General features: G+C 31.2%; 33 protein-coding genes and 1 pseudogene. 19 read left to right on the top strand and 15 right to left on the bottom strand.

Annotated features, from left to right (window positions below):
* The 3 genes from IJE64_RS09265 to IJE64_RS09255 form a co-directional block, all read left to right on the top strand.
* Positions 1 to 722, top strand: a 722-nt coding sequence (locus tag IJE64_RS09265; protein WP_292785120.1) for an Ig-like domain-containing protein, incomplete at its 5' end; no start/stop codon positions are given.
* Positions 723 to 856: 134 nt separating this feature from the next.
* Positions 857 to 1,426 carry a hypothetical protein gene (locus tag IJE64_RS09260; RefSeq protein WP_292785118.1) on the top strand — a complete coding sequence of 190 codons (570 nt, stop codon included), beginning with the start codon at positions 857 to 859 and terminating at the stop codon, positions 1,424 to 1,426.
* 174 nt (positions 1,427 to 1,600) lie between these two features.
* Entirely contained in the window at positions 1,601 to 4,798 is a 3,198-nt protein-coding gene (locus IJE64_RS09255; RefSeq protein ID WP_292785116.1) for an Ig-like domain repeat protein, read from the top strand.
* A gap of 175 nt (positions 4,799 to 4,973) precedes the next feature.
* Here IJE64_RS09255 and IJE64_RS10660 read toward each other — a convergent pair whose 3' ends face one another.
* A complete protein-coding gene (locus IJE64_RS10660) occupies positions 4,974 to 5,552 on the bottom strand; it encodes an Ig-like domain-containing protein (RefSeq protein ID WP_394355595.1) in 579 nt (192 codons plus the stop codon).
* A gap of 202 nt (positions 5,553 to 5,754) precedes the next feature.
* Positions 5,755 to 8,001 (bottom strand): hypothetical protein, encoded by a 2,247-nt coding sequence (locus IJE64_RS09245; RefSeq protein WP_292785112.1) that lies wholly within the window; start codon positions 7,999 to 8,001, stop codon positions 5,755 to 5,757.
* Between the two features lie 187 nt (positions 8,002 to 8,188).
* Here IJE64_RS09245 and IJE64_RS09240 point away from each other — a divergent pair, with 187 nt between their 5' ends.
* The 3 genes and pseudogenes from IJE64_RS09240 (at position 8,189) to IJE64_RS09235 (ending at position 9,592) form a co-directional block, all read left to right on the top strand.
* The gene (locus tag IJE64_RS09240) at positions 8,189 to 8,587 is read left to right on the top strand and encodes a PaaI family thioesterase (RefSeq protein WP_292785109.1); all 399 of its coding nucleotides are present in this window, start codon (positions 8,189 to 8,191) and stop codon (positions 8,585 to 8,587) included.
* 33 nt (positions 8,588 to 8,620) lie between these two features.
* Positions 8,621 to 8,683 (top strand): annotated as a pseudogene (locus IJE64_RS10655) (zinc-ribbon domain-containing protein); the annotation flags it as partial.
* Between the two features lie 183 nt (positions 8,684 to 8,866).
* Positions 8,867 to 9,592 carry a succinylglutamate desuccinylase/aspartoacylase family protein gene (locus IJE64_RS09235; RefSeq protein WP_292785107.1) on the top strand — a complete coding sequence of 242 codons (726 nt, stop codon included), beginning with the start codon at positions 8,867 to 8,869 and terminating at the stop codon, positions 9,590 to 9,592.
* 533 nt (positions 9,593 to 10,125) lie between these two features.
* On the opposite strand, the gene IJE64_RS09230 is transcribed toward IJE64_RS09235, so the two are convergent.
* Together IJE64_RS09230 and IJE64_RS09225 are read right to left on the bottom strand one after the other, a co-directional pair.
* Entirely contained in the window at positions 10,126 to 11,361 is a 1,236-nt protein-coding gene (locus IJE64_RS09230) for an aspartate kinase (protein ID WP_292785105.1), read from the bottom strand.
* An 83-nt stretch (positions 11,362 to 11,444) separates the two neighbouring features.
* Positions 11,445 to 12,881, bottom strand: a complete 1,437-nt coding sequence (locus IJE64_RS09225; RefSeq protein ID WP_292785103.1) for a hypothetical protein — start codon at positions 12,879 to 12,881, stop codon at positions 11,445 to 11,447.
* Positions 12,882 to 13,053: 172 nt separating this feature from the next.
* Here IJE64_RS09225 and IJE64_RS09220 point away from each other — a divergent pair, with 172 nt between their 5' ends.
* Positions 13,054 to 13,539 carry a hypothetical protein gene (locus tag IJE64_RS09220; RefSeq protein ID WP_292785101.1) on the top strand — a complete coding sequence of 162 codons (486 nt, stop codon included), beginning with the start codon at positions 13,054 to 13,056 and terminating at the stop codon, positions 13,537 to 13,539.
* Positions 13,540 to 13,572: 33 nt separating this feature from the next.
* On the opposite strand, the gene IJE64_RS09215 is transcribed toward IJE64_RS09220, so the two are convergent.
* The 3 genes from IJE64_RS09215 to IJE64_RS09205 form a co-directional block, all read right to left on the bottom strand.
* On the bottom strand, positions 13,573 to 14,961 hold the full coding sequence (locus IJE64_RS09215) for a hypothetical protein (protein ID WP_292785099.1): 1,389 nt from the start codon (positions 14,959 to 14,961) through the stop codon (positions 13,573 to 13,575).
* A 164-nt stretch (positions 14,962 to 15,125) separates the two neighbouring features.
* Positions 15,126 to 16,979: an Ig-like domain repeat protein gene (locus IJE64_RS09210; protein WP_292785096.1), complete on the bottom strand. Its 1,854-nt coding sequence runs from the start codon at positions 16,977 to 16,979 to the stop codon at positions 15,126 to 15,128.
* A 133-nt stretch (positions 16,980 to 17,112) separates the two neighbouring features.
* A complete protein-coding gene (locus tag IJE64_RS09205; RefSeq protein ID WP_292785094.1) occupies positions 17,113 to 18,006 on the bottom strand; it encodes a DUF1919 domain-containing protein in 894 nt (297 codons plus the stop codon).
* A 127-nt stretch (positions 18,007 to 18,133) separates the two neighbouring features.
* Between IJE64_RS09205 and IJE64_RS09200 the strand changes: the two genes are divergently transcribed.
* From IJE64_RS09200 to IJE64_RS09190, 3 genes are all read left to right on the top strand, one after another.
* Positions 18,134 to 19,483: a glycosyltransferase family 2 protein gene (locus tag IJE64_RS09200; RefSeq protein WP_292785092.1), complete on the top strand. Its 1,350-nt coding sequence runs from the start codon at positions 18,134 to 18,136 to the stop codon at positions 19,481 to 19,483.
* Positions 19,484 to 19,514: 31 nt separating this feature from the next.
* Entirely contained in the window at positions 19,515 to 24,851 is a 5,337-nt protein-coding gene (locus tag IJE64_RS09195) for a glycosyltransferase (RefSeq protein WP_292785090.1), read from the top strand.
* Between the two features lie 61 nt (positions 24,852 to 24,912).
* Complete coding sequence (locus IJE64_RS09190; RefSeq protein ID WP_292785088.1) at positions 24,913 to 25,719, top strand: acetyltransferase; 807 nt, start codon at positions 24,913 to 24,915, stop codon at positions 25,717 to 25,719.
* 68 nt (positions 25,720 to 25,787) lie between these two features.
* On the opposite strand, the gene IJE64_RS09185 is transcribed toward IJE64_RS09190, so the two are convergent.
* The 5 genes from IJE64_RS09185 to IJE64_RS09165 all read right to left on the bottom strand — a co-directional run bounded on the left by IJE64_RS09185 (position 25,788) and on the right by IJE64_RS09165 (position 32,856).
* Positions 25,788 to 26,330 carry a hypothetical protein gene (locus IJE64_RS09185; RefSeq protein WP_292785086.1) on the bottom strand — a complete coding sequence of 181 codons (543 nt, stop codon included), beginning with the start codon at positions 26,328 to 26,330 and terminating at the stop codon, positions 25,788 to 25,790.
* Positions 26,331 to 26,347: 17 nt separating this feature from the next.
* Entirely contained in the window at positions 26,348 to 26,950 is a 603-nt protein-coding gene (locus IJE64_RS09180) for a methyltransferase domain-containing protein (RefSeq protein ID WP_292785084.1), read from the bottom strand.
* Positions 26,951 to 27,015: 65 nt separating this feature from the next.
* Positions 27,016 to 29,817, bottom strand: a complete 2,802-nt coding sequence (locus IJE64_RS09175) for a glycosyltransferase (protein ID WP_292785082.1) — start codon at positions 29,815 to 29,817, stop codon at positions 27,016 to 27,018.
* Positions 29,818 to 29,819: 2 nt separating this feature from the next.
* A complete protein-coding gene (locus tag IJE64_RS09170) occupies positions 29,820 to 31,064 on the bottom strand; it encodes a glycosyltransferase (protein ID WP_292785080.1) in 1,245 nt (414 codons plus the stop codon).
* 4 nt (positions 31,065 to 31,068) lie between these two features.
* Positions 31,069 to 32,856, bottom strand: coding sequence for a glycosyltransferase family 2 protein (locus tag IJE64_RS09165; RefSeq protein ID WP_292785078.1), 1,788 nt, complete (start codon positions 32,854 to 32,856; stop codon positions 31,069 to 31,071).
* Between the two features lie 473 nt (positions 32,857 to 33,329).
* Here IJE64_RS09165 and IJE64_RS09160 point away from each other — a divergent pair, with 473 nt between their 5' ends.
* The 5 genes from IJE64_RS09160 (at position 33,330) to IJE64_RS09140 (ending at position 38,754) form a co-directional block, all read left to right on the top strand.
* Positions 33,330 to 34,100 (top strand): ABC transporter permease, encoded by a 771-nt coding sequence (locus IJE64_RS09160; protein ID WP_292785076.1) that lies wholly within the window; start codon positions 33,330 to 33,332, stop codon positions 34,098 to 34,100.
* Between the two features lie 12 nt (positions 34,101 to 34,112).
* Positions 34,113 to 35,411 carry an ABC transporter ATP-binding protein gene (locus tag IJE64_RS09155; RefSeq protein ID WP_292785074.1) on the top strand — a complete coding sequence of 433 codons (1,299 nt, stop codon included), beginning with the start codon at positions 34,113 to 34,115 and terminating at the stop codon, positions 35,409 to 35,411.
* Between the two features lie 273 nt (positions 35,412 to 35,684).
* Complete coding sequence (locus IJE64_RS09150; protein ID WP_292785072.1) at positions 35,685 to 37,208, top strand: glycosyltransferase family 10 domain-containing protein; 1,524 nt, start codon at positions 35,685 to 35,687, stop codon at positions 37,206 to 37,208.
* A 24-nt stretch (positions 37,209 to 37,232) separates the two neighbouring features.
* Entirely contained in the window at positions 37,233 to 38,237 is a 1,005-nt protein-coding gene (locus tag IJE64_RS09145; protein WP_292785070.1) for a sugar phosphate nucleotidyltransferase, read from the top strand.
* Between the two features lie 40 nt (positions 38,238 to 38,277).
* Positions 38,278 to 38,754: a hypothetical protein gene (locus IJE64_RS09140; RefSeq protein WP_292785068.1), complete on the top strand. Its 477-nt coding sequence runs from the start codon at positions 38,278 to 38,280 to the stop codon at positions 38,752 to 38,754.
* Positions 38,755 to 38,828: 74 nt separating this feature from the next.
* On the opposite strand, the gene IJE64_RS09135 is transcribed toward IJE64_RS09140, so the two are convergent.
* Both IJE64_RS09135 and IJE64_RS09130 read right to left on the bottom strand, forming a co-directional pair.
* Positions 38,829 to 39,671: a DUF6270 domain-containing protein gene (locus tag IJE64_RS09135; RefSeq protein ID WP_292785122.1), complete on the bottom strand. Its 843-nt coding sequence runs from the start codon at positions 39,669 to 39,671 to the stop codon at positions 38,829 to 38,831.
* A 52-nt stretch (positions 39,672 to 39,723) separates the two neighbouring features.
* On the bottom strand, positions 39,724 to 40,995 hold the full coding sequence (locus IJE64_RS09130; protein WP_292785066.1) for a DUF6270 domain-containing protein: 1,272 nt from the start codon (positions 40,993 to 40,995) through the stop codon (positions 39,724 to 39,726).
* 315 nt (positions 40,996 to 41,310) lie between these two features.
* On the opposite strand from IJE64_RS09130, the gene IJE64_RS09125 reads away from it, so the two are divergent.
* The 3 genes from IJE64_RS09125 to IJE64_RS09115 are packed head-to-tail and all read left to right on the top strand — an operon-like array spanning position 41,311 to position 47,460.
* Positions 41,311 to 45,090, top strand: coding sequence for a glycosyltransferase (locus IJE64_RS09125; protein ID WP_292785064.1), 3,780 nt, complete (start codon positions 41,311 to 41,313; stop codon positions 45,088 to 45,090).
* Between the two features lie 9 nt (positions 45,091 to 45,099).
* Positions 45,100 to 46,191, top strand: coding sequence for a glycosyltransferase family 2 protein (locus tag IJE64_RS09120; RefSeq protein WP_292785062.1), 1,092 nt, complete (start codon positions 45,100 to 45,102; stop codon positions 46,189 to 46,191).
* A gap of 33 nt (positions 46,192 to 46,224) precedes the next feature.
* The gene (locus IJE64_RS09115; protein WP_292785060.1) at positions 46,225 to 47,460 is read left to right on the top strand and encodes a nucleotide sugar dehydrogenase; all 1,236 of its coding nucleotides are present in this window, start codon (positions 46,225 to 46,227) and stop codon (positions 47,458 to 47,460) included.
* 11 nt (positions 47,461 to 47,471) lie between these two features.
* Here the strand turns inward: IJE64_RS09115 and IJE64_RS09110 are convergent, their stop codons facing one another.
* Positions 47,472 to 48,017 carry a hypothetical protein gene (locus IJE64_RS09110; protein ID WP_292785058.1) on the bottom strand — a complete coding sequence of 182 codons (546 nt, stop codon included), beginning with the start codon at positions 48,015 to 48,017 and terminating at the stop codon, positions 47,472 to 47,474.
* 215 nt (positions 48,018 to 48,232) lie between these two features.
* Between IJE64_RS09110 and IJE64_RS09105 the strand changes: the two genes are divergently transcribed.
* Positions 48,233 to 48,799 (top strand): hypothetical protein (locus IJE64_RS09105; protein WP_292785056.1); only part of this gene is annotated, 567 nt, incomplete at its 3' end.

Genomic DNA, 48,799 nt, shown 5'->3' with positions numbered 1-48,799 from the left:
CTTCTATAGACTTGTCTGGTCTTTTCGGTGAGAATGGTACTTTTAATTTGTCTTCTATAGACTTGTCTGGTCTTTTCGGTGAGAATGGTACTTTTAATTTGTCTTCTATAGACTTGTCTGGTCTTTTCGGAGGTAATGGCACTAGCTTTAATATATCTAGTTTAAACATCTCCAGCATAATCGATTCAATCTTTGGTAAGACTGAAGTTAAAGACTCCATTAACAGCACCAACCTTGTTACTTATTATGATAAGACAATCAAGTTTAATGTCACTGTCATGTCTGGAGACAAACCAGTAACCGAAGGAAATGTTGTATTCACTATCAACAATAAGGAATATGCTGCAGATATTGGAAGCGACGGTGTTGCAGTTTTAAAACTCCAAAAATTAAAACCTGGAACATATTATGTTACTTCTGCATATAAAGACGTTTTAGTACAGAATAAGATAGTAGTTAAAAAATCCATCCTTGCTAAAGATGTAACTAAAAAATACAAGAAAGCAGGTAAATTTATTGTTAAAGTTTTAGACACAAAAGGTAAGCCTCAAGCTAAACAGACAGTCAAAATGACATTAAAAGGCAAAACCTACACCGCTAAAACCAACAGTAAAGGTATTGCTACTTTCAATTTACCTAAAAATTTAAAGGTTGGAAAATATACTATTAAGACCTATTGCAAAGGTTTAACAATATCAAATAAACTTACTGTTAAAAAATAAATCTTTATTTTTTAACTTTCTTTTTTTTTTAAACTCAACTGATAATATAATCATTTTTTTTCATTGAAATTCTATTTTTGCCCAATGGCTTTGGATGATTTAAAAAATTAAATAGGTTGTTGACCAATATTAACATGATTGAAATGTTTGCATATCCAAAAGAGCTAAGGCCAAAAGACCTGAAAAAGATTTCCAAATATGACTGTGATGAGAAAATAAAAGATGCCTACATCAAGTATCTGACCAACTATTCATTCAATGAATTTGTCAGGTATTGCGAGGACAGTGATGGCGCTCTGGATGATTTGATTTTCAAGTTCACTGATTTGCAGCTGGAAAGGTTCGAGCCGAACTCCCTGATTTGGGTTTCCCATGTGCTGATCAACTTTCTGATTTATTTTGATGTCAATTTGGACTATGGATACTGTTATGATGCATATGCCTCTGCCCTTCAGTTCAGCGTCCTGTTCCTGGCCATGAACATGCTGGTTGAAAAGCTATCCTTTGATGAAGTTGAACTATCTCAACATTCCATAAATTGCTTTGAAAAACTCTTCAATAAATGCCCTGATTTTAAATTTAACCTGGAAAATGATTGCAATTTGGCTTACAAGTCTTTCAACAATGACTTTGACTTTACCGGAGAGGAATTTTACTTAAAGGTTAAGGAATGCATTGACCGATTGCCTCATGTAGGCCTCTGAAATTAATCTTTTTTTTTAATTTTTTAAAATAATATATTTTAAAGCTTATTTTTGAACTTTTTTAATGAATATCTTATCATTTTGCAGATGCTTGCTTAATCAGTTTTATTAACCAGAAGGTTTATACATTAACATATAATTTTTAAAAATTATTATTTTGGAGTGAATAATGTTATGGATAATAAAAGATATTTATGTCTTTTACTAATGATTCTTATTGGATTAATTACTGTTTCTGCAGTCAGCGCTGCAGATGCTAGTGACGATATTGTTAGTCTAGACGAAACAACTAATGAAGTTGCAGATATTGAAAATACGAATGCAAATGCTGAAGCATTCACGAGTGATGCTTCAGTTTCATCCGCTGATTTGAAGATGAATACGACAATCGAATCTGATGTATTGGTGGATGGAAATGACGTTTCACTTACTGTAGATGTCAATCCCGACGCTACAGGTCTTGTCAAATTTACATTAAATGAAAACAGCGTTTATGCTGATGTAAATGGAGGAAGGGCAGTTTACAATACCGTCCTGATTCCAGGCGATTACACATTCAATGCAACCTACATGGGCGACGATAACTTCAACATGAACGCCACATCCCAGGCATTCAGTGTCGTGGAGCCGGCTAAAATGAACACTTCCATAAAGGCGGTTGCAAGTGTATTGTCCCACACCGTCACAGTCAATGTCAATGTTGATGAGAGGGCCACAGGCTATGTGACTATAGGCGTTTTGGGCCAAAGGTTCCTGATTCCTGTAAATGGAGGAAAGGCAGTTTTCAAATACGATTTTGACCCTGGAAGTTATGAGGCCGATGTGGATTATCTTGGTGACGATAACTTCAACAATGCAAGCACCACAGTTCCATTCACTGTCATTAAGGATGCCATTTTCCCAAAGGACACTCCGATTTCAGCGGATGTCGAGACATCAGACAATGACGTGACAGTCATTGCCGATATAGACCCTGCCGCATACGGTTTGATAGAGTTCAATATTGACGGCGATGTGACCTACATTATAGTGGACAACGGAAAGGCTGTTTACGAGACTGTATTGCCTGCCGGCGATTACAACATCACCGTGACTTACCTCGGCGATGAGCTAAGCAAGTTCAATCCAAATCAGACATCAGTGGCATTCACAGTCACAGACCATGTCAAAAAGAACACTACAGTAACTCCTGAAGTTACAGTTGATGGATATGATGTTGCATTGGCTGTTGCTGTTGATGAGAACGCAACAGGACTTGTCAAACTGGAATTGGAAGGAAACACAATTTTCGTTGAGTTAAATGAAGGCAAAGCCATTTTCAGCACCATCATGCTTCCGGGCAACTACACTGCCAGCGCAACCTATATGGGTGACGATGACTTCAACGCCAACGCAACAGATTTCGAATTTGAAGTCGAAGAAATTCCTCTTAATAACACTAACGTCACTCTCACTGTTGAGATTGACGAAAATGATGTGGAAATGATTGTCGACGTTGACAAGAACGCTACCGGACTGGTGGAATATCGTATCAGCGGCACTGAGGAGTTCACCCGTTATGTTGCACTTGATGACGGCATCGCAGTTCTTAATACATTTTTGGAGCCTGGAGACTATGAGGTTCTGGCAACATACCTTGGAGACGACAGCTTTTATGCAAACTCCACCTCCCAGAAGTTCACCGTCATAGGCCACATCAAGAAGGACACATCCATCAAGGTCACTTCAGATGCGCAGTCAAGCACAGTAACCATCGAGGTGGATGTTGACCAGAACGCAACAGGATATGTGACAATCTCCGTTTTGGGTGAAAGCTTCATCGTTGATGTAAATGATGGAAAGGCCGTCCTGTCATATCCTTTCATCCCTGGAACCTACACAGCAAAAGTGGTATATCTTGGAGATGACGACTTCAACAATGCAACCGCAAGGACATCATTCACAGTCATCAAGGAGGACACCCACATGATGGACACTCCTATTTCCGTTGATGTCGTTTCTAATGACAATGACGTGACAATCACCGCAACCGTCGACAGCGCTGCCAGTGGGCTTGTCGAGTTCAATGTTGCAGGCGATGCGGCTTATGTCTCTTTGGATAATGGCGAAGCGGTTTATGAGACAGTATTGCCTGCAGGCGATTACGTTGTGCGCGTAACATACTCAGGTGATTCAAGGTTCAATGCAAACAAGACATCCAAGGAGTTCACTGTCACAGACCACGTTAAAAGGAACACTACAATAGCTTCCGAGGTTGCAGTTGACGGCTATGACGTTAACCTGACTGTTGATGTCGATGCTGATGCAACAGGGCTTGTCAAGCTGGAAATCGATGGAAACGCAATTTTCGTTGAGCTCAACGAAGGTAGGGCCAGCTTCAACGCTGTCCTATGGCCTGGAAACTACACTGTAAATGCAGCATACCTTGGAGACGATGAATTCAATGCCAATTCAACTGAATTCACAATCACTGTGGATGAGATAAGGGCATCTAAAATCAGGGCTGTCATAGTGGACAACGATTTAAACATTACATTCGCCCTTAAGGACGAAAATGGTGAAGCCATTGCGGACGCTCCAATATTCTACATATTGAACGGCACTCAAATGACAACATCAACTGACGAAGAGGGCCTTTTCACAATCAATGCAGGAAACACTGCAGAGATATACATTGAATATGCTGGCAGCAAGACCATTCTTGGCACTGAAATGGCGATAAAGATTGACCTGCCTACTATAGCCCCTCCTGTCAAGACTGAAACCAGGTTCAACATCACAAACAATTCAATAACTCTTAAAGGTTATGCTATCGATAAAAAGGCAGGCGAAAAGGGAATGACCTACTTCACCCAGCTGCTTGACATAAACGGCAACCCTATAAGCAATGCCACAATCCAGTTTGCAATAAACGACAAGATCCACACAAGGGTTACCGATGAGAACGGCAGTTTCGCACCTTATGAGTTGAACATGAACCGGGCAGGAAGATTCACTTTGGCGTTCTCCTTCGGCGGAGACGACAGCTACCTGAGCACATTTGCGGTGGTCTGCGTTGATCTGGACAAAAAGCCGATCACCCTTGAGGCATCCTCAGCCTCCTACAGGGTAAGCACAAAGACAAAGCTATACACTGCTAAGCTCTCCACAATTGCAGGCTCATCTGCAGACGGCAATGTATACATGAGCCCTAAGAAAGTGACACTTAAGGTGAACGGAAAGACATTCGCCGGAACCACCAACGAGGATGGGGAAGTCACCTTCAAGATAACCAACTTATCTAAGAGGGGCAAGTTCACTGCAGTCGTTAGCTATGAGGGCGATTCAGCTTATGAGTCCGCTTCAAAATCAGTGACCTTAACGGTCAATTAAGCGAATCAGATATTCGCTTAATATTTTTTCTTTTTTTAAAATTGTTTTGTTTATTTTAATCGATATTCCTATTTAAATTAGGCATGCCGTATAATCTTTGAAAAGATATAAAAAATAGATGGGTTTCCCAAAATAGTAGCTATTTCGGGAATGTTTAAATATTTTTTTTAGAGGACTAATTGATTCTATTTCCCTCTTCATCATATTCAGGTAACGGTGCATTTCCTCCGGAACCTGAACCTGAGCCTGATCCTGAACCGCCTGAGCTTCGGCCGCCTGAACTGCCTGATGACCTTGAAGGGGTCTGTGCTGAGGAACCGCTTGATGAATCGTCGTTGAGTGTGTCCTGAATCAGAGGATCGTTTTCGATGTCGTCCTCAACCTCTCCTCCCTGAATGGTTATCTTCTGCGAGAAGCTGCATGCAGTGTAGTTGTCATCGCCGTCAAAGGTGATGTCGAGGGTGTAATTGCCGCCGCTCACATTGCTCAGCTTGACGACCGCCACTCCTGTGGCCCGTGTCTGGACAGTGTCGTCAAATACGACATTGCCGCTGTCGTCTGTAAGTTTCACGTGGATGGTCTTGTTGCTCAGGGAGGACTGGCCGTCATCCTTCAGTTTGATGTACAGGGTACTGTTTTCTCCGATGTCCCCGTTGTTTAGGATTTCAATGTTTGTCGATTGCGCCTCATTTATTGGGGCGAAAATTATGCTGCCTACCACAACAGCAAGTATGACAACAATTCCTCCAATCATTAATTCTTTTTTGTCCATTTTATCACTTGATATATTATTTTAATTGAAGGTTATATATAATATTTATTAATTTTGTTTAGCGGATAATCAACAAATACGATAATATTGTTTGATTGATATTGAGGATATGATATAAAAATAATTCTTAGAGCTTAATAGAGTTGACTCTTAAAAAAATAAGAAAAAATAGATGGATTAGCATCTATTTTAAAACCTTAACTGTTTTTTTGACAGTGTCCTTGCCAAATGTTGCCTGGTAAGTTACCTTCTTGCCCAATTTGAGCTTCTTGAGAACAGCTGATTTGATTGTTACTTTTGCAATGCCCTTAGAATTTGTATTGATTTTTCCGACGACCTTGCCGTTGAATGTGAAGGTTACTTTTTTATTTTTAATAGGTTCATTTCCTTTTTTTAATGTTGCGGTTAAAACAAGGCTTTTAGCGGATTTTTTAACCTTGACGTCATTCAATGTGAGAACATGCTTTACAGTGACTTTTTTGTTCACATTCAAGTTGTCACCACGGATTGTAATGGAATATGAACCTGGTTTTAAAGGCAATTTTACCTTAGCTATACCATTGGAATCGGTATGGGCATAATAAGGAGCTCCGTTGACATCAAATAATAGTGCATAATCCTTAGCTGGATTATTGTTCAAATCGGATACCTTTATCTGATAGTATTCGTTGCAGTAGAATGAATTTGGCGCGTTGACATTGTATAATTTAGGCAATATTTCAATGTCATGAGTGAAGGTTTGAGCATAGTAGTTTTTATCGCCGGAATATGTTACCCTGACGGTGTAATTGCCAGCTTTCGCTTTTGATATGTCAAAGTCCATAATATCATTGGTTATTTTCTTTTTGTATGTTTCACCGTCAATTGTGATGCTCAAGGTTCCAGTCATGTCATATACAAGATATAACAGGTTATTGGTTCCTCCTTCAATCAAATCATTCGGGTCCGCCATTGTATGGTATAGCGGTGAAATTTCATAGGTGTAGTTAAGCCTTTTGGATGCTTGTGCAACTGTTTTGCCGTCCTTTGTCCACACCACTTTTATTGTGTGCATTCCCCATGAAACATCAGTGACGGTGAATGCAACGCTTCCAAAAGACATGTCATTATATGCATACTTAAATTTGTTGTCCACATACATCTTGACAGAGCCTTTGGAATTTTCTGGGAAATAGACAGAGAAGAAATCAGTATGATACTTTACAAGCTTCTCTTCTGGAAAATCAACCAGGAAGTTAACAGCTTCAAATTCAGCTGAAGCATTTGTGGCCTTGTGATACAAATCACCGGCATATCTGAGTTCGATTGTATGGCTTGAAAGGCTGAATTTGGAAGGTCTGAATATGAATGAATCCCCTTCTCGAATAAAATCCTGTTTTTTGCCGTCGATATAGAGACTGAAGTAACTTGGATCTAATAAATTCACCCAATTATTGATATCCAGCTTGTATTCTCCAGTATCATAGAAAACTTTGTTTGGGAATGAAATACTCATATTCCATAGGCTAGGGTCCTCTCTGGCCTCTATAGAGCATATTCCATCATAATTATATGCCTCATCTGTATAGCTTATTAAAAATGCCACGGTATCTTCAACAATCAGATACTCATTGATCGGTATTCTGATTTCGCCGTTTACTCCTGATTTGTTGTAAATTACTTTTCCATTGCCCAAAGACACTGAAAGTTGGCCTGAAACATTGCTTGGAAGATTGACAATCAGATAGTTGTCATCTTTAATCCATGCATATGAATAGTAATTGAAATTAATTGCCGGAATCGCATTGAATAAACTATAACCTGAATAGACTTGACCGCCAGCATTCAGTTTCCAATTCAAGTAATGATTTCCAAGTTTTTGCTCATCAAGAGTGACTTTGGTTGTTCTGCTTTTGATCGGAACTGTTTTTTCAACGCCCCCATCAATGGAATATGTGAAATTGCCATTTGTGTTTTCAGGCACACATACTGTATAATATGCATTGTTGTAATCCAAATTGCCATTATAGTTGGCAGGAAGTACTCCCGGGCGAATGTCAAATGTTCCCTGAACGGTTTTAGGGTTAAATTTTTCGTCTCCATTATATTTGATTGTAATGTTTTTTAAGCCCAAAGCAAAATCGGAATAGTCAATGTGAATGACTCCATTTTCAGTTATTTTATGTTTGGTTGTCTTTCCATCGATTGTTATGTCTGCACTGCCTGTGGCATCAGATGGAAACATAATAACTGAAATATTGTCGCCATTTCTTAAAACATTGATTTCACTGTAATATATTTCGTAGTCATCAATTCCTCCCAATACATCCGCTTCCGATTGTGAAGCGAGAGGAGATGCATCTTGCGTTTGATTTTCATCTGCTGCTGAAACTGCACTTACAGATAAAATCAATATGAAAACGCATATTAAAAAAATCTTTTCAAATTTCATTTTCAACACCAAAATTGTTTAATTAAACGTTAATGTAATTTATTTAGTACATAACATATAATATTTAGTGTTGAAACGGGCGATTTTAAAAAAAATTAAAGAAATGAAAACGCCTGCGCAGGCAAGTAGATTACATACCTAAAAAATTTTTTAACCCAGAAAGGACAATAGTAAACCAGGTGTTATGATGGCTAATTTTGATTCAGTTGAAAGCGCTAGGGAATTCTTTTACAAGGACAAGTTTGCAGTGATTACAGGTGTGGTTCTGGATGAGCTTACAGAAGATGAGGCAATTTGCAGTTTGAAGATAACAGATGACCATAAAAACGCATATGGTGGCGTTATGGGTGGTGTGATTTTCACATTGGCCGATTTTGCCTTTGCGGTTCTCTCAAATCAGATTCACCAGCTGACCGTTGCCCAGCAGGTCGACATCCATTATCTTGCCGCTCCGAAAGGCGAAAAGCTGATTGCAAGGGCAACCTGCAGGAAAAGCGGACGCACATCATCCATCATCAATGTGGACATCTCAGACGACACAGGCCGTGACGTTGCCCAGTTCATCGGAACAGGGTTCAAGTTATAATTATTTATATCCCAATTGACATAACTTAATAACATGAAATGTCAAAACTGTGGGACTGAAAACAAGGACGGCGCAAAATTCTGCAAGAAATGCGGCGCCACCTTTGACAAGCCAGTTGAACAGTCTGTCGCCACACCAAAGTCCTCCTCCAAAAGGACTGTCCTGATTGTGGTGGGGGTATTGGTTCTAGCCATTGCATTGGCTTTGGCATATATCGTTTTTCTTGACGTCTCTCCTGTCGAGGTCGAGCAGCTCACGACCGCAAACAGCGGAAACGTCTTGCAAAATCCGCATATAGCCTCAAATATCCCTGATTCAAATATCAGCGATACCATTGTCCAGGCTGCAAATTCAGGCGTTCCAGTCTATAGGATAGGCGACGGCTCCGGGCCTGTGACAGTAATCTGTGCGGGAGTCCACGGGGACCAGCTTGTCCCTACCGTTGCAGCGATGGATTTAATTGACTATCTTGACGGGCGCAAGATTAGGGGAACGGTCTACATCATTCCGTTCGCATCACCTCAGGCGGTTTCTGAGAACACCAAGCTGACAAATGGAGTCAACTTGAATACCGTTGCAGATGAGGAGGGAACAGTTTCCAATCTGATTGTTGACTTTGCAATAAGCCATAATGCAACTGCCGTCGGCGATTTCCATGAAACGGAGGTCGGGAAAAATCCGGGAATCACAACAATAATGTGCTCTCAGGTGCCGACCTACGGAAGCTATATGCTTGCGCGTGACATGTCCGAACTTACCCTGGACACAACATTCACCTACACCCTTGCGGGAATTGCCTATGACGGGGCAATCGAGGATGAATGTAACCTTGCAGGCACACCTGCGGTAACTCCTCTGGTCGTTGTGGGAGATCACGGCCAGGTATCTCAAGCAGCCGTCAGGGAATCCTATGACCAGATGCTTGCCATGCTGATTGCCAACGGCAATCTTGACTATGATGACGCTTACCTGAAACTGGCGAATTCCGATATTGATGGTTTTTAGGGGATAAACTTCCCCATTTCTTTTTTTAGAATTCAGTTACTTTTAAATACTAGATGCTATAATGGAATGTTACAAAATAAGTTATGCCAAGAGATTTGCTGAGGGTAGGGCTGAAATTGCCAAGATTTTTTTTTAAAGGAGGATAATTTGTCCTGTGAAGAAATTTCGGAAATCACCTGCGTCGATTTGGAAAAAATCATTGGTCTTAACAAGGAACTTTGAGGATTTTTTTTCACCTCTCAATTGAAGCGCTGCCGGGTCAAAAATAACTGCCATAATCCTTTAATATAGCTACAATTAAAATAACAGTTAGGCATTTTAAACACAATTTGGTCAACTTTCACATTAATCAGATTGATTCTATTTTTTAATTTCAATAAAAGATAATGTGTTATCTATATCACAGCAGATTATTTTTTAATAGTTGTTGCGGTTTTTTGAAATCTGGTAGTTGCCGTCAGCTGATGTGGTGGTGACGCTGTAGGTTCCAGCCTTCAGGCTATTTGTATATAAATATGCAATAAAAATATTTTTTACTCGTCTGCTGAATCTTCCAAGATTTCTCTGATTAACTTGGCAGCCCTTTCACCATCCTTGAAATCGACCAGAATCACGAGGGATGTCTGGGATGAGTTAATCTCTATTATGTTTATCCTGTTTTTCCTCAAAGGCTCGGTGACATCTGAGATGATGCTTGGCTTTTCGATGACATCCGGCGATACCAGGGTAATCATTGCTATGTCACGGCCTAGGGAAAGTGAGTTGAATATGTCGCTTTCAAGCACAAGGTCGTGCAGGATATGGTATGCCTTCTGGGCGTCGTGCTTGTCGATGAATGTGGTGATTGAGTTGTTTCCGGCCGAGATCTTGTAGATGTTCACGTCGTTTTCAGCAAGGCATTCGGTGATTTCCTTGAGTGGCCCGACCTGCTCGAGCATGTTCTCCCCGACGATTGCGATTATTGAAAGGGGGTCCTTGTATAGGGTCACTGACTTTTTGGATGTGTCCTCGAAAGGCCCTATTATGTTTGTCCCGTTGGCAGTGAGGTCTGAGTGTGTGAAATTGATGATTTTGGCGTTCATCTTAGGGTCCTTGTATTTTAATGCATGTGGGTTTATGATTCTGGCACCCTTTGTTGCCAAGGTGCGTATCTCCTCGACTGAAATCTCGTTTAGAAGTTCCGCCTTTTCGATCTGTCTCGGGTCGCTTGACATGACTCCGTCGACGTCGCTTATTATTATGACCTCTCTTGCGCCAAGGCAGTTTCCGATGAGAAATGCTGTGATGTCGCTTCCGCCTCTTCCCAAGGTTGTGATTTCGCCTCCATGGCCCTTGGCCAGAAATCCGCAGATGACTGGGATTTCATCATCGTCTAGAATCTTTTCGATGTTGTGAATCATCTGGCAGCTTATGTCAAAGTCGATGTTTGCCTTTAGAAATTCAGAATCAGAAATTATCGGCCAGTCGGCATCGTACGGGTCGATGTATCTTGCCTTCGCTCCCAGAGATTCGAGTGCGGCCTCAAAGACCCTTGCGCTTGTCCGCTCTCCCATCGCCATGATTTCGGCCTGCTGTCTTTGGGTTAAACAGGAGCCTACTGACTCCTTTGAGAGTTCAATTAGGTCGTCAGTTGTCTTGTTGACTGCGGATACGACAACGACCACTTTCTTGCCCTTATTGTATTCCTTGACTACTGATTTTGCCGCCTTTTTAATCTGCTCGCCGTTTGCAAGAGAGCTTCCATCGAATTTTGCTACAATCAAATCCATCAGATTCACCTGGTGTATTAATGTTTGGATGAATTGCTAAATATAATTTTTTGTTGGATTTGGTGACGGTTCCAATTGGGAAATTACTTTTTCTCCATCTCGATTTCCTTTAGAATCTGCTCAAGCAGGTCGTCTCCATCGCCTTGCGCTGGTTCTTGTGTTTTGGCTTGAGGTTCTTGTGGGATTTCCTCCATCGGTTCAGGTTGCTGAGTGTAGAGATGGTTCTCTTCACTTTGGGTGTCCTCTAGAATTTCATCGGATGGGTCAGGTTCTGCACCGTAATTGTAATTACCTTCACTTGAGGAGTCGTTTAGCATTTGATTGATTTCATCAAGAGATAGGTCGCTGATTTGGGATTCCAAATTTGCAGGCTCCCTTTCTTTTCTTGGTGATGTCGGTGCAACATTTGTAAAAGTGTCTCGATTGAGGTATGCGCTTATGAAAATGACTGCAATTAAATAGAACACCAATATGTTGGAGTACATGTTGCTTTGGCCTGTTGCGAATACGACGATTATGTTTATCAGGTTCGGAACGAAAACCAGGAGCATTTCCCTTAGTCCTGTCATGTAAAAGAGAGCTGCAAGAAGGACGATTGAAAGAATCATGTAGACTATAGGATTTGCGAACAGGTTGTTTAGAATGAAGTTCTCCCTGAAGTGGTTGACGAACGAATCGATCAGGTTGTATTTTCCGTTTCCTGCATTTGCTGAAGTTGCATCCTCAAATCCTGCAGTCGGCTCGGCGCCGATTGATGAGAAGAACTCTGATTTTGCATCCTCAAGATTGACGCTGTCTGCAAATGAATCGGTCATTGGAAAGCTTGAATCTCCGCTTTTGACGTCATATATGCTGTTGAGGGAACCTACCGCCAAAAGGAGAATTATTGTCAGTCCTGCAAGCTTTAGAATGGTTCCTTTTGAGTTTCCTCTTCTGGCTAAATAGAATATGATTGCGATTAGTGATAGCAATGCAACGAATATTCCCCAGTAGTTAAGCCCTGAGATGATTGCAAGTGTCAACGCCATCAGGACGGCCAGTTTAGTTGTCATTTGGCCTTTTTCATCAATCATCACCTTGATTAGGAAACACAGAAACATTAAAAAGTAGCTGAAAAGTACATTGCTTGTGAGTGTGACTGAATAGATTGCATTTATCGGAATCAAGCAGATTATCAGTGTCAGGAAGAACTGAAGAACGAACTCGTTGCTGCTTTTATCAGAATCGTTTCTGTGGTACTTGCATATTGCAGCCCACATCACGCTGAAGACCAATGTGTGCACGATGGCCACAGTGATTGGGGACGGGTTGATTTTAAGGCATGCCATCACGATTAGGGTGTGTAATAGTGGGTATGCGCCTGTAAACTCGCCTGCGGCAATCTGGTGAAGCTGGCCATATGAAGCGGCAGTCAGTATTCCCGGATTGTATATGTATACGTACAGTGAAAATATCAGGACAGGCACAAGAAAAATTGTCAGGTCCCTGTAATTTAATTTGGTTGTGCTTGATTCGCTCATGTTATTATCTTATGTTTTCAAACTATATAATAGGTTTCATTTGTCTGGGGTGTGGCAGGTTTGGTATTCTGTATAGTTTATGTTCAAAAAATGCTTTATTTATTAATAACTTAATAACATTTGATATTTTTTTCAAGTAAAACTTATATGCTTGCATGAATTATATTTAATTATGCAAAATTTAAGCATTGTAGTGAGATGTTTCAACCGCAGGAATATGGTTGACGATTTTCTCCTGAATCTTCGCGAAACCTTGAGAAATTACGAATATGAGGTTGTTTTAGTTGGTGGAGGCGACCTTGATTATGAAAATGTCGTCGTCACGACGGAAAAGGATGCTATTTTCGATGGATTGAGGAATGCTTCAGGCGATTTGGTATGTTTCATTGATGTTAATCTAATTGATTCTCTTCGTTTCATCCCCACCATGATTGGGCTTATAGATGAGGTGGACAGGGACTTTGATGCTGCAATGACCAGAAAGGTTAAGGGAAATAGGTTTGCTGGCCTTAAAAGCAAGGTTTCCCATAAGGATTTTTTTGAAAACGAGTTCTGTCTTTTGAAACGCAATGCTGTCGATGCAATCTTGTCTGAAAATGCTTTTTCTCCAGATTTCCTTGAACGTGAAGGATTCAGGATTGCATGGTATGAATATTAAAAAAAAGAAAAATTGTAAGGATTTTTTAAATCCTTAAACGGCAGGTGCCGTTATGTTAATTTTTATGATTTGATAGCCGCTGTCGTCAAACACCACTTCTTTTGTGTAGTTGTTCAGGTTGAACTGTCCGAATGTAATTATGTAGATGTTCTTGTCGGTGTTGTTTGCGACAAATCCGCTCAGTTCCGCCTCGGTAATGTCATTGAAGTCATATATCGCATGCACCCTGTCAATTGGGTCTCCATAGACATGGCTTTGGTTTATGCAGTACACATCAGTGTTGTTCATGCTTCCCAAAAAGTATGCCATGACTCTAGGATTGGTAAGTATCACGATGGAATCGTCATCCTGTGTAATCTGTGCCAATGCTTCGTTATTTGCAATGTTTTCATTGTATAGGGTGTTGTTTGTTGAAATCGCTGTTGCAACGCCTGATATCAGAACCAGTACAATCAATGCAAATGAGATTAAAAACAGTCTTCTGCTAGTGATTTTGCCGATTAGTATGGAGACTGCAACCCATAGTGTGGCTGATGCAAAAATCATGCAGCTTGGCATCAGAACCGGCTTGTAGATGGCTGAGATTGCAATTCCAATTATTAATATTGCAAGGAATGCTCCTATGCCTGTTATGATATAGAATTGGTCTTCATCATCAATGTTGCGCTTTTGTGTGAAATAGATTATTCCAAGAGCTATCAGAATCAGGATTGTTCCAACGCCGAATACGATGCCGTTTGCGGTTATGAAATATCCCAATGAAGTCATTATCAAGTCCAGATTGACTTTAGGCATCAGTGAAGGCTCAAGCGCCTGTATTTGGTTTAGCAGTGTTAAGATCCATGGAACGTATAGGATTATTGCGACAACTGCTGATGCTGCCCAGAATTTGATTTTTTCCCTATTGTTTTTAAGGATATAAATGAGCAGGAACAGGTAGATGACTGCAACGGTCAATCCTGCAAAGTAATGTGTGTATGCCGCAAGGATTGAGAAAACGGTAAACAGAATCCATGATATCTTGTTGTCGTTGGTCATGATGTCTCTGAGGAATACGAATGCCAGGACTGTAAATAGCACTGCCCAACTGAACATCCTTGCCATTAGGAAATAAGTGAAAAACTCACTCATGACACCCATTGACAAGGCAAAGATGCCTGCTGTTAGCCAGCCATAGTCCTTTCTTATTTTAATTGTTGAGACAAGTATGATTATGGCATATGGTATGACTGAAAGTATTTTCAGGAGTGCTACTGAGTTTCCCAAAAACTTTGTTGCAAGTTTGGCGAGCAGATAGTATAGGGGAGGGTTGAACTCACCCTTGCTGATTGTAAGTATGTCTGTTATTGGGAAATTTACAGTTGTTATTGTGAAATACTCTCCAATGCTTGTGATGATGTGGTTTAGGGGACTTATGAGCATATACGCTAAAATCAGAATGCTTAAAATAAGAAAAATTTGTCCAAAAAGATTTTTTCGGGTATTGTCAAATTTCATATTATTAATTATGGATAAGGTTATATTAATTATTTATTAAAGTGTTTTAAAGATTTTAAAAAAAGAAGAAGTAATAGAGATTTTAATCTCTATTTGAATTTTAGTTTCACAGTTTTTGTTGCTTTGTTGTAGTAGCTGTTGCCAGGGAATTTAATTGTTGCTGTATGTGTTCCTTTTTTGGTCAATTTTGTAATTTTGAAAGTGGCTTTTCCCTGTGAATTGGTTGTTGCTGTGTATGTTTTGCCCTTAACGGTTAATGTGAGTTTTTTGTTTGCAATTGCTTTTCCATTGGCTTTAAATGTAACTGTGTATGATTTGGTTTTTGCGGACGCCTTGAATGTTTTTGCTGATGAGGTTATTATTGGAGTTGCTTTTTTGATGGTTACTTTAAATTCTTTGGATGAGGAATTGCAGTACTCATTTCCTTTATATATTGCTTTGAATTTCACTGTTCCGATTGTATTCGGAGTATACTTGAATGTGGCAGTTCCATTTTTGATTTTAGCTTTGCCAAGCAATGAATCTTTCACGTAAATTTCAAGTTCTCCTGATGTGATTTCTGTTGGGTTAATGTGGGCAGTGAATTCTATTTGCTTGTTGTAATATCCTGTTGAGATGGAATTGATGTCTATTGATGTGTTTGTTGGTTTTACTGTAAGTTTGTATGCTTCTGTTGTTTGAAGGCATGTTATGCTTATATTGTGTTCTCCCGGGACTTCATTGACTTTGAAGGTAATGGTTCCATTGTTGTCAGGTGACCTGTAGAATTGGTAAATGCCGTCAATGTATATGTATGCCCTATCGGTCCTCCCTCTAGGAGGGTTTGCATGCTCATCTATCACTGAAACCGAAAATGTTTTGTCTTCCCCGTAGGTCATGATGAAATCGGTATTGTTGATTATTTTTGGAGGATAAGGGGTCACGTCAATGTAAAAGTGTTCAGTATATGTCCTGTTGGTTTCACTAGGGTAAACGATTAGAAACTCTGCAGGGTAAAACATGTATACCTCTGATCCTGATTCGATTATATTATTGGTTAAGTTGGATAATGTGAAGTTCGCTTTACCGTCAATCAATGGCTTTGTAATTTTTTTGTCATAGATGAAACTCACGTTCCCTTTGATGTTCGGATTCATCACAACAAAGATTGTTTCATTGTTGTGTTCCATCACGCTTGAAGGGTAAATGAATACGGGGATTACATTTATGAAATTAGTTGAGTTTATCACATTGTAGTCATTGCCTGTGTAAACGGCATGAATTTCATGTTCTCCCAATGTTAAATTATTTACTCTGATAGCAGCTTCGTTGTTCACAATTCTTGTTGAGTTGATGAAATTGCCGTCAATAAATGCTGTCAGATTGCCTTCGCCATTAGGCAAATGCAAAGTTATCTCTAAGGTTTCGTTGAACTTCAGTTCGATAGGCATGAGAATACACGGTTTGATTTCAAGTTGCACGGTTTTTGTTTCGGGAAGATATTTATCATCGCCTGCGAAAATGCCAGTGATGTTATGAATTCCCGGTTCTAGTTTCAATTCTTCAGTATAAAACTCATTATTGTAATCTGAACTGCCGTAATTGGTTATTGTAGAGTTTTCACCATCGATTGTTATTGTTGGAACGACATCAGAATCTTTAGGTGTTAGGATTTCGAGCGTGTATTTGTTTCCATAATAAAGGCTTAATCCAGTATAATAGCCTGTGGTGGCATAAATCTCAACGTTCGGCTGTATTTTTTCTGTTGTGTTATCTTCATTTTGTGAATAAATGCCATTTTCACCATCCATTGCATTTTGATTGGCAATGGAATCATCAATTCTTGGTTGAATGTCATTGGCATTTAGGCTGTCCAATGAATCCGTTGCATTTTCATGAGCAGAGACAATGCTGATCGATAAAAATGCTGTTAGTAAAATACAAATGATTGCAATTTTTTTCATTTTAACATCCCACATGTTTTTTAATATAAAGTATATACTCGCTATGGTATAAATATTTTCCAAATTGATGCAAATTAAGCTTTTAAAGCATCCATTATTTAAAAATCCATATGGGTTCTATTAAATGGTGGGTTTATATGAATTTTATTCTAGGTTTGTAGTTGTGATTTACTAAAAGTTCAAGTATGTCAAAGTGGGGGAGCGTGCCGTTGGCGGTGTTGTTTACAAGCATTCCTAATGTGCCCGGCTGACGGTTGACCATGAATTCGCTGAAATCAATCACGTCTGGGCTGTCAATATGGCCTGAATGGAAACAGATTTTGTGCTGAAGGGGTATTGAATCAAAGGCAATTGCATATCCTCTTACTTCAGTTGTTGTCTCAAATAGGAGATTATTGTAGTTTATCCTTGCTTTTCTCTCATCCCACTTTCTTTTTGCTTCTTCAAAACTGGTATAATGATTGAAATAGATATAGACATCATCTAATCTACCAACAGGATAGTTTCTCTTGAGTATATGTTCGTATTCTTCCCTGTCAAAGACAAGTTCTTGGTTCATGTAGTGTGTGAAGTTTTTTGCCAGTTTGTTGAAATCCACATCCATTAAAAATAGATTCACGAAAGGTGATGTGAATTGGAGGCCTAGCTGATTGAATAGTAATCCTCCCCAACAGTGTCTGCTTATTATGCTTGGAGGATTTTGAAGGAGTTGTTCGTATTTTGCAAAGTCGAAATAGGGAATTTCGAAAACACGTGCGGGGATTATTTTTTGTGTAAATCCATATTCATTTGGGATGATGTCAAACCACATTTTACTGTCATCCAATATGACAAAATAGTCAAAATTGATTCCTTTAAGCATATCAAGTGAATTGACAACATTATTTTCATCTAAATAATCATAGTCAACATCATCAGATAATAATGTTGCCACAATTGAAATATTGCCCTTTTCCACTTCTCTTTCAATCAAATTGAATTTTGAATGGTAACTTTTCATATCTCCGATTAGTACAATTAAAGCCATATTCACAACCTATCAATAAAGTATAATAATAATTTATAATAAATTATATTTAAATATACTATTAATTTGATAGTTCTTTTAAATAGGGCGAGATTTATTTTTTAAAATAACTTGGTTTGAGGATAATATGAAAATAATTTCAATAACTACCATTAAAAATGAAGCGGACATTATCGAATCTTTTGTAAGGTATCATTCAAATATTGTGGATTTGATGATTATTTTGGATAATGGAAGCACTGATGATACATTGGACATTTTAAACCAGCTGAAAGATGAGAGTTTGCCGATTGTGGTTATTGAAGATGAAGACAGGTACTTCGAGCCGTTTATTAAGTATAATTATTTGCTGGGCATTGCTTTAAATGAATATTCCGCAGACATAGTTTGTCCTCTTGACTGTGATGAGTTTATTGTTTGCAATGAAGGCAATCCTAGAGAGTTAATTGATGATATCGCTGATGATTCTTATTTGAAGCTTAAATGGAGGACTTATGTTCCAACATCAGATGATGATGAAGATATCAAGTTTATTCCTTCAAGGATAACTCACGTCCGTGATGAAAACCTGGAGACCAACTGCAAGGTAATAGTCACTAGAAAATTGGTTGATAAGTTTGATATAAAGCTCAGTATCGGAAACCATGACATCGATGTCGATGATGAGTTTAAGGATAAAATAGAGTGTGTTGTTGATGCAGGATTGAACATTGCCCATTATCCGTTGAGGTCAATCAATCAGACAAAATCAAAAGTCTTGGTGGGATATCCAAATACTCTTTCAAGGAATACTGTTGTTAAAGGAACAAGTTTTCATTATGAGATAATGTTTGATAAAATTAGGAATAATGAGAATCTATCCATTGAAGATGTAACCAAGCTGGCAAAACTGTATTCTCTTGATTTTAATAAGGTTCCTTCAAAATATGAAGATGATGGTCTGATTAATCTCAAAGAAATGCCTGTAAATCTAAGCTTTTGTGATGAGTTGGATATCAAATATTCTTTTAATGAATCTCCTCTCAATAATTTGTTGGACAATTACATTTATTTTGCTACAGAGATTAATATTTTTAAAAATAAGCTATCAAAATCTGAAAGGGAATTGGCATTCATAAAAGATGACAGTCAAAAAAAGATTTTTGAGCTTAGAAAAATTAGGGATGAAAATAAAAGCCAATCTGAAGAAATTGCCAATCTGGAAGATATTAATGAAAAATTAGAAATATATGGAAATAAATTAAAAGAAGATAATTCCAAACTAAAAGATGAAAATTCTAACTTGAAAAATGATTTTGACCAATTAAATAATCAATTTGATGAAATAATGGATCGAAATGTGATTTTAACTAAAACAAAAACTCAATTGGCACATGATATTGAAGATCTTAAGGAAATTAATTCCAATCAGGAAAATGAAATCAATCAATTGAAAAATAAGAAACTTAAAGATTATGTCAAGGACATGATTAGATAGGATAACAATTTGTTTATGCTGGGGGAAATTAATGGAATTTCATAACTTAAAGAGATATTCTGATTTGGACAAGGCTAGTGAAGAAAAACAAATTGTTGGTTTGCTCATAAAAGGAAAAGGCAAGTATATTGCAAGTACATATATTAGATTATTGGCTGCTTTTGATAATTTTAAAAATGATTCATTTGAATTCTACATCATCGATGATTTGGAAGTGGATAGGTTCATAAAAGATTTGCAGAATGAGAATCTGATGCTGGACATCGTCATCGCTCAAAGGGATGTCATTGACATGTCCGTTTCTAAGCTGTTGGTTGAAAAATGCAATCTTTATGGAATCAAATTGATTTATGAAATCGATGATGATTTGGTAAACATTGACACTACCCAGCCCGATTTCAAGAGATATGAAGAGAAAATCAACGTTGTAAGGTATCTGGCTGAAAATGCAGCATGCATTACCGTCACAACAGATTCCCTAAAGGCCAGTCTTTCGGGTTTCAATAACAACATTGAGATTCTTCCTAATGTTTTGACTGATTCCTGGAACTTGGATGAGGATTATGAAATCAATGATGGGGATACTATCAAGATAGGATACATGGGCACAACCACTCATGCAAATGATTTAAAGCTAATTGAAGAAGCTATTAAAAATATTCAGGAAAGTTCAAGCAAGAATATAGTTTTTGAAATGGTTGGCGGAACAGATTCATCCTTTGAGGGGATGTCTCGCGTTAATGTTCCATTTGACAAAAGGCATTACCCTGACTTTGTCGAATGGCTTCAAAATGCAATCAGATGGGATATTGCTATAGCACCCCTTGTTGAAAACAACAATATCAATCAAAGCAAAAGTGAATTGAAATATTTGGAATATACTGCGTTAAATGTTCCGGGAATCTATAGTGATGTCGGTCCATATGCCAAATGCATTTCACATGGCGATAATGGTTTACTTGTTAAAAATAATTCAGTAGAGGAATGGGAGATAAATATGAAAAGATTAATTGAAAGCAAAGAGCTTCGGGAAAAAATACTTAAAAATTCACGAGAGGATATTTTTAAGAATTATGTCCTGGAGAACATGACAAATAATTGGGAAATTCTTTTAAATAATTTTAAAAGAGACAAAAATTCAGTATTGTATCAAAAGGTAAAGGAATATAATAATATTGATGAAAATATAAGTTTCAATAAGTTTTTACTTGATACAAGTAAAGATATTATTGAAGGATCAGGACTGTTCGATGAGGAATACTATCTTTCCAAATATCCTGATGTAAAGGAATCTGAGTTCTCCCCAATTGACCACTACTTGACTTTAGGTGCAGATGAATACTGCAATCCTTCAGATGCTTTCAATACAAAGGAATATGTCAATAGACATCCTTTCGTTGACAAATTCAATATGAATCCTCTCGTTCACTATATCTTATATGGCAATATTGATGTTAAATATCCCATAATCCATGCTACTGACAAAGCCAAAAACATTGAAATATTAAAAAAATCAGATTTATTCGACCCCGATTTGTATTTGGAAATGTATCCCGATGTAAAAAATGCTGGAATGGATCCTTATCTTCATTATGCAACATATGGATATAAAGAGAATTACAGACGGCCATTTCCTAATTTTTCCAATTCATTTTATAAAAATGCATATTTGGATAATTCCAATTCATGGAATCCTTTGACTCATTATATTCTGATAGGTGAAAATAATGGGTATAACATTAATAGTTGGGGGGTTACGGATAATTATTATGAAGGTTCAGTAGTGGATTCAATCATCAATAAGTTAAATCAAAAGGTTTCAATTTTCATTCCAATTTTCAATTATTCTCCAGAGGTCATAGATTCAATCAAGCTGATTTTAAGAAACACTCATGAAAATTTCGAATTTAATTTTTTTATCTTTAATGATTTAGTTGGAAATTATGATGGCTTTTTCAAGCAAATTTCTAAAAGCCATGATTTAAATTTGATTACATTTGAAAAGGATAATTTTATATATATGATTAAAGAAACTGTTTCTTCTTGTTTAAATGATGCAGTATTAATTAATTCATATACGAAAGTTCCAGATAATTGGTTGACTAGATTAATTACAAAAGCTTATTCTAAAAAGGAAATTGATGTTGTATCTCCGATTTCAAATTTGCTCACTGGAATAATACCTTTTGACAAGTCAAAATCAGACAATGAGTATAATCTGACTATTGAAGGTATTTCAACATTGCTTAAGAAATCTTCTAATTTCAATGATTTGCCTTCAAATATTTGTGAACCTTTCTGCATTTATATTAAAAACGAAGCTATTGACAATCTAAAATCTTTCAGTGAAAAACAGATAGTTTTCGATTCAGAAAACGAACTTGCGTTCATTGAACTTCCTAAAAATATTAATCATGTCATTGATGATTCGGTTTATGTTTATCATATGCATAGGTCATTTTTAGATGATTCTAATTTGTTTTCTGATTATGGCAATGAATTTTCTTCAAAATTGAATGCTAAGAAATTTTTAGGGTCTCCTTCAATTAAAAATATCAAAGAAAGATTTGATTCAGCACTTGTTGATAAAAGAGATGTCACTTTATCTAATAGAGTATTATATGTTGTGGATGAGAAAAAAGTTCATTTGCTGGCCGATTTTTTAAATTATTATAATCTAAAGCATTATGATTGTTATTTTTTAACATCTGCTAGAAATACTTTTAAACTTTGGAAGGATGGAGAAGTAATCTTGAGCTGGGAGGATATTAACATTAGTTTTAATAATCAATTTAGATGTGAAGCTCTTAGAGAGATTTATTTCAATGTTTTATCCAATTTAAATATCAATATCATTCACATTGATGATTTAAAATTAAATTCTTTTGATTTGATGGATGTTGGAAAGCTATTGAATTGTTCTTTTGTTATTGATGGTTCAATTGATAGGGATGATTGCTTTAATGAGCAATCTTACTTGATTGATAATGGTGTTGATTTTAAAGAGAGTCATGAAAATTGGAATAGTTCATTTTCGCAATTGCTAAAATTATCTACAGTAATTTATCCTAATGGTGAATCTTCGGAGGGTTATGAAAAATCCGATGAATCTAGCGTGGCCATTAAAACGCCAATATTTGATGATAAATTAGTGGATATTTTTGATGAAAATCGCTCTGATAAAATTAAATTACTTATTCCTGAAGAGTTATCTGATAGTGAAAATGATTTAATTAGGGATATTAAAGAAAAAGACACATCAGATATGCTGAAAATTCATTTCTTAGATTCTTTACAGGATAACATTGGTGATAAAATTAAAGATATTGCTCCTGATTTTGCAGTTTTATTGAATCCTTTCCCAGAAATGTTTGAAATCATTGATAGTTGCAATTCAAACAGGATCCCAATCATCGTTGATGAGAATTCATTAGATGATTTCATTGAAGAATTGGAATTTTCTAATTATACTAATTTTAAAGATAGCAGCGAAGTATATGATTATATTTTAGATTTATTCAAACCGGACAATTATTATAGCTTGCTTAAAAGTTTATATTATTCGGATATTGGATTGAAAAAAGAAATAATCAAATATGACAATGATTTGGATGTAGTATACTTGGGTTTGGGAAATAATAATCCTAAAATGTTCCTTGAAGAGGTTCATCTAAGTGATATGGGTCAAAATAAGGCTGTTCCTTTCTCAGATTTCGAAGGTTTTCTTGCAAATTCATATGTCTCTCCAATATTGTATGCTCCATTTGTCGAAGAGGAAAAACGTTGCTTTGCCGTAATGGACAATATTGCCAAGTATTTGATGAGCAATGTTAAGGATGATTCAAAATTGGTTTCAATCATTATGCCAGTATACAATAGGGTTGATATTGTTGAAAAGGCCATTGATTCAGTCTTAAATCAGACTTACACAAATTTCGAACTGGTGATTGTTGATGATGGAAGTAGCGACGGCACTCGTGATTTGCTTGAAGATATTGATGATGATAGGATAAAATTGATTTTCAACGAATCCAATGTCGGCGCATCTGCTGCACGTAATGTTGCATTAGATGAGTGCTCAGGTGAATACATATTCTATTTGGACTCCGATAATGAATGGGATTCAAAATACCTGGAAGCGATGGTTGGAGCTTTCATTGAATTGCCTGATGCAAATGCAATATACTCAGGTCAGCTATTGTATGATAACATTGGCCATCCTCCTTTTGCAATGCGTTTCGGTTCCCTAAATAAATCATTGTTGAAGAATGGAAACTACATTGATTTGAATTGTTTTGCCCATACTAAAAGAGTTTATGATGAAATAGGCGGTTTTGATGAGTCATTATACCGTTTGGTTGACTGGGATTTAATCTTAAGGATTTGCAATAACTTTAAAGTTTATTCTGTACCTATTTTGCTGTCCAAATATTATATGAGCGTAACTGATAACAGCATTTCCGATGCAAATGCAAGAAGCAATGAGAAAATGCTCGGTTATAAGAATTTAACCCGCGTAATTCAAAATGACAATGATTTTAATATTGACATTGACTATAAATTAGATAAAAAGGTTAATGTCATCATTCCTAGTTTTGAGTCTCTAAAAGATCTTCGGGAATGCATCAATGCAATACGGAAATTCGACAATGATAAAGTTAAAATCATAATTGTAGATAACAATTCCGGAAAGGCCGTTAGATATTATCTGGAAACTCTGAAATCAAAAGGCATCATAGAATTAATACAGAATGATATTAATTATGGTTTTACATATGCTGTAAATCAGGGAATAGAAATTTCTGATGATGATGCGGACATCTTGTTGTTAAATAACGATGCGATATTGATGGATAACTCAATTGAAGCTATGCAGAAATTCGCATATGAGCATGATGATTGCGCCATTGTAGTTCCTCAACAGGTATTGCCTGGTGGAACGCCGACAATGAAACAGCATGTTCCTTATGCCTCTGAAGGTTTTGACTGTGATGTGAATCCTTCAGCACACCATAAAAACATTGTAAATATGGATAATTTCCACGATGGGGAATCTTTAGAGCTTAGCTTTGCACCATTCTTCTGTACTTATATAAAAAGAGAAGTTTTGGATAAATCATTTGGATTGGATGCGGAATTGGGCAGACATTATCGCTCAGACAGAATATTTTCAGGATATGTCCGGCATGTGATGAACTATAAGATATTCCACGTGACTGATGCGATTGTCTATCATAAGCTTCAAAAGTCCACACAATCATTGAAGAAAAATGAAGAATCGTATGACAATATGTTATTTAAAAATAAATGGGAAGATGATTTGGCAGAAGAATTAGGATTCAAATGTCCAGAATGGGATTTGGAGTAAAAATAAAAATTTATTTAAACGAAAAAATGCATAGTATATGTTACTGAAAGAGGTATTTTTTATGGAAACAATTACAAAGGAAGACCAAGTTGGCAATTTAGTTGAAAATAAGATAATCGGTTCATTTAGATTAATAAATTCTAAAATTAATTTTGCAGGGGCAAATAATATTCTTGTATGTGATAATAATATTAACTTCATGAATGCTAATTTAACATTTAATGGGGATAATTCTCTTGTATATATTTGTTCAGATGTGGGGGATGCATTTAGACTGTTAATTTATAATAATTCAACTCTTTTCATTGGTAAAAATGCATTATTTGGTGCAGGAGTTAATATTAATGTCAATGAAAGTCAGAATGTCATTATTGGGGATGATGGTATAGTAAGTAATCAAGTTAAAATATTCTCTTCAGATTATTGTGCCATTTATGATTCAAAGACAAAATCTAGAAAAAACTTCTCAAAAGGCATTTATATTGGAGATCATGTGTGGTTAGGGCGTTACACATATATTTCTCGTGGTGTTAATATAGGTTCAGGTTCCATTATTGGAGATAACTCTTTCATATTGCCTAATTTCAAGGTTTCATCAAATAGTTTAGTTTATGGAAATCCTGCTAGAGTTGTGGATAAAGATGTGTTCTTTACAAAAGACTTTGTTGCACAGTTCAGGCCTGATGAGTCATTAAATTCTCAACATTACAAAAGTGATGTATTTATTTTTAAATTTGTAAATAAAGAAACTTTAAGTATTGATAATATTGATAAAATATTAAGAGATTTGGATGTAGAGTCTAGAGTGGAATTTATTCGGAAGTTATTTATTAGAAATAAAAGGAGCAATAGATTCTTTATTCAATAAATAAATTCAAGGAATTTTAATAGATGGGTTTTATTATTAATAAATTTATATAGAAATAATATAAATTATTATTTCCATTTTGGCATTCTACCCTCTTTTTTTCCGTATTTGACATAATGAACAAACGGATTAATCCCATTTTTCTTAACATCATCATATTTTTCTAAATACCATATACTATCGAAATTAGGTGAGGGATTTAATCCGTAATTAAGGTATTCATCCATATAATATCTAACTAAATTTGTATTACTTCCTTTTAATGAGTAATACTCGGAGAACCATTCATCATCAAAAAGTCCAGAATGCAATATTGCGGAATAATCATCAATTTTTGTTATATCAAAAGTAGGGTTAGGTAATCTTCCTTCTTTTCTACCATATTCAATGTAATGAACAAAAGGGTTCATTCCACTTTTTTTAACATCTTTATTTTTTTCTAAATACCAAGAGGTATCAAATTGGGGGGAAGGATTATAATTATTTTTACAACCAATATCTATAAAATGTTTAATAGGATTATCTGGTTTATTCATTAAATATTGTGAGGTATACCATTTTTCATCGAAAAGGTGTGATAATTTAATAATTTCATAATTTCCTTTAGACATAATATGACTCCTATAATTTAAATATTATCTTGTATTGTTTTTAGTTTATTTTCTAAATCTTTTATTTGAATTTTAAGTTCGTCTATATTTTCAACAGTATTTTCTTCTTTACGAGCAATTAAACATGCATCAAGCCAAGGTTTAGCTTCCGGACGATTATCGATGGAAACATGGATTATTTTTAAATCAACATATTTTGCCATTGCTTTTAATCCATCTTCGTGAAAACGATAGCAGTTTAGCATATCTCCTCCATGTTTATGCCCCGCAGAGGGGACAATAATGCAAACATAACCATTTGGTTTTAATACTCTTTCAATTTGGCTCATAGTCAGCCAAAAATATTCCAAATGTTCAAAAAATTGTCCTGAAATTATTACATCATAGGAATTGTCTTCTATTTCAAACCAGTTATATATGTCAGTTACTACAATATCTACATTATGCCCACTTTCAATATCTAATCCAGTATATGACCAATTACTTTCGTTGAACAAGTCACGATAATTATAGTCTCCACTTTTGTCTAATGCTCCAACATCAAGAATTTTTAGATTATGATTTTTATCCAAATAAGTATTTTTAAACCATTCCATTTTTGAATGTGAATTTTTATGCATAAAATTATCTCCTTTTAAATAATATTTTTTGTTTGTAATATTTAAACTTATATGATAGTATTAATCTACTGTTTTTTATTAATTTTTTCAGATTTTCCATCACAAATTATTTCATCAATTTCTAAATTAATAATTATATTAAAACTAATCTCTTCTACTTTTTTTGAGGACCATTCGTTAATTTTGAATAGATAACCATCAACTACATAATACAAAGTTAATGGTTCAGTTATGCAAAATAAATAATTTTCATAGTTTTCATTAACATCAATTTTTTTTGATTTACTAATCTGTAAAATTCTTTTTTTAGTGATGTTTTTATTTAGCAAGGAATAAGAAATATTCTGTTGCATTTCATTTAATTTTTTAGAATTAATAAATTTACTAACTTCATTTTCGTATGTAGGATGCTTTTTAAGTAGTAATTTCATGTGTTTTTTGATTAATTTGTTTTTTTCATCCCCAAATGAGGAATTTTCATTATGAAAGATAAATGTCGCATCATCAATGATATTTTCCCATCCATTGGCTTTTGCTCTCATACAAAAATCATTTTCTTCGCCGTACCCTCTTTCAAATGTAATGTCATCAAAATAGCCTATGGAATTAATAGCATCTCTTTTAATATACATACAAAATCCATTCCCTGTTGGAACCCTCATATATGTATGATTTGATGATTTTTCTACTATATTCGCCATGCCATTCAAACCCAAGTGTTGAGGAATATTGTTTTTTTCATTCATTTTTGGAACGGAGAATACTCCCGCATTATTTGAAAAAGGAGTTGCAGTAGCAATTTTTCCATCGGAATATGCAGCAATAGTTAATTTTTCAATCCATTTTGGGGTTACAATTGTATCGCTATTTAATATAATCACATCATTTTCGGAATTTTTTAAACCGATATTCACACTTGTAACAAAGCCAAAATTAGATTGGTTATTAATTATTTTGATATTTGAATAATTTTTATATGTATTCAGTAGTGCATCTATTCGTTGATCAGAGCTTGCATCATTAATTAAAAGCAATTCAAAATTTTTTGTAGAATGTTTTAAAACGCTTTCGATACATTTTTTCACATCTTCATAAGCATTATATATTGGTATGATAATCGTAACAGTTTTTTTTAAGTTTTGATGAATATCTTCTATATTTCTTTGGTTAAGTTGATTATATTTAAATTTATTAACAAATTTTTCAATAAAGTGGACTAAAGGATTTGTTTTATTGACATCGATTTCATGTTTTTCAATATATTTTTGTGTATTAAAGTCTTTAGAAGGATTTAACCCTTCAAAAACACCTGTTTTTAGAAAATGGTAAATTGGATTACTGCAATTTATCGGATACTCTGAAGCATTAATCAATCTAGATTCTGAAACAATATTATAATCTTTATTAAATAAAGGGTTTAACAATAATTTTAAGGAGGGTTTGTTAAAAATTTCTTTCTTATCCTTTGTTAGCAAGTTTTCAAGTAGTTCATCCCATAATTGGGTTGTTGAATCAATAGAATAGTTATATTTTATATCATTCAATGCATTTTTAACCATGTCTTTTCTAAGATCTTCATTTTCAATAAGATTTATTAATGCGGATTCCCATTCTTCAGCAGTATTGTTTTTTATTAATAGTCCTGTTTCATCATTCCTTATTGTTTCCTTATATGCTCCAAAATTTGAATAAATTCCAGCAATTCCTAATGAAGTGTATTCTAAATATTTTATTTCACTTTTTGATTCATTAATATTATTATGCTCCAAGGGAGCTATTGCAATATCCCAATCTATTATTTTTTTAAGCCATCTGATAAAATAGGGGTATTTTGAATATTTAAATGGAACATTAATTGAGTTCGCACAATTGATTTTATCTTCACTCACACCAACTATTTCAAAAACAACTTTTTTTCCTTTTTTTTCAAAATAAGTTTTAACATTTTCAAGCGGTTTTTCAACAATTTTCACATCATTTTTATGAGTCAATGTTCCCATATATCCAATTTTAACCATATTGGAATTATTTTTAGCTTCATTTTCTAAATTTAACATATCATTTAGGGAATTTTTTATTACTTTAATTTCTGAATTATATTTAAGTAATTTTTCTTTAAGATTATTTGATGAAACAGTAACAACATCCGCATTTGAAACTAAATATTTAATAGACTCTTTTTTTTCAATGAACTCAACATAATTTGGATGGGTTTTATCAATGTTTATTAAATCATCATCAATTTCATAGATTAATTTAATATTGTGTTGTTTGCAGATATCTACTAAATTTTTAGCATTTGTTTCATCTAGAGCATCCCTTTGAACAATAATAATGTCAAATTTTTTAAAATTAAAATTTGCGACATCATTATTTTGAAAAATGAATGGGGTAAAATTCTTTTTTAGATATAAATGATAAAATGGAATCGCCAAACGAATATATTCGGTAGGGAGTAAATTTTCCACATTGTTTTTAATAAAAATAGCAATGTTTACAATGTTAGAATCTATAGAACTTTTATTATCTTTAAAAAAGCAAGGATTGTAATCATAATTTATCAAAGAGAATTTATTCTTGTTTTTAGTTATCAAAGGTTTTGTTAATCTATGTTCTTTGATTCCATGTTTGATATAATGGATAAATGGGTCCATTCCACTTTTTTTAACATCTTTATGTTCATTCAAATACCATATAGTGTCAAAATCGGGAGATGGGTTTAAACCTTCTTTAATACCATGATTTAGGTAATGTTTTATAGGATTTATATTCGTAGGTAGATTATAAGTATTTTTAAACCAATCTATATCAAATAAGTCTGATTTTTTAATAATATAATAATCTTTTGTGTTTTTTAAGAGATTCAATTTTACTCCACCATATCATATATTCTAACATATTCGCTAACCATTTCGAATATATTTTTAAAATGCATTGTCTTTAAATTTTCTACTACTTTTTTATAATCATCTAAATTTTTTGAAATATCCATAATGGATTTATATGCATTTTTTGAATTGTTAATATCAACAATCCACCCTCCATTGTTTTTAATTATTCTATCTTTAACAACACCAACATTGCTTCCAATCACTGGGATGTGGCAACTCCAAGCTTCTGTTAGAGTATGACAAAATGATTCTGGCCAAATTGAAAATATTCCAATAAATGAGGGTTTTATTTCATAGATCTTATCATAAAATTCTTCTCGTTCATATTTTCCATGGGTAATGCCATAATTAGATAAATTTTCATCGCAATTCCCCAAAAAATGAAATTCAATTGAATTATCAATGTCGTACTTTTTAATATTTTTAATTACATTAGCACCTTTCATAATGTCTAAATTGTTTGCCGAGCATAAAATTTTTATTTTTTTCCCTTCTGAAGGAAGTTCATAATATGTTTTTGTTATTTTTGGAAAATCTCGTCCATGTTCAATTATTTTAAAATTGGTTTCATTAATGATTTTTTCATCATCATAAACGGAGAAAAATAGTTTTTTTATAATTTCAGAGGGTGCGATAAAATAGTTTATAAATGAAAACATATTTAAAACATTTTCTCGCCATTTAGGAATAATCTTTTTTGAATTAATGTCATTTAATATATTCCAGGGCAAGTAACAATTTTCATTGTTTTGGTTGCATTTCGCTTCACAATAATGATTGTTTTCATCAAGTAATGTGTAAAAAGGACATAAAAAATAAAAATCATGTATTGATAGAATAACAGGAATGTTTAATTTATCCGCAACTTGCGGTAAATCAAAGCTATGGTTAATTAAATGCATAATGTGTATTATATCTACATTATATTTAGTTAATATTTCAAAATAAACATAGGTTGCCCAGGAGTTGTGAAAATCTTTTGCAGACCATTTATTAACAAATGTTGATGTATCTTCAATAGATTTGCGTAACTTGAAATTACGAGAATATTTTTTAATTAACTTGATATTTCCATTCGAAAATGAATATAATCTTAAGGAATCACTTTCAGCACCTAGAACTAGAATATCATAAGTTTTATTTAAATTATTCATTAAATCCATTGTAGTGTGAAATGTTCCACCAGTCATTCCCGAGTGTAAAACATATAAAATTTTTTTCAAATTATCACCAAAAACCTTGTTTGTTAATTTTAGCCAGTATTTTATTTGAAAATAATTTAATTTTATTTGGTTTGTAGTTTTTAAACTTTAAAAAACCTTTTAAATCATTTTTAACAATATATTCGAAAGCGATTTGGTTATTGTTTAATTTAGGCTTAACATTTAATTTATTTAATCTTTCACAAAACTCATAAAATAATGGGAAAATATCTTCAATTTCCTCGTCTGATAATGTACTGTATTGTATTCTATTTATATAAAAATCTAGGATCCCCGGACCTCTGATTTTATAATATTCAATCTGCCCATATTCACAAAATAGATTATATAAATATTTTTCAGATGCAAAACCTTCAACAAAATAATCGCATGAAACATTTGTTGAATAAGAACTTTCATTTAAATTATAATAGCATATTACATCATTCCACAAATAATAAATGCCCTCCGCGTTTTTTAAAGATTTGGCCATGAATATTGCATCTTCTCCCAGGATTGTTGGAAATAAAATATTGTTTTTGATTAAAAAATCTTTTTTAAATAGTTTTGTCCAAATTGAAGGAGGAGTTATGATACTTCTTTTGTTTTCCTCAAGATTTTTAAAATAACCATTTTTTTCATTAGGATATGTAAATTTAATTGTTTCTTCATGATTGATTAAAACGTATGTTCCGTAAACTAAATCACATGAATATTTTGTAATTTTGTTATATAATTTTTCTAAAGCATTTATCTCAAAAAAATCATCATGGTCAATAAAAATCACATATTCTGCGGATGCTAATTTCAAACCAATATTTCGAGGGGTTCCGGCAGATCCAGTCCTATTTTTGATGTGAACTGCTTTAAAATTGGGGTATTTGTCCACATATTCGTTGATAACACTTTTGGTATTGTCTGTTGAAGCATCATTAACCATAACAACTTCAATATTTTCAATACCAAAACTCTGATTTTCGATTGACATTAAGGTTCGATGGAGTAATATTTCATTGTTAAAAATGGGAATAATTACTGAAATTTTATAATGATTATCTTGTGCATATGGGTTTTTATAAATTTCATAATTTAGTGTATTTAATTTATACTCTATAAAGAAATCAATTATATTATCTGAATTGTTGATTAAATTATATGTCTCTTGATTTTTATTATTCAAATTACCTACTTTAAAACACGACTTGATTACATCAAAAAAGTTTTGTTTTAAGTTTAGAGGATAATTTATAAGATATTCAAACAATATTGTGAAAATATTATCTGTTTCATTAGGAAATAAATTTAAAAGTTCATTTGTATAGTTTTCAACATTGTTTTGACTTAAATATTCTCTAAAGCATATTTCTTGATTAATTGTATCAGTTTTTTTTGAATTTCTGCAAATATCATAAAATAAATTGTTGTAATTTAAATCTTCTAAAATTTTTTTTTTACAAAATATAGTAAAATTAAAAGGGGATATCATTTGGAGTTTTTCATTTAATTCATGTAAATTGCTTTTTTTCATGTTTTCATCTAAAATAGGAATATACAATACATCTAAATTATCTTTTTTAGATTTATTATATAATATTTCGCAGGTATCATTTTTCAAATACTCATTTTCATCAATAAAAAGAATATATTCACTTTTTACATTAGTTAATGCATTTTCGATAGAATTGAAAAAATTTATCTTGTTGTTCCTTATAGGAGGTTTGTTATTTGTAACTATTAGTGTTTCAAAATTTTTTAATGTTTGATTATTTATGGTTTGTAAACATTTTTTTAATTTATTTTCATTCTCATTCATTGAAATAATAATTGATATATGATACATTTAACCCCTACTGTTTTAAAATTAAAGTTATTTAATTATTATCTATTAAACTAAACATATAAATGTATTTGAAAACTCCAATGATGAAGTTTTATCTTAATATGTTGTTTATAAATAATAAATAATTATATTATTTGTTTTCGATAAGTTTAGTATATTATTTAATTTTTTTAATATTGTTTGATATTTTTCTTCAAAAAATATCTACCTCCTGAAATTTATATTTACTATGAATATTAATAAATTGTGAAATAAATATAGTACAATATTATTAAAACAAAACAAGTGCATTTAAAAAATAAATTTTATTATTAGTATCTATATATATTTAAAAAATTCAAAATAAATAGTACCTATTCTCTGAAGGGTTTAGTTTTAAAAAGTATTAATAATTAAATATAAGTTATAACTAAAATAATTTATAAGAAAAAGATTATGTGGGTTTTATGAATTTTATTAAGAAAAATGAATTATTTTTATTAGAGGAGATTATTAAAAGAAATTTTTCATCAAAATATAAAGATTCTGTTTTAGGAATGTTATGGACAATTTTAAGTCCATTATTAATGATGGTATTATTTACGGTGATATTCTCTACAATCTTTCACAACAAAATTGAAAATTTTCAAGTATACTTTTTGTGTGGATGGTGTTTATTTAATTTTTTCACATCATCAATAAGTGTATCAATGGGTTCATTAAAGGGAAATAGAAGTATTTTACAAAGAACTCCTGCCCCTAAATATATTTTTATTTTAGGAGGGATTATATCTGAATTTTTAAATTTAATAATTATGATGGTACTTTTAATAATTGTAATGTTTGTTACTCATGCCCCATTTCACCTTTCGACAATGCCATTTTCAATTATTCCAATTATTTCATTAGTAATCATGGTTACTGGATTAGGATTAATTTTATCTATAGTGTGTGTTTATTATTCTGATGTCCAACATCTATGGACTGTTGTTTCTATGATGTTAATGTATGCCTCAGCCATATTTTATCCAATAACTATTATTCCTGAGCCTTATAGGCAATATTTAATGTTAAATCCTTTATTTTGGGTTATTGACCAATTCAGGTGTTTTGTTTATTATGGCACTTTTCCACAATTGGGAGATATTGTAAATTTATTGTTGTTATCTTTAATAATATTGGTTTTTGGCATAATTGTATTTAAAAAATTTGAAAGAAGAGTCACTATGAAATTCTAGAGGGTTTTAAAAATGAACCAAAAAAATAATGATTTAAACTTTAAAAAATCAATCAATCAGAATCATAATGATGTTTTATCAGATCCTCAACAAATAGATAAAATTAAAGTAAAAATAATGGATAAATATGGAATATCCTCAAAGGAAGCGGATAGGATCTTGTCTGAAATTAAAAGGAAAAAAAAATTAAATTCTTCATCTAAAAAAGAAATTTCAAATAATCATTCTAGTTTTAATAATCCTAAACTTTCAAAACAAACCTTTAAAAAGAAAAAAAATGCCAATGTTGTTGATTCTCATCGAGACTTAGATGGAAATCCAGACAAAATAAATTCATCTGTTCCGGATATTCATAAAAAAAATCAAAATGTTTTGATTGGCGAAAAAGATTTGAAAAGAAAGCAAGATAATAATTTTAACCAACAAAACTTTAATAAGAAAGGCACTCCTAATCATATTTCTCAAAAAAATAGTTTTCAAAAAGAAAGTAATGTAGATTCTCTTCTAGAAGATATCGTACCTAATTACAATCAGCAGATTTCAATTAAAGTGGATCATATTGACTTGACTTTTGAAGTTCAAAATGAAAAAATTGACACGTTAAAAGAAGCTTTTATTAGGACTTTAAAAAGAGAAAAATCTAAAAAAATCAAAATTCATGCGTTAAATGACATATCTTTTCAAATTTATAGTGGGGAAAAAGTTGGAATTATTGGTTACAATGGCGCAGGCAAATCTACATTATTAAATGTAATAACTGGAATTTTTCCTCCGGATAAAGGTGAAGTATATACACGCGGTAAAATTTCACCATTATTATCCTTAGGTGCTGGTTTTGACCTTAATTTTTCTGGAAGAAAAAATATTATTTTAAATGGTGCAGTTTTAGGTTATGAAAAAGAATATTTAGAATCTAAAATGGATGAGATAATAGAATTTTCAGAACTTGGAGAATTTATTGATATTCCTATTAAAAATTATTCATCAGGTATGCTTGCAAAATTAGGTTTCTCAATTGCTACTTCTGTTAATCCAGATATTTTAATCATTGATGAAATTTTAGGTGTAGGGGATGTGAATTTCAAGAAAAAAAGTTCAGATAAAATAAGATCATTAATGGATGGTGGTACTACAGTTCTTTTGGTATCTCATTCGATACCTCAAATTAGAGAGTTGTGTGATAAAGCAATTTGGATAGATAATGGTTCTCTACGTGGAATTGGTGAAGTAAATAAAGTTTGTGATGCATATCTAAAAGATGCTGAAAAAGCAAGTTCTGAACAATTAGCTAATATTGAATTGATTAAATAATTTTTGGATATTATATTAAGAAATTTTATTTTGGTTTGATTAAGACATTTTTAATAAATATAATGATTAACTTGAATAAATAAATAGTGTTTTGAATTCACATAAAAAATTAAGTTCTAAATCCAGCAGTTATTTTTTCAAAATCAACAGGTCTTATTTAGAGAACAAATTTTGCATATTTTATATAAAAAGTGGAATAAAACCATATATTCATAATATACTTATATTATGGGATATAGATATCTATAACAGATTGGATATTAGGTGATTTTTATGCACAATAAGAATGTTAATAATTTAAATTCAAATCACATCGATTCAAAAAATTTTTCCTTTTCTCAGGACATATTATTTGAACTAGAAAAATTTGTTACTGCAAGAATAAATATTAAAAATATTGGAAATATTGAAAATAATGTTGAAATTGTTGATATTTCAGATAATAATTCAAAGGTTGAATATCCTCAATGGTATAAAGATGAAAAGGGGTCAGGATTATTAATCCATAGTTCTTCATGTTGTTTAGATTTAAAAATTAAATGTATTAATGATGGTGAACTTAATATTTTATTATTAGGAAAAGATATTAGGGATAAAAATGGTGTAAATGCTCCTATATTCATTGATTTCACTGTATTTCAAATTAATGGGGAAAATATTATTGAATCTCCTATTTTGGCATCGTATGAAGATTTTTATAGATTTACTAAAATGGTTAAAGATTCTGATATTATCACGATTCATATTGAGTGGAAACCAGTTAATGATTCCAGTATTTTTAAAACAAGTATCTCTAGGTTAAAAACTCAAATTAATAATTTAAATAGAGAATTAGAACTTAGAAAAGGAATAGTTGAAGATTATAATAAATTGATTTTGAGTTCTATTGGAGTAAAGACTTCTGATGGAAAGATTACATATAGAAATTTTTTTAGACCAAGTGCTCCAGGATTTTTAGATAATTTTTGGTTTACAAGATATTTGCAGCATAATTTCCCTAATGAAGAGTATGATATAAATATTTTTAGTGTTTTTGGTGTTATTGATGATACTATTACGAAAAGCATGTCTGGAAAAAAAATATTTTATTCTCCAGAAACTATTAATAAACGATTTCCAGAAGCTAATAAATTTGGTCGTTATGCATTAGATTATGTTGATTTGGGTATGGGTTATGATTTGATTGATAAATCTAATTATTTTCGTTTTCCATATTGGTATTTTATTTTTGATCCTACAGTTGATGAAGAACAAATTGAAAATTCCATTAATTATTGGAATTCTCTAGATTATGATAAATCTAAAAATGTTACTGTTATTGCTAGTCATGATGAATGGAAACTTAGAACATTTATAGCTAACGATATTGAGAAATTTACAGATATTGATTATGCTGGGCCATGGCGCCATAATAATTCTGATTTGTGGAATAAATTTAATAATGATAAACTTTCATTTTTAAAACAATATAAATTTAATATTTGTGCTGAAAATGTTGAAGATGATGCATATGTAACTGAAAAAATTTTTCATAGTATAATGTGTAATTGTATTCCATTATATGCTGGTGGGGGAAATTATTTAGAACCTAATATTTTGAATGATAAAGCTATACTCAGATGGAACTTAAATGAGGATAATTCAGATACTGTTGAATTATTTAAAAATCTTCTTTTAGATGAACAATCTTATAAAGAATTTAGAGATCAAGAACCATTTTTAGATAATAGTTCAAAATTTTTAATTAAGCAATTTTCAATTCTTGAAAAACATTTCGAACGTTTAATTTATGATTAATAAAATTTGGAGGATATGGTAACTATGGAAACTATCGGTATGATTTTATGCGGAGGATTTGGTAAAAGATTAAGACCAGTTACAGAAACAGTTCCAAAACCGCTTGTTGAAATTAAAGAGGATTATACTATTTTAGATAAACAACTTTTTGATTTTAAAAATGCTGGAATAAATGAAGTTTATCTTCTTGCAGGATTTTTACATGAAAAAATTGAAGAGAGATATGGTAAAGAGTATATTGGGATTAAAATACATTATGTTATTGAAGATGAGCCATTAGGGACACTTAATGCTATTCGTTTAGGAATGGAAAGTATTGATGAGGGAAAACAATGTATTATTAGAAATGGGGATATTGTTTCAGATATTAACTTAAAATCCATGATAAAACATGGAGAGAAATCGTCTTTACCTGTAACAATGTTTATTACACAAATGCAGTCACCTTATGGTATTGTTGAAACTGAGGGTGATCGTTTAATTTCATTTAAAGAAAAACCAATATTGGAAGATTATTATATTAATGGGGGAATTTATTTTACTAAATCTTTATTAGATTTTGGGGAATTTAAAACAGGCGATATAGAGAAACTTTATTTTCCTAATTTAGCTAAAGAAAATAGTTTAGGTTATTATAAGGAAAATAATATTTTTTGGATAGCAGTTGATACATCAAAAGAATTAGAATCAGTTAAAAAAGAATATGAAAATAAAACTGATAAACCGTGGGGGTATGAAAAAGTTTTGATATATACCGATAAATATTTAACTAAGGAATTATATATTAAAGCTGGTTTTCAGACTTCTTTCCATTATCATAATAAAAAAGATGAAACTATGTATATCCTTTCTGGAGCAGGTTATATAGAATTTGAGGATAAAAAAGAATATTTTTCTAAAAATGATAGTATTCGTATCGAACCGGGTGTTAAACACACAATTGTTGCACTTGAAAATACTATATTGCATGAAGTTTCCACTCCTTACTTGGATGATACGATTAGGGTTGATGATTTTTATACTAGATAAATTTTCTAAAACTTATCATAAATATTAAGAGGTGAAAATTATGAAATATAAGTCCATTTTATTTGTTATAATAATAGTAATATTATTAGTTATTATTGGGTTTATGGGACTAAACATGATAAATAATAGTACTAATAGTACTCAAGAAACAGTTCTTGTAGGTTCTTCTAATTTTACTTTGCCTGAGGGTTACCATGAAGGTGAATCTAATAGTTATGGAGATGTGAATATAACTAATGGTGAAATTTCAATATTTTTATTAGAATATCATGATAGTGATTTAAATAAACATATTGGAGATTATAATAATTCCATAAATGATGAAAATCAAACATTATCATTGACTAATTTTACATACAATAATATTATGGTATATAAAGCAATAAATAATGCTCATCCGAATACTGTTCATTATTGGTATGTGTGCAATAATAAAACATATTCAATTTATTCATGGGATTATGGTAATCTTGATGATATTGTTACTGAACTAATTCAGTCTCAAAAATTTTCATAAAATAAAACCAGTTTATTTTATTGATAATTTTTTTTATTTTTTTGTTCGCAGAATTATTGCGGACATTTTTTAAATTATTTCATTTCATTTAAAATATTAAGTTTATTTTCTTGTTTTTGCATAATATTTTTAAAATTATTAATCTGATTATTTTCATAAATTATTTTATTAAGTTTAGTTGTGAAATCTATATAATATTGTGGTATAAAGTGGGAAGTTCCAATTCCCCAAGCATGATTTTCATCATTTGGATAATTTACAATATTTAATTCTATAGTTTTAACCTCAAAGTTATTTTCAATATATTTATTTAATTTATAAGTTATTGGATTTGTTTCGTCGCAATAATTTTTTACACTATCAATAGTGTAGATTGTTCCATCATTTTTTAATATTTTTTCACTATCACTAACATTATTTAAAATGATATTTAAATCAGCACAATTTTTATCTATAAAATCAAAAAAATAAGTGCAATGTTCTTTGAATAATTTGAAATATTTTGATGAATTATTTTTCATGGATAATGTTTTTTTATTGGTTAATGTATTATAAAATGATGTACGCGGCAAATCCCATTCATTATTTGTCATTATTCCTTCATCAGAGCATAATATTCCAAATCGTGATTCAAATAAATTATCAATAATCAGATAATCTGATTTACTATTTATTAACTCATTAAGAAACATCTTATTTAAATCTTTTTCTAAATTTCTTGTTGTAAAATCATCATAACTACCATCATTGCGATATAATTTTATCATTTCTTTATCAGGTATATTCACGGGATCTGACATTAAACTAATTAGTGTGGTTCTTGCAATATCTGTAGTTATTTCAAAAAATTGTTTGTAATTAGGATTTAACATTGAATTAAAAACATCTCTAGTAGCGCAACTCCCTAATACTGCTATTTTGGTTACTATATTAATTCCTCCTATTAATATTTATATATTCCCTAACGAATTAAAATGGGGACCATTCTATTTTAATGGTTAAAATTTCATGATGTTCTACTTTTCGTTTATAAATGTATGGTTTGTCATGACATACAAGCTCAACATCACCATTAATCTTTTCATTATTTATAACAATGTTGTTATAATTAATATAAACAGGTATTCTAACACCATTTTGATCTTTTACATCCTTTCCTCTAAATCTTAGTGTTAATTCTCCATCATGGATGCATTTAATCTTTAAACTAACCTCTCTTTTTTGGGTGTGAATTATTATTCCAGAACCTCGTTCATCTTCGAACCATTTGGGATAATTTACTATTGATTTTTCATCACTATTTTCGATTAGTTCAATAGCATTATGTAATTTTTCATTTTTTAAATCAATTCGTGCAGTCAAATATTTCTTAAATAAATCTGGAATTGGGAGATTTTGATCATCGTCATCATTATCAAATGAAAGTATTATGTTTTTCTTTTTAAGTTTTCTAAGTTCCATATTATATTTGTAGGAATAATCAAAAAGGTTATTTCTCGCAATAATTTCATTTAATTGGCGAGTTTTTTCTTCATAATATTTTGGCTCATAATGTGTAGGATGAAGCCCAAAAACATGCTCTTTGCATGCTAATATATTTTTATCAAAATCCAATACTTCAACATCAAAATTTTCTAATATAAATTTATCTAAGATTTTTCTATATTTATTATGATATGATATTTTTTTCAAATGTTCGTCTTCAATTATTTTTTCATTTTCATAATATCTATAAACAGAGCGTGAACAATTTAAGATAATTTTTGTATTGGGGCAATTTTTAGCTATAAATTCAAAGAATAATCTAACAGAATTTGTCCATAACTCATAATATTCATCAAAATCTTTAGTAATAGATATTCTCTTTTTATCAGCAAATAATGGATGTAATGAAGTTCTTTTTATTCTCTCGGAATCTGCAATATAACTATTTTCGTCGTTGATAATTATTTCATAAACAGCATCAAAATATGTGTCAATTATTAAATAGTCAATTTTATCTTTTTTTAGAAAATCTAAATATTTTTTTGATAAATCTTGTAAAACACATTCATTATCATAACTATCTGATGAATCTAATAATCTTTGATCAAATTTTAATGGTTCAGACATTAAACTAATAAAAGTGACAGTTTCTATAGATTCATTAATATGAAAAAAATTTTTATATTCTTCATTTATAACACTATTAAAAATATTTCTTGATGCACATGATCCCATTGTTGAAATTTCTACAGTCATTTTAACACCGAATTTTATGAGTTAGAACATAGTTATATTTAATATTTTTTCTATATAAATTTTTTAAAAATTTTTTTTATAAATTAATATTTATAAATTTAAATGTTATTAAAAGATTTATTACTTTATATAATATTTTTAAGTTTAATAATGGTTATATTGAGCAGGATTATTATTTTTCTTGCTTTTTTTTTAAATATCAATATTTTAGATAAACTTAAATAGTTCTTTAATCTTAATTATATATATTATTTGTTGAATGTTTGTGTCATGATTTTCATATGATTATTTTATTAAAATAAAGGTTGTTTATTAATGGTTGAACCAAAAGTTTCGATTATCATACCAGTATATAATTCTGAAGAGTTTCTTGAAAGTTGCTTAGATTCTATAATCAATCAATCTATGGAAGATATTGAAATAATTTGTATAAATGACGGATCTTCTGATGGTTCTTTAGATATTTTAAATAAATTTAAAAATAATGATTCTCGCATTAAGATTTTTTCTCAAAAGAATAGTGGTGCAGCATCTGCAAGAAATCGGGGTCTTGAAAAAGCAACCGGTGAATACATCCTTTTTGTTGATAGTGACGATTGGATAGAATCCACTATGTGTGAAGAATTATATCATCATGCGAAACATTTAGATTCTGATTTAGTATTATTTGATGCAACTGAATATAATTTAAATAAAGAGCATAAAAATCGAGTTTATTTTCCATTTAATTCTTTCAATGAAAATTATAAAGAATTTACATTTGATTTTAAATTTAGTAAGCATTTAGTTTTAAATTATTTTCAAGTTATTTGGTCAAAAATGTATAAAAAAGATTTGGCTAAAAACATCAGATTTCCAGATTTACCTATTTACGAAGATGTGCAATTTCATGTAGAATCGATGGTATTAGCAAAAAAAATTTCTTATTTCCCAAAATTATTTTATCATTATAGAAAATTAAATATTAATTCCGAACAGAACTTTAAAATAACAACAGACAAATCTTTGTTCATTGTTGATGTTTTTATAGGAGTATATGATTTTTTAGTTGAACATAATTTTTTCGATGATTTGAAAGTAAATTTTTTTGCATTTGTTTTCAATGAATCTAGGAACGCTCTAAATAATATTGGTTATAATTATAAACAAATTCTTTTCAATAAGATTAAACAATTTTACACTTCTTTTGATATTGAGGAGGATGTGTTAAATGAACTATCTTTTGATTTTCAATCAATATATTTTCATATTATTAATGCAGAAAACTATTTTGAGTTTCAAAATTTTCAAGAATCTGTCGACGTGAATTTAACTGACAATGAATTATTATTACTTGATAAAATTATTCAAAAAGATGAACTTATTGCGGATTATGAAAAGCAATTGTCTGAATATCAAAATCAAGATAAAATACAATCTAACTTCTTAAATAAACATGATATAAATGTAGAGGCATATCATAGAATTAAAGAAATGAACCTATTTGATGAGGAATATTATGTGTCTCATGAGGGATATTCTGGCAATATGGACCCTTTATTACATTATATTTATGTTGGTTATGAAGAGGGTAAAAATCCGTGCAAACTTTTTAATTCAAATTATTATCTGAATTATTATGATTCTGCTAAATGTTCTGGTTTGAATCCTCTTGTTCATTTTGTCATGTTTGGTCTTTATGAAGGAAAAGTTAAAATAAGGGATGATGTTTGGCAACCTCCATTAGTTATAAATAAATTTGAAGTTGATAAACAACTAAATGATTTGAGTAGTTTAAGTTTAAATGAAGAAAATAGGGCGCCTAGGTTAATTGTTTCTTTAACTTCATTTCCAGGTAGAATGAATCTTATAAAATATGCAATTTTTTCTCTTTTTAACCAATCTTTAAAACCTGATAAAATTGTCTTATGGTTATCAAGGTCGCAATTTATTAATGGTAAAGCAGATATTCCTAAAGATGTTTTAAATTTTGTTGATTATGGTCTTGAGATTAAATGGTGTGAAGATATCAAGTCATTTAAGAAATTAATCCCCTCTTTAAGAGAATTTCCTGAAGATATAATTGTCACATTTGATGATGACCTTTATTATGAAAGTGATGTATTGGAAAAATTATATAATTCTTACTTGAAATATCCTAATTATATTAGTGCATATCGTTCTAGGAGAATTTCTTTTAATGATGATTACTCCTTAAAAATGTACCAACAGTGGGAATTAAGTAAAACAGAGCAAAAACCTTCTTTTTTAAATTTTTCTACAAATGGTGCAGGGACATTATTCCCTCCACATTCTTTAGATGATGAAATTTTTAACATGGATTTGGCTATGGAATTAACTCCAACTGGTGATGATATATGGTTTTGGGCAATGGCTGTTAAAAAAGGTACAAAAATTAAATTAGTCCCTGATAATAATTTTGATGCATATTATATTGCTCCAGAACTTGAAATTGGATTACTTGATGATTCTAAAAATACTTTATGGAAAGTAAATGCGGCAGGTCTAAATGATGTTCATATGAATAATGTTTTAAACAGATTTCCGGAGGTTAAGGAAAAACTTCTTTTGGAATATAATGATTATAAATTTAAAAAGAATATCGGCGTTAGAGCAGTTAATGATATTAAGTTTAAATCTAGTCCGGTTCATGACGATATTAAAGTTGCAGCAATTATGGATCAATTTACATATGATTCTTATAAATATGAGTGTAACTTATTTTATTTGAGTCCTTTTAATTGGTTAGAAATTTTTGAGCGAGAAAAACCAGACTTTTTTTTATGTGAATCAGTCTTTCATGGTTTAAAAACTACTGAATTTCCTAAAGGTGAATGGGCAGGTAAAATACATGTAAATTTAAATAATGATATTGAAAATAGGTCCATTTTGTTTTCGATTCTTGAGTATTGTAAAAATAATAATATTCCTACTGTATTTTGGAATAAAGAAGACCCTTCTTCATTTTATGATGAAGCTTATAATTTTGTAGATACTGCTTTGCATTTTGATTATATTTTTACTACCGATGAGGATTGTATTTCTAGATATTTAGTTAGAGGTCATGAAAATGTGAATTGTTTGATGTTTGCAACACAACCAAAGTTATTCAATCCAATATCTATTGTTGAAAGATCAAATGATGTAATTTTTGCAGGAAGTTGGTATAAAAAATTTGAAGATAGATGTAATGTAATGGAACAAATTTTTGATAGGTTATTGGATGAAGGTTATAATTTAAAGATTTATGATAGGATGTATGATTTACATTATGCGGATTATGCATATCCTATTAAATATCAACAATTTTTAAATCCCGGCGTTCATTTTAATCAAATGCCAAATGTTTATAAAGAGAGTAGTTTAGGTTTGAATATTAATACGGTTACTAATTCTCCTACTATGTTTGCTAGGAGAGTTTTTGAATTAATGTCTTCAAATACATTAGTTTTTTCAAATTTTTCAAAAGCAGTAGATTTATTGTTTGGCGACAGTGTTATCTTTTTGGATAGGGATGTAAATTTAGATAAATTTGATTTTGAAGAAATTCGTGAAAAAAATTTATATAATGTTTTAGAAAATCATACATATTCTAATAGATTTAAACAAATATTAAATACAGTTGGTATTAATTATAATTATAAATCAGATAGAATTATTTTAATTTATTCAATAAATGATTATCAAAATATAGATGAGATAATTAGTCATTTTAATTCAATAACATATCCTCATAAATATTTAAAGATTATTATTTCTCATAATTTCTCAGGTAAATTGGATAAAATTGATGTAAAACACGATGTAATTATTGAAGAAGAGTTACAAGATTTTATCGATAATTTGAATGATGATGAATATGTCTGTTTTGTTAATTCTGATATTGAACAAGATTTTGTAAAAAAAGCATTATTACATTTTAAATATTTGCCTAAGACTTTTGGCATCAGTTCTACTGATGAATATTTGAATAAATACACATTTAGTAATTTAAATGATATTCACAATGTCATTTTTAGCAATGTCAATCTAAAAAAGATTTTTAATTCAAATAATGGTGATAATTTAAATAATTTCGAAGTTTATTATATTTAGGTGTTTCTTATGGTAAATTCATTAGAAGATTCAAATATTTGCATTTCTTTAATTATTCCGATTCTTAATTCAGAAAAATATGTTTCTCAATGCTTGGATACATTAATCAATCAATCTTTGAATGATATAGAAGTATTATGTATGGATTATGGTTCTGTTGATGGATCTAAACAGTTAATATATGAATATTCTGAAAAAGATTCTAGAATAAAATTATTTGAATGTGATAATATTAATATTGCGAGAAACAAAGGAATGCTAGAATCTAAAGGGGATTATATTTTATTTTTAAATCCTGAAGATTGGATTTATATTAACTCATGTGAAAGATTGCAAGAAGAATTAATCATAAACCCTTGCGATATATTATTTTTTAAGTCTAGCTTATTCAATGAATCAACTGAAAAGATTTATAAAAATTCAGATGATTCATATATTGATACAGTTCAATATTTTGTAGGAAATAATATTTTTGATTATTCTGATTTGGGCGATAAAATATTTTCATTGCCTTTTGTATTGTATAATAAGATTTTTAATAGACACTTTTTATTAAGTCATAATTTAGTATTTCAAAGTGACAATTTTTCGGAATTAACTTTCTTTTATAAAGCTGTTTTAAATGCTAATAAATTGAAAATTTTTAACAAACACATTTATATTAAACGAGAATTGCCTAATCAAGTTAAGTTAGATAATTTTCGAGAAATTATTGCTAATTTAAAAGAGTTACATGATTATTTTAAAAGTTTAGAGGATTATAATTTATTTGAAAAAAAATTGTTAAATTTTATTATTAATCATATTCATATTATATATTCTAAGAATAATGAAAATCAAGAGGAGTTTTTTTTATTAATTAATGATTTTTTTAAATCTATTAAACAAAATAAATCTGATTATGTGAAATATATTTCTAATTTAGACAATGAAAATTTACTTTTTTTCAGAGATATTTTGGATTCAGAAACAAATTCAGAATATCATTTGTTAGTACGGTATAATCATTTACTCAATGAAAATGGTAGGTTGAAGTCAGAAATTTCCAAGTTAAAAAAGGATATTAATCAATTAAAAAATAAATTAGCATATTTTGAATAAGAGATGATAAATACTTATGATGGAGTTAATTATATGAAAGTTTGTATTATGGGTCAAGGTTATATTGGGCTTCCAACAGCAGCACTTTTTAGTACTAGTCATTGTCAGGTAGTTGGTGTAGATATTTCTGAAGAAATAATTAATAATTTAAATAGTGGTATAATCCATATTGAAGAACCGGGGATATCTGATATTATTAAAAATGCCATTGAAAAAAAAAGATATAAAGCTAGTTTAATTCCAGAAAAAGCTGATGCATTTATAATCACAGTGCCAACACCATATATTGCTGAAAATTATTTTTGTGATTTAAGTTATGTTATAACTGCTTGTGAAACTATTATTCCTTATTTAGAAAAGGGGAATGTTGTTATTATTGAGTCTACAATAGCTCCAATGTCGACTGATGAAATTATTAAACCTATTTTTGAAAAGGCGGGTTTTACAATTGGTAAAGATTTATATCTTGCGCATTGTCCTGAAAGGGTTCTTCCAGGAAGAATATTGGAAGAACTTGTTCACAATGATAGAATTATTGGAGGTATAACTCCAGAATGCTCTGTTAAAGCTAGTGAAGTTTATGGGCAATTTGTAGAAGGGGAGTTAATGCTTACAGAAGCAAAAACCGCTGAGCTATCAAAATGCATGGAGAATACATTTAGAGATGTCAACATTGCGCTTGCAAATGAACTTGCAAAAATCTGTGCTGAAATTGGTGTCAATGCACTGGATGTTATCAAAATGGCAAACAAACATCCGCGGGTAAACTTACACTCTCCGGGTCCGGGTGTTGGGGGGCATTGCCTTGCAATTGATCCTTACTTTATCTATGCAAAAGCACCGGAAACTGCAAAAATTATTAAGCTAGCTCGTGATACAAATAATTCAATGCCAGATTTTGTTTGCGAATATGTTAAAAAAATAATTCCTAGTGGTAAAATTGCAGTATTTGGAGTTTCATATAAAGGAAATAGTGATGATGATAGAGAAAGTCCTGCATTTGAAATTATTGATAAATTGTGTAACAATTATGAAGTTGCTATTTATGATCCTCATATTAATAATCCTAACTTTGTAAGTTTTGATGAAGCTATAAAAAAAGCAAATTTAATTTTGGTTTTATGTGACCATGATGAATTTAAACATTTGGACTTTAATTTGATTAAGGAATCTATGGAAAACGCTGTAATATTTGATACAAAAAATATAATAAAAGAAATTCCAAATGATATTAAATTATATAATTATGGAAATTTATACACGTTATAATAATCTTTAGTTTAAATATTTTTTTTAATATTTCTCAAGGGTTTTGTCATTTTCCAACTATGAGATTTTTCAAATTCATTTATCTTTTTTTCATACCCTGTATTAGATTTTTTTAAAACAATAATATGATTTTCCATCTCTTTAAGTTTAAGTTTACTGGTCCATTGATCATTCAATAAGTTATTATTCCTTAGTTTTAAATTTTTTATTTCATTATTAAGATTGTTTATTGTTGTGTTGTATTGTTTATTTTTGTCGAGTAACTTTGCATTATTTTTATTAATTTCTTTAATTTGATTTTTTAATGATGAATTTTTTTCTTTAATTTTTTCTAAAATAATTTTATCTTTTTCTAACTCTTCTTGTCTATTTTTTAGGTTGTTTATTGTTGTATTTAGTTCGTTGTTGTTGTTTTTTAAGTTGTTGATTGTTGCAATTAATTTTTTATTATCATCATTAACTTTCTTATTTGCTTCAATTAATTCTTTAACCCTTCTTTCTAATAATATTAAATATTGTTTATTTTGTTTAAATAACGTATCACTATTATTTTTCATTTAATCAATCCTAGTCTAGTTAATATTTAATTATTATTATATCATATATAAAATTTTATAATAGTTTTTACTTTATAATTATACTTTTATTTTTATAGAGATTAAAGTTAAGTATACTTAGTTACATTAAATATATATTATGTGAAATATTAAATAGTTATTAATAATTGTTTTATTTTTCGAGTTTAGTAATTTTTTATCTTGTGGTGGAATAAATGTCATTTTTTAATAAACTTAAAGAAAAAATATTGAATTTAAGTAATTCTTATATCTTTTACAAGACCCAGTATAATCTTCTTTCAAATCAAAAAAATTTTTATGAATCTCAAATGGAATTTATTAAAAATGAATTTTATAAAACATTTGATGAATTTGATGATTTAAATAAGTTGATTTCAAATCAAAATGATGTATCTGAAGTTGAAATTAAAAAAATAAATAATAAATTAGATAAGATTATTTTTTCAAATAATGATTTTAGGATTATGTTAGATGCATTTGATGATTCTCTTAAATCATTGGGAAAGGATTATGAAGGTTCTTTTTTGGAATATAAACGGAATAATGAATATTTGAATAATTACCTTGAAGATTCTTTTAAAAATGTTAAAAATTCGATTATCAAAAATAGAGTTGTTATGGGATCAATACAAGATGAGGGTGTTTCTAGGATTGTTGATTTGATTAATAGTAATGGTGCTGATGTTGGTTCTAAGTATGATGAGGGTGTTTCTAGGATTGTTGATTTGATTAATAGTAATGGTGCTGATGTTGGTTCTAAG

Origin of the sequence: Methanobrevibacter sp. (genome assembly GCF_017409525.1) — an archaeon.
Lineage (GTDB): Archaea > Methanobacteriota > Methanobacteria > Methanobacteriales > Methanobacteriaceae > Methanocatella.
The sequence above is the reverse complement of the archived record's forward strand: the minus strand, read 5'-3'. Positions and strand labels throughout refer to the sequence as shown.

Excerpts from the sequence above, each read along its gene's own strand:
- IJE64_RS09260 (WP_292785118.1), top strand. The coding sequence starts at position 857 with ATGATTGAAATGTTTGCATATCCAAAAGAGCTAAGGCCAAAAGACCTG.
- IJE64_RS09255 (WP_292785116.1), top strand. The coding sequence starts at position 1,601 with ATGGATAATAAAAGATATTTATGTCTTTTACTAATGATTCTTATTGGA.
- IJE64_RS10660 (WP_394355595.1), bottom strand. The coding sequence starts at position 5,552 with ATGATTGGAGGAATTGTTGTCATACTTGCTGTTGTGGTAGGCAGCATA.
- IJE64_RS09245 (WP_292785112.1), bottom strand. The coding sequence starts at position 8,001 with ATGAAATTTGAAAAGATTTTTTTAATATGCGTTTTCATATTGATTTTA.
- IJE64_RS09240 (WP_292785109.1), top strand. The coding sequence starts at position 8,189 with ATGGCTAATTTTGATTCAGTTGAAAGCGCTAGGGAATTCTTTTACAAG.
- IJE64_RS09230 (WP_292785105.1), bottom strand. The coding sequence starts at position 11,361 with ATGGATTTGATTGTAGCAAAATTCGATGGAAGCTCTCTTGCAAACGGC.
- IJE64_RS09225 (WP_292785103.1), bottom strand. The coding sequence starts at position 12,881 with ATGAGCGAATCAAGCACAACCAAATTAAATTACAGGGACCTGACAATT.
- IJE64_RS09220 (WP_292785101.1), top strand. The coding sequence starts at position 13,054 with ATGCAAAATTTAAGCATTGTAGTGAGATGTTTCAACCGCAGGAATATG.
- IJE64_RS09215 (WP_292785099.1), bottom strand. The coding sequence starts at position 14,961 with ATGCTCATAAGTCCCCTAAACCACATCATCACAAGCATTGGAGAGTAT.
- IJE64_RS09210 (WP_292785096.1), bottom strand. The coding sequence starts at position 16,979 with ATGAAAAAAATTGCAATCATTTGTATTTTACTAACAGCATTTTTATCG.
- IJE64_RS09205 (WP_292785094.1), bottom strand. The coding sequence starts at position 18,006 with ATGGCTTTAATTGTACTAATCGGAGATATGAAAAGTTACCATTCAAAA.
- IJE64_RS09200 (WP_292785092.1), top strand. The coding sequence starts at position 18,134 with ATGAAAATAATTTCAATAACTACCATTAAAAATGAAGCGGACATTATC.
- IJE64_RS09195 (WP_292785090.1), top strand. The coding sequence starts at position 19,515 with ATGGAATTTCATAACTTAAAGAGATATTCTGATTTGGACAAGGCTAGT.
- IJE64_RS09190 (WP_292785088.1), top strand. The coding sequence starts at position 24,913 with ATGGAAACAATTACAAAGGAAGACCAAGTTGGCAATTTAGTTGAAAAT.
- IJE64_RS09185 (WP_292785086.1), bottom strand. The coding sequence starts at position 26,330 with ATGTCTAAAGGAAATTATGAAATTATTAAATTATCACACCTTTTCGAT.
- IJE64_RS09180 (WP_292785084.1), bottom strand. The coding sequence starts at position 26,950 with ATGCATAAAAATTCACATTCAAAAATGGAATGGTTTAAAAATACTTAT.
- IJE64_RS09165 (WP_292785078.1), bottom strand. The coding sequence starts at position 32,856 with ATGAATGAGAATGAAAATAAATTAAAAAAATGTTTACAAACCATAAAT.
- IJE64_RS09160 (WP_292785076.1), top strand. The coding sequence starts at position 33,330 with ATGAATTTTATTAAGAAAAATGAATTATTTTTATTAGAGGAGATTATT.
- IJE64_RS09155 (WP_292785074.1), top strand. The coding sequence starts at position 34,113 with ATGAACCAAAAAAATAATGATTTAAACTTTAAAAAATCAATCAATCAG.
- IJE64_RS09150 (WP_292785072.1), top strand. The coding sequence starts at position 35,685 with ATGCACAATAAGAATGTTAATAATTTAAATTCAAATCACATCGATTCA.
- IJE64_RS09145 (WP_292785070.1), top strand. The coding sequence starts at position 37,233 with ATGGAAACTATCGGTATGATTTTATGCGGAGGATTTGGTAAAAGATTA.
- IJE64_RS09140 (WP_292785068.1), top strand. The coding sequence starts at position 38,278 with ATGAAATATAAGTCCATTTTATTTGTTATAATAATAGTAATATTATTA.
- IJE64_RS09130 (WP_292785066.1), bottom strand. The coding sequence starts at position 40,995 with ATGACTGTAGAAATTTCAACAATGGGATCATGTGCATCAAGAAATATT.
- IJE64_RS09125 (WP_292785064.1), top strand. The coding sequence starts at position 41,311 with ATGGTTGAACCAAAAGTTTCGATTATCATACCAGTATATAATTCTGAA.
- IJE64_RS09120 (WP_292785062.1), top strand. The coding sequence starts at position 45,100 with ATGGTAAATTCATTAGAAGATTCAAATATTTGCATTTCTTTAATTATT.
- IJE64_RS09115 (WP_292785060.1), top strand. The coding sequence starts at position 46,225 with ATGAAAGTTTGTATTATGGGTCAAGGTTATATTGGGCTTCCAACAGCA.
- IJE64_RS09110 (WP_292785058.1), bottom strand. The coding sequence starts at position 48,017 with ATGAAAAATAATAGTGATACGTTATTTAAACAAAATAAACAATATTTA.